This is a genomic window from Arthrobacter crusticola (assembly GCF_004357995.1).
In the GTDB taxonomy this organism is placed as follows: domain Bacteria; phylum Actinomycetota; class Actinomycetes; order Actinomycetales; family Micrococcaceae; genus Arthrobacter_D; species Arthrobacter_D crusticola.
Genome location: NZ_SMTK01000006.1, coordinates 228,993 through 274,778, shown reverse-complemented (window position 1 = coordinate 274,778; position 45,786 = coordinate 228,993). Strand labels below are relative to the sequence as shown.

Here is a 45,786-nt window from a genome sequence, read left to right as displayed (position 1 = left end):
GAAGCGGCCAGTGCGGTGGTGATGACCGCGAATGTGGGGGTGTATTTCATGTCAGTGCTCCGATGCGGTGTAGCGGGTTGTTCCTGATGCTGCGCGCCTGCGGCGCCGGTGCGCCCGGACAAGGAGTGGTCATGCGAAAACCATTCAGGTTGGAGGGGTGGTTGGTGGGTTAGAGGCTGCGGCGTTTGAGGGTGGCGGGCATGGAGCGGCGGCCTTACCCCGGGCGGGGCTTCGAGAAGCGGATCGGTCAGATTCTTGGCAGCGGAGTGATTCCGGGGAACGGGAGGAAGGGGTCCCGGGTGGGGTCAGTTCGGATCAGGCGGTGACCTGAGGGACAACAGGTGCGTCTTCTGGACCGACGTTCGGAGCCGGGCTGATACATTCCGGCTCATTCGCGTGCTCCGAGGGCCCGGATGGCCGGATCCTTCATGGCTGCTCGTGTTGCCAGAAGGGCAGTGATGGTGGTGAGCGTGGCAACGAGAAGGGTGATGGCGCCCAGGAGCGTCCAGGGGATCGCGATGACCGGCGCGCCGTAGAGGCGGTAGGTCGATGCCCACAGTCCGAGGAGGGAGAGGACTGCAGCGACGGCGCCGAGGATGAGGCCGATGGTGGTGACGGCCAGGGCTTCGATGACGGTGCTGTGCTGGATCTGGCGCCGGGTGAGGCCACTGAGCCGCAGTGTCGCCAGTTCGGTGCGGCGTTGGCTGATGGAGATGGCGAGCGTGCTGAGAACGCTGATGAGGGCGTAGAGGCTGCCGAGCCCGACTATCATGACCATCACGGCGCGGTTTCCCGCGGCGTTGGCTCTGTTCTGTTCTTCCGTGAACTCCGCCGGTGTCTGCACCGTGGACGCGCCTGCGGCGGTGAGTGCGGATTCGACCACGGCCGTCTCGACGCCGGGAGCGAGCTGGACCAGGACGGTGGTGGGCCCCTGGAGCAGGTCGGTGGGCAGCAGCGAGCGGTCGATGTAGTAGCCGTCGGTTCCGGAGGGGGTTGCGGACATCCTGGCGGCCTCGCTCAGGACAAGGGTCCGACCGTCAATCTCGACGGTGATCTGGTCGTATGCGCCATCGATGGTGGATTCCAGGCCGGGACCGAAAATGAGGCTGTCGGGGCCAAAGTCGGCCACACGACCGCTGTCCGCCTGTTGCAGGTGGGTGGCGTTGAACGCATCGGGGTCGACGGCGACGACGGTTCCGGGGCCGGTGGTGGTGGCGCCGCCCGTGGTGAGCTGCACGGACAGTGGCACGACCGTCTCGGGTGAGGCGAGGGAGATTCCGTTGATTTTCTCCAGCGCGCTCAGGTCGATGTTCTCGCCGGTAGCGATCAGGTCGGCGTCGAAGATCAGCGTGGCGGCGCCGGATTCGGTTTGGGTGTTCACAATTCCTTGGAGGCCCATGACGAGACCGACGAGCACAATCATCGGCGCTGCGCCTGAGGCGGTGCGGCGCACAGCGTCGCGCAGGTTCGCCACTGCCAGGCCCGCGACCGGTGAGCGGCGCGACCAGGGCGTGAGCGCCAGAGCCGCGGCGGGCACGAGCAGGGGTGAGAGCCGGCTCATCGCGACCGAGCCGGTCATGATGATGCCAAGGCCGAGCAGCAGTGGGACGAGCAATCCGCCGGCCGTCGCGGAAAAGTAGGCCTGGAGGGCGGTCAGCGCCAAGGCAGTGATGGCCACGATCCATCGACCAAGGGTCATGACGCGCCGTTCACCGCTGCTGCGACGCAGCGCATCCAGGGGACTGACTTTGGTGGCGCTCTTGGCTGCGCCCCGGGCGCCGGCGAGGCAGACCGTGAGGGCGGCGATCAGGTCGACCACCAGGACTGCGGGTTGGATGGGGGTGGCAAGGTCTTCGGGGAAGAAGCCGAGCCGGGACAGAAGGAATCGCTGCACGCTGGTCAGTACCGTTCCGAGCAGGGCCCCGGCCAATGCGCCAAGCAGCGCGGCGAGGAAGGCTTCACCGAGCAGGAGCCTGCGGATCTGGCGCCTGGTAACGCCGCCGAGTCTGAGAATGGCAAGATCACCCCGGCGCTGGTCAACGGCAAAACCGAAGGTCGAGCCGACAACGAAGATGGTGAGGAAAATGCCGATCATCAACGCTATCCCGGTCAGCTCGCTGCCATTGGCGGCAGCCTGGCGGAATGCTTCTGCTTGTTCGGGGGTCAAACCGGTGGGCACGTCGGCGTTCTCGACGCCGAGGATGATCGTCAGGCCTGCGTGGACGATAGCGACCCCGGCGGTCACGGCCAGGAGGGTGCCGACGAAGAGCTGCCAGCGGTCGGCGAAGGTGCGCAGGGCCAGGCGGATCATCCCTGCACTCCCGTACCGGCCAGTGTTTCGAGCTCGGCGAGGGTGGCGGCGATCTGGTTCGCGTCGGCGCCGTTCAGAGTTGTGACGAGGCGTCCATCGCGCAGGAACGCCACCTGGTCGGCGCGGGCGGCGGCCGACGGATCATGGGTGACCATCAGGATTGTCTGGGCCTGCTCATCGACCAGGGCGCGAAGGAGATCCAGCACCGTGGCGGCGGAGGCGCTGTCCAGGGCTCCGGTGGGCTCGTCGGCGAACAGGATGCTCGGCCGGGTGGCCAGGGCGCGGGCGATGGCCACACGTTGTTGCTGCCCGCCGGAGAGTTCCCGTGGCTTATGGCCGGTGTGCTTGCCCAGGCCCACGGAGTTGAGGGCCTCGGCCGCGGCCCTGTTGGCATCACGACGTCCGGCCAGACGCAGCGGCAGGGCGACGTTCTGCGCTGCGCTGAGGGCCGCGACGAGGTTGAACTGCTGGAAGATGAACCCGATCTCGGTGCGCCGCATCCGGGTCAGCACGTCATCGCTGAGGCTCGCGATATCTTCGCCGTTAAGGAGGATCCGTCCTGAGTCAGGGGCGTCCAGCCCGGCAGCAGAGTTCAGGAGGGTGGATTTGCCTGACCCCGATGGCCCCATGATCGCTGTCCAGGAACCACGACGAAGCCCGATCGTGACCCGGTCGAGCGCCGTGAGAGTCGATTTGCCTGACGGGTAGGTGCGGGTCACATCGTTGAGCTGCAGCACTGTGCTGTGCGGGTCGGTTGTGGTCATACATCCATCACACCGCAGGACCCCCGGGCTGCGCAGTGGGGCCACCCCGTCGATCCAGGGTATGGCTGGCCCTACCTTCTTCGGGCCGGTTCGTCTCTACACTGGTCAGGTGATCAATGCGGAGGCAACACATCAGGCTCTGCCGGTCATAAGGCGCGGGAGAGCGGTGCTCTACTCTGCGGCCGTCGGCATCCGGGCCCTGATGCTCATTTCCGTTGTCGTGCTGCTGGGCGCACCGATCGGGATTGCGCTCAGCGGCCCTGTGCGCGGCACCAATACCGCTGCGGGCCTGATTACCGCGGGTCTGGCGCTGCTGGGTGTGGGACTCCCGCTTATCTCGGTCGTTCTTGCCCGGGCCGACTGGAGCGGAGCGACCGCTCTGCTCGACCGATCCGCGGGAGGGCCTCCGGGTATCCGGCTCCGTGAGCCGCGGACCCTCATCCGCCCGTTGGCCTACACCGTGATGATGCTCACGATCGGCGGAGCCATCGCGGTATTCGCTGCGCTGGTCGTCTTGGTATCCCTTGTCGCCCTGATCAGCCCGCTGCTGACGGCACTGGGAGACCGGGAGCCGATCGTAATTGGGCTGTTCACGGTGAGCACCGTACCCCAGTCGGTGTTGGCATCGGTCATCGGAGCCGCTGTGCTCACCGGGCTCGTTGTCATCTCACCGGCTTTCTCGAGGGCTCATGCCTTGGTGGTCCTCCAGATGTTGACCCGGCCGGAGCAGCGCCTCCAGCGTGACCTGACGGTGACCGCGCAGTCGCGGGCGCGCCTGGTGCGTGCCTTCGACATCGAACGCCGCCGCATCGAGCGGGACCTGCACGACGGCGTGCAGCCGCAGCTGTTGTCGGTCAGCATGACCCTCGGGCTCGCCCTGGCCGCCATGCCCGATGATGCCCCCGGCCGCTCTGACGTGGCCCGCGCCCAGGACCAGGCCAAACAGACCCTGGGTGCCTTGCGCAGCTTCGTCCGGAACATCCATCCCCAGGTCCTCACCGATCATGGCCTCGGCGCAGCGATCCGCGAACTGGCCGACACACTTATCCTCCCCATCGCTGTCGAGGACCGGCTGACCGGCCGCTTGCCCACGGAGATTGAGACCAACCTGTACTTTTGCGTCACCGAACTCCTCTCCAACGTCGTCAAGCACTCCAACGCCGGGCAGGCCCAGGTCCAGCTCCAGCGGCCCGCGCCCGGACTCGTGGAGGTCCGGGTCCGAGACGATGGTGGCGGTGGAGCAGGCGCTGCCCATTGGGACAACGGCGGACTCAACGGCATCTCCGACCGCATCGCCGCCCTGGATGGAGACCTGGAGATCGACTCGCCTCTGGGTGGACCGACGGCCATCACGATCGCCATCCCCATCCCCGCAGTTGGGAAGGGCTACCCGAATGACTGATTCCGCTGCCTCCGGCCCGGCCGCATTGGAACCGGTGCGGGTGGTCATCGCTGAGGACAACGCGTTATTGCGCGAGGGTCTGCAGGTGCTGCTCGAACGTAACGGGTTCGTCGTCGCCGCGGCGGTGGATACGGGCGAGAAGTTGATTGCCGCTGGACGCGACGCCGGGCCGGACCTCGTGGTCACCGATGTGCGCATGCCGCCGACGTTCCGCTCTGAGGGGCTCGTCGCGGCGGTGCGCCTGCGTGAAGAAAACCCTTCCCTTCCGGTGGTGGTCCTCAGTCAGTATGTCGAGCAGAGTTACGTCGCCGAACTGCTCGACAGCGCCGGTGGGGCCGGAATTGGTTACCTGCTCAAGGACAGGGTCAGCGACGTCGCGGACTTCGTGGACACGCTGCGCCGCGTTCATGCCGGCGGTACGGCGGTTGACCCGGCGGTTATCAGTCAGATGATCAGGCGGCACCGCGATCCGTTGGCCGGGCTTACTCCCCGTGAGCGGGAGGTGCTGGCCGTCATGGCCGAGGGCCACTCCAACGGTGCTATCGCGCGGCGTCTGTTTGTTTCTGAGGCAGCGGTCGTCAAGCATATCGGTAACGTCATGATGAAGCTTGACCTGCCGCCCAACGACGATCAGAACCGTCGGGTTGCGGCTGTGCTGACGTACCTGCGCAATCAGGAGAGCTGAGCCGGTTCAGCGCTTCTGGCAATGGCATTCGCGCTTCAGGCGGCTGGCGTGTCCGTGACCGGCAGCATGACGCCCCGCCGTGCGTCAGGAGGGACGCGGAAGATGCCAGCTGCGCACCCTCCGCACCCCAGCCCCAGGACCAGTCCTTCACTAGCCCCAGGACCAGTCCTTCACTAGCCCCAGGACCAGTCCTTCACTAGCCCCAGGACCAGTCCTTCACTAGCCCCAGGACCAGTCCTTCACTAGCCAAAAGGACAGTCTGCAGCCGTCCGGTTGGTGGGACCTTCCCCGGCCTTACGGGGCGTCCGGGTATGCCGGTGCGTTCGTGGTTGACTTATCCCGTGAAGTCCATGCGAACCCGGCGGACGGCCAGAGACAGCGCGGCCGGCACAACGTCGGGGTCCGGCCATCCACGCTCACTTCAACGCGTCGTTGCCCTCCCCGCCGTCGTCCTCGCCTTCGCGGTCGCCTCCATCATCATCGAAAGCATCGATCCCCTGGAGCCGCCTCAGCCACTGCTTCTGACGGTGCTGCAGGCGGCTCTCGTAGCCGGGCAGGCCGCTGCACTCCTTTTTCGCTACAGTGCCCCAATGCCGGTGTTCGCGATTGTCGTGATGCTGGAGACGGTTCTCCTCGTTACCGGCGGGGCGGACCTGGGGCTCGGGAGCCTGGCGGTCACGATTTCCGCCTTCTACCTCATTCGGTGGGCACCACGGCCCCGGGCGTGGTACGTCCTGGCGGCACTTGCGCTCACGAGCAACGTCGTCGTCCTTGGGGTGGCACTGGGCGGAACCCAACCCCCGCTGCTCGCCTTCGCCCTGGTCGCCGGGCGTCTGGTCATCGAGTACGCGGCACCGGCTGTGGTCGCTGAACTCGTCCGCAACCGCGCGTACCTTGCCACTGCTGCGCGTGAGCGGGACGAGATGATCCGCCGTGAACAGGTACGGGATGAGGCTCAGCGCCGGCGGGCCGAGCAGACCGCCCTCGCCAGGGAGCTGCACGACATCTCAGGACATCACCTCTCCGGCATTATCGTGACCGCGCAGGCGGCAGGAACACTGATCGAGAAGGATCCGCTGCGCACACGGGCCATGCTCCGTGAACTCGAAGGAGAGGCCCGGGCGATGATGATCGATCTGCGCAGGACTGTCGGTCTACTCCGCCCGGACCCAGAAACGGAAGGTGCCACCGGTGATATCCGGGCGTCCATCGGCACCCCGGGGCTGGGTGATCTCCCGGAGCTGATCGATGCCGCCGTGCGCCGCGGTCAAAGCGTCACTTTCGAATCGACAGGGGATGCAACCCATCTCGGGCCGGTCGCCCAGGCGACCATCTACCGCGTGGTGCAGGAATCGCTGGCCAACGCCGCACGCCACGCTCCAGGCGCTAAGTGCATGGTGACGATCGAGTACCTACCCGAGGCCACTGTCTTGACCGTGGAAAACACGTCGAGCATCCACTACCGGGATATCATCTACGCTCAGCCGACACCGGTTCACGACCGGACAAACCATGGATACGGGCTCGTCGGCATGCACGAGCGGGCGAAGCTCATCGGAGCCGAACTCACCACCGGGCGTACGGAAACCGGCGGCTGGAGTAACCGGCTACGAATCCCGAACCTCGTACAAGGAGCACCACAATGATCCGTGTCCTGATCGCCGACGACCAGGTCATCGTTCGAGCCGGACTATCGATCCTGCTCGACTCGGCCGCCGATATCACCGTCGTCGGGGAAGCCGAAAACGGTCGGGAAGCTATCCGGCTGACCACGGAGCTTCGCCCCGACGTCGTGTGTATGGACATCCGGATGCCCGTCATGGACGGCGTCGCCGCGACGCGCATCATCTCCGCCGATGCCAGCTTGAGTAGCGAGATCCTGATCCTCACCACCTTCGACATCGACGATGACATTTTCGCCGCTCTCGAAGCAGGGGCCGCGGGCTTCCTCCTCAAAGGCGCCGACGAGGACACGCTGCTCAACGCCATCCGCTCGGTCGCACAGGGCGATGGAACCCTCGACCAGCGGCTGACACGGCGAATCCTGCAAGAGTTCGTGCAGCGCCGCCCATCTACACCGCCGGCCGGGGTGCGCAAGCCGCTTCCTTCGCCGCTCACCGACCGGGAAATCGACGTCCTGCAACTCCTCGCGCAGGGCCTCTCAAACGCTGAAATCGCTAAACAACTCTTCGTGGAACAATCCACCATCAAATACCATCTCGCCCATCTGCTCCAGAAAACCGGCGCCCGCGACCGCCTCCAGATTGTCCTCTGGGGCATCCGCACAGGAACCGTCAACATCGAGTAGGCGAGCTGGCCTCCACTGTCGTCCCCAACACGTGGCCGTGCCGGGAGGCGACGGGCACCGACACGATGTTCCACCGGGCCTGATGCTACTGGGCAATCGACTTCGGAGCTTCCGGGGCGGCAAGGACCCCGATCGTCTCAGCCGCCCGACAGGCGCTCGGTCAGCTCGTCCATGAAGCTTCGAGCATCGCCTTGCGCCGGATCATCATCGGATGCGCGCTTGATCGCACCCTGAAGGACCTTGGCCGCCTGAGCCATGTCTCCCTTGCTGTCTGCGAGCACGACCGCGTTCTGAATCGCCTCGCCCAACCGGCTAAGTTCGGGAGGCGGGGTCTCCGCGCTCCCGTCGCGGAAGAAGCGAAGCCAGTTGCCAGCCGGGTCGACGAGACTGAATCCGCTCAGCCCGCCGGCGTTCTTGCGGGCGCGCGGCCGTGTGATCCGCGGGAAGCCCTTGATCGGCAATTTTCCGTAGGTCCCGCGGAGTCCTGCTGCGAACTCCTCCCAGATCGGGCCCGTGTCGTCGACGATGACGAGGCAGGAGCTGTGCGAGGACTCTGGTGTGTGGCCGTCCAGTCCGTAGTACTGCAGGTCAAACCCGTGACCGTTGAGGCCGAGGGCCGGGTTCGGTCGAACCTGGCGGTAGGTGGTGCGGAAGCCCAGGGCGGCGAAGAAAGGTTCGATGTCGTCGATGTCGGCACAAGGCAGGAGGGGGATCGTGCGGGGGTAAGACACGTCAGCACTTTACGCGGGTGCGAGTCGACGATCCAGACGATGTTTTCTGTGCTGGGGGAGATGATCCGCGAACCTTAGCCAAGACGGCTCATCCGGGCAGATGCGGATTGAGGTCCTCCGCCGCCAGACGCTGGCGTGCAGTGTTCAGTCCGGCTCCCACAGGTACGTGGCCGGTAGCCGCTGCGAGCCCGAAGACCGGCATGTCGCTATATATGCTTTCCCTGCCACCCGGCATCGTCTCGTAAGTTTCGTGCCATACGCCGACGTCGCCGGTACCGGCGGATTCACGCATGAACCGGCGCCAGGGCTCAAGGTGCGGCGCCGACCGGTCGGCCGCGAACCGCTGCAGATGCTCCGGGCTCTTCCAGTAGCTGACCATGATGGTCGTCCGCCCGAACCATTGCTGGTAGCTCAGCAACCCGGCCTCCGGCGTCTCGGCCAGGTGGGCGAGCATCTTGGGCATGGCCGCCCCCACGCGCGCCACCCTCCCGAGCTTCCACCACCGGTTGGCGCGCATCCCGATCAGGAAGACCGTCACCGGGCCACCCCCGGGATCGGCAGTGAAACGTCCCGCGCGGACTTGCTTCGACATGCGCTTCTCCTCTTCATAACGTTGTTTCAAAACAGTGTTATGGAATACTGATCATATGGCAAGACCCATAGTCCATGATGAGACCCTGCGTCGCAGGCTGTTCGACACTGCGGCCTTCCTAATCGCCCGCGACGGTGCCGGCTCCGTATCGCTGCGCACTATTGCCGCCACCGCTGGGACGTCGACGACGGCGGTATATTCGCTCTTCGGGGGCAAGGCGGGCCTGTTGACTGCCGTGCTCGACGACGGCTTCGCTTCCTTTGCCGCTTCCCAACAAGAGGCCGCCGCTGCCGGCCTCGAATCATTGGGCCGGGCCTACCGAACCTGGGCGCTGGAGCATCCGATCCTCTACGGCCTGATGTTTGGCGGTTCAGTGGCCGGCCAGGTGCCGTGCCAGCCGACGCCGGGAGCCGCTGAGCCATCGTTCGCGCCGCTCTTCGGCGCGGTCGCCGCAGCGCTGCCCGGAGCAGCGGATGATGAGATCGCCTCGATGGTCGGCGTTGTGTGGGGCCAAGTCCACGGGCTGGTGTCCCTGGAGCTGGCCGGCGCGCCGGCGGCTGGCTGGACCTGGGATGCGGCCTACGATGCCGCCATTCGGCAGATTGGCCGCTCGCTGAGGCGGTAGGGAAAATCAATCCTCAAAGAACCGGTGGACCACAGCGTCTGCCACGAGCCGTCTAAAATCCGGATCTCGTGACGGTCGGCCAGTAAGTTCACCAGCGTAATGCCTCTGTTCCACAACGGGTTGTCGGTTCACTTCCCGACCAGGGAATTACCCTTCCGGCACCGTGCCGACCTGCTTTGCCGGCACACCAACGACCACTGCGCCCGCGGAAACGTCCTTGGTGACGACCGCACCGGCGCCCACGACGGCTCCATCGCCGATGATCACCCCCGGCAACACGGTCACATTGGCCCCGAACCACACGCCCCTGCCGATCACGACGCGGGCCGGGTGCATGTCGGCCCGTCGGCTCGGCACCATGTCGTGGTTCAAGGTCGTGATAACGGCGTTGTGGCCGATGAGGGACCCAGCGCCGATGTCGATGCCGCCCTGGTCCTGGAACCGGCAGCCGCTGTTGACGAATACATCCGCGCCGAAGCGGATGTTCTTGCCGAAGTCGGCGCTGAACGGCGGGAAGAGCTGGAAGGACTCGGGGACCTCGCTCCCGGTCAGCTCGCTGATCAGGGCCCGCACCTCTCCGGGGGAGTGGTACCGCCCGTTGAGCTCGGCGGTGATGCGCAGCGACTCCTGGCTCGCGGCGTGCATGGCCTCGTGGTGCGGTGAGCCTCCGGGGATCGTCTCCCCGGCGTTCAGTGCGGTCAGCAGCACGTCGAGGCCTTCAATTTCAACCATGCCCCAACGGTATCGTGCCCGTGACGTTAGTCGGAGTTCTCGCGCGAGCTGATGCTGAAGCCCGGTGACTGCAGGTCGGTGAAGTTCCTGACGCTGGCGCGCAGGGTGCACCCGGGCGTGATCTGGAGTGCCGTCACCGTCAGCCCTGAACTGTCCACGGCCAGAGCCCCGCCGCAGCCGTCGGCGAATCGCACGCCCTCCTCGCCGCCGGCCACCTACAGCTTCGATGAGTACGGGGGCACGGCAGGCACCGCGCTCGACCGCGAGCGGAGGCTAACGAGGGTATCCAGGAGGAACTTCCCCCCTGTTGGATACGGAATCGATGTTCTGCTGGGACTTCTTTCCTATCGGGTGTGCCTGTCGAGTCGGTGCGGATTGACAAGGAGTTCCTCGTCCCAGGATCCGGTGGTCGCCGCGGCACGGTAGGTGGCGCGCAGGAACTCGAGCAGGGTGGCGTCGGGGTCCGCCGCGGTCCGAACAGCCTCGTAGGGCAGCAGGAACTGGCGGAATTCCTCACTGTAGAACGCCCCTTCGACGCCGATGCGTGTATCCCGGTAACCCTCCGGCTCGGGATAGGCGTAGGAGTAGAAGGCTCCTTCCTCGCCGCCGCCGGCCCAGAAGCCGCAGCTCGAGAGTTCGTGGGAGTACCCCTCCTCCATGACCCAGTCGGGGCAGTTCGGAGCACCGCCCGGGTGCGTAGGGGCGGGCCTGCCCGAGAAGCGCGTGCAGGCCAGGTCCATAGCGACCCAGAAGTAGTGCACCGGGCTGACCTTCCCGAGGAACTCGGTCCTGAAACGGGTGATGACGCGCTCGGCCTGGATCAGCTGGCGCCAGTAGGTGGTGACGGCCTGCGCGTCGTAGGAGGTGTTGGCGTGGTCTTCGGCGAACGGGACGGCAGGATCCACCTCGGTAGGGACGGGCCGGATCGGCGCCTCGATCCCCAGCTCTGCCAGCGCCGCCATGGTCCGCTCGTGGAACTGCGCGACGGACTGCGGCTCGAGGGGCACGCTGCGGTCCTCACCGGAGCTGGTGCGGATCAGCAGGCGGTGCGCGACGACGTCGAACTCGATGTCGAACATGCCGTTGCCGTACGGTATCGACGACGTGCCGAGGCCCCGTGGCGTCACGTACAGCGGCACCTGCCACCAGTGGTTGACGAGCGGCGCATGCGCCATCCGGATCTTGCCGACGACCTGCAGCCACATGTGCAGCGTGGACTGGGTGTTCTGCCATTCGGCCACCCGCAGCGCAGGCCATCCCTCGGCCGTGGAACTCGTCGCAGGACCCGCCTCATCAGTGTGCAGCATAGGTGTCGTCATGTCGTTGTGCATCCTGGTTCCCGTCGTTCGTAGATATGCGTTTCGGTCTTAGGGCGTGGGTCCTTCGCCTTCTGCAGGGGGATCTGCGCCGAGCAGAAGGCCGTTGGCGATGATGCTGGCACGGGCAATAACGTCACGCTGGGCGGGATTGTAGAGTGCCTGGATTGCCTCGACAACGGTGTCCCGGGTCACTTCAGCGCTTTTGGTCACGTGCCCTTTCGGGTCGCTCAGCCAGGAATAGTCCTTGAGGGCCTTGGCTATCGTGGGCGCGTACCGTTCAGCAAGTTCCTGGCGCACACTCTCGTCCGCGTCGGGCGCCAGCGCATCGAGGTCTGCGCTCAGTTCCCCCTCCGCCTCCTGCATGTCCCGCAGGTCACTCATCGCCTCTTCGTTGTAGAGCTGGGAGTAGATCAACACCAGGGATCGGTCCGCCTCCGACATTTGGGCTCCAACGTCCTCGAATCCGGGGGGAACGTCCGTCAGCGACGATCCGTGAAGGATTGCCTGGATCTCGGCCCTGGCGCGCTGCAGTCGTTCGATGCTCACCCGCAGGTCACTGTCGATCGCGCGAAGTGCCTCCGCAGACGAGTCGCCATCGACGGCTACCTGATCGATCTGGTCGAGCGGGACGCCGAGGTCGCGCAGGCGCCTGATCCTCAGGAGGCGAACGAGGTGTCTGACCTGGTACTGCTTGTAGCCATTGGACATCCGGTCCGGCTGCTCGAGAAGACCGATCTGGTGATAGTGACGCACGGTATTCACGGTCGTCCCCGCTAGATCGGCGATTTCCCGTGTGCTCCAACCCATCCCTGTCCCTACTTTCTGAATCATTTTCGGCAGTTAGATGTCGATGCGCGCCACCGGGGGTTCGTCATCCGGCCTCCGATCGATTGAACACCATGATTTCACCGGGTGCTCAAGCGAGGGTTTCCCTCACGTTGACCGATTCGTCACGACTAATCGGACCGCATCGACAATCGGGGTCCGGCCGCTGGTGACTTCCAGGATTTGCCGGGTCACCGCCGGCTGAAGAAGGATTTCGGTCAGAACCTCTGCCACATCCCCGCGCGAAATATCCTCATGCATGGCCGCGGGTCCAAGGAAGACCGTCCCTTGGCCCGGGCGGTCCTGCAGGAGGGATGGCCGGAGGATCAGCCAGTCGAGGCTGCTTCGGCTGACTTTGATGTCCACGAGCTTCTTCACCGCGAAGTAGTATTCCTCGTCGTCGCTGAGGTCACGCTCACGCCAGGCTTCCGGAAATACCGAAACGAGAACGAATCGTCGAACGCCGGCACGCTGCGCCGCCGCCAGACTGTTGTCGACCGCGGCACTGTCGATAGCGTCCGTCTCTTCCTTCCTGCCGCCATTCGAACCCGCGGCGAACACCAGCACATCCATGCCGTCCAGGAGGGGTGCCAACGCCGCCGCGTCCATGGCAGCCAGGTCACCGATATATGTGGAGGCGCCGCATACGTCCAATCGGCGTTGCTGGTCTTCGGTGCGCACCAGCCCGGATACCTGGCTGCCTCTCTCAAGCAGACGTTCCGTAAGGAGCCCACCCACGGCACCGCTGATACCAATGATGAAGACTTTCACAGGCTCACTCCCTGAAATTGATATCGACTGCCGCTGTCGGAACGCCTCACCAGCCCAGCAGGCCCAGTACTCCGGTCGCGGCCGCGGCGACGGCGGCGGTCCACACGACGATTGCGATTGCCTGCCACAGCAGCACCCGTTGCTTGCTTACCCCTGAGGCGACGAAGAACGCTGCAGTCAGTTGCGTGGGAAGGGCCAGCGGCGCCAGCATGCTTGCCCCCGGCACACCAAACCTGGAAAGCCATCCCCGCAGGCGGCGCTGACCCTTGGCCCGCCGGGTCGGCCGGCCGGTTGATTCGGAGGTCTCAGTCTCGAGCGTCCGGACGGTACTGCCGTCGAATTCGCCGCCACCTGCCCGCCACGCGACAACCCTCTCGCGGACACGCGAGCTCAGCAGCACCACAACCAGTACGCTCAGGAAATTGCCCACGGCGCCCGCGAACCCTGCAACAACTGGGTCGACTCCCGCGATGATGCCCAGGGCTGCCGAGCCCTCGCCTTCGACATAGGGAATCATCCCAACAAGAGCCACACCCAGCGGCTGCAGGGCGTCCGGCACCTGATTCACGAAGTCCTGGAGGCCTTCAAATCGACTAGTCATGCTTATCTTCCTTAATTTTCCCGTCGGGAGTTCCCTCGCCGCCGTCTTGGTCGGGCCGTCATGCGAAGGCCCTGAATGCTATGCACTCGTCATTGAAGACCCTGTTCCAACAACACAGTCAAGGGGATGTGACCAAACCCACGTTGCAGGAGCGGCGACCGGCGACGGAATCCGAGAGCCGCTGCGCTATAATCACCCCGCGCAGCGCAGATGAACGGATCGATGAGGGAGCGGAGCGGTACCGCGGAGCCCGCCACGGTATGTCTCTGTCACGCCCCACTGCGGCCATGTCCGGGAAACCGGCCTGCGGTCGGTTGTGCGCCGCTAGAATCCAGCGCGCCAGTCGCGGATGAGCCGCGCGACCTCGTCGAGGTTCGATTCCAGCAGGAAGTGCCCTCCGTCAAGCAACTGCACTTGGGCGTGGGGGGCGTCCTTGAGAAACGCCTTGGCACCGTCCGGGCCGAAGATCTCGTCGTGCCTGCCCCATACTGCTAGGACAGGAATCTGCGATTCACGCAGCCACTGATGAATTGCCGGGTACAGCGTACGGTTCGTGTGGTAATCACCGAACAGGGCCAGCTGCACCCGGTCCATCCCTGCCCGGTCCAGAAGGGCGAGGTCATGCTCCCATGCGTCCGGATCGATCGTAGTCACGTCGGGAACTCCGTGCTTGTACTGCCATTCCACGGCTTGCCGTTCCAGCGCCGGCCGCAGAGCGAGCTCATTCGCGGGGGACGGGTCGGCGCCATACGCCCAGATGGGAGCCCAGAAATCCGGCACGAAGCCTTCCTCATAGGCGTTGCCGTTCTGGGAGATGACACCCTCAATCGACCCCGGGTTGGCCAACGCGAGCCGCCATGTGATCGGCGCTCCGTAGTCCTGGGTGTACACGGTGTACTTTGTGACGCCAAGGCCCGCCAACAGCCCTGCCGTCATGTCCGCCAGCGAGTCGAAGGTGTAGTCAAACTCATCCACCGACGGCGCCGAAGAGCGTCCAAAGCCGATGTGGTCGGGCGCGATGACGTGATACTCGTCCGCCAGGGCGGGGATGAGGTGCCGGAACATGTGGGAACTGGTCGGGTATCCATGCAGGAGAAGCAGCACGGGGGCACCCACCGGCCCGGCTTCCCGGTAGAACATGCTGAGACCGTTGACTGTGGTGACGCGATGATGAACAGTAGCCATGACTAACTCCTAAAATGGTTTATACTGGTTAGTGGGAATGTAGCACAAACGTTGACATCCTCCACGGGTGAGCGACGCGAAAGGGTGAGCATGGTTTCGCAGAGCGTGGGCGAGGACGAAGACCTTCTCTTGGCCGTGCTGAACAGCGCCCCCGCCGTCGGCGGCCGGATCACGGAGGAGCTCCATGCAGGAGCAGCCGGAGAATTTGCGGTGAGGTTCGGCGGGACCGGCTCCGATGCCGAGCTGCAGCATCTGCGGCTCATGAGGCAGGTGCTGCAGGACGTCATCCGGGGGGCCGAAGGGACGACCGAGCGCCTGACCGAGTTGCTCTCCGATATCTCTCTCGTGCCGGAGCCGTCTCCGGCAGGCATCCAGTGGCGGCTGGAAGCGGATCCGCCGAAACGACTCGCAGCTCGTGCGGCCCTGGCGTGGTCCCGCTTCGCTGAGTCGACACCGGGTCGGCTCAAGGCGTGCGCGAACAGCGACTGCAACCTGTTCTTCATCGATCGCAGTCGACCGGGAACTGGTAGGTGGTGTTCCATGAGCACGTGCGGGAACCGATTGAAAGCCCGCGCGCATGCCAGCCGCCAGCGGACCAGCCGGGCCACGGACGCCCACTGACGCGGGTCCGGATGGAGGCGCGCGGTTCCCGGGCGGCCGTGTTGCCGCAGATCTGAAGTCCCGCTGTGTGCCCACCCGCCTCGCCAGCAGGAAATTGGGGCTGCCGCACTCGTCATTCAGAGATGCCGGAGGAGTAATCGAAACGGGTGAACCCACGCCGCTGTCCTAGCGCATCGCAGTGTCCTAGACTGCGCCGGCCCGCTCCACCCGTGAGGGTCGGCGCCACCGCATCACCGTCGACGACGGCAGCCGGCCTGTCCTGGCACGGAGCGGCGAAGGGAAGCTCGAAAACTCCATCGTCGGCCAATGCGCGGCGTAGCCCTCCATATCTTTGGCCAGGGGTAGCCGTGGTGACTCCTGGCCACTTCACGCGCGGGACGCATGGTCGACATGTTGCCTCCTACAGGTGCTTGGAACGGTATCGTTCCGAGCACCTGTAGGAGATAAGACCGAGCGGAGCAAAGCCATGAGTGACGAGCTGACCAACGTGCAGCGTTTGCAGCGCGGCCTCGAACTCTTCCTGTCGAAGGACATGAAGGGCTGGACCGACCTGTGCGCGGAGGACGTCGTCGCCGAGTTTCCCTTTGCACCCGAGGGCAGCCCGTCGGTCATCGAGGGCAGGGCGGCGCTTTACGAGTACCTGCGTGGCTACCCCGAGACGATTGACGTTCGCGAGCTCCCCACCACGACGATGTACGCGACCGGCGACCCCGACCTTGTTGTCATGGAGTGGAGCGTCGCAGGAACGGTCGTGAGGACCGGCAACCCCTACGCCATGCGCTACGCGACCTTCGTGACGTTCCGCGACGGTGAGATCGCGACCTACCGCGAGTACTGGAATCCGCAGGTCTTCCTCGCGGCCCTGGACGGCCAGGGCTTTTGATGGGTGGCAATGACCGCTGGAAATCTGACCCGAAGCGCGGTGGACCTAGCTCATAAGGGCGGAGCGACCATCGCTGAAGGTCAGGGCACTCGTGAAGTCAGTCCAGTCATTGAGCGGCCTGGTGATCTGACCCGCCGGCAGGGGGGTCGGATCGTTTCGGGGAACGTTTAGCACGTTCGATCAGCCATACCATGATCACCACTGCGACGTTCATGAGCATCAGAATGATCATGGCCGGCCCGGGACCGGAATCAACGCCCCGCTCGAGCACGTCCGCGCCATTGCCGGAGTACACGGCGTTGGCGATACCTGCGAGGACGTTATTGGCGACATGGAACGCGATCGCCGCTTCGAGCCCTCCGCTGATGAGCCCCATGACCACCGTGCAGGCGGAGAAGACAAGAAGATAACTGACAAACCACGGCTGCACTGACACGTGAACCAGGGCGAACAGCACCCCAGAGACGATCATGCCGAAAGCAATTGCAGAGCGCACGCCACGGAACCACGACCCGGCTGCCGGGACGACCGCTCCCCGGAACAACACCTCCTCGCCTGCGGACTGCAACGGTATCGCTACCAGAGTCAGGAGAATGATGAGGAGGGTCGTGGTCCCAATTTCGATGGCACCCGTGCCGGTGGACTCAGGTGCGACCAGTCGGGTGACAGTGCCTCCGATCGCGACCAGCACGGCTGCACCGAGGAGATAAACGCGCAGGCGGCGCCAATCGAAGGGCCGGTTATGGCGGAACAGGCTTTGCCACGGGACATTCGCCAACCGGGCCGTGAGCGCCGTTATGATCAACGCGGCGAGGCCGGTGCTCAGGCCGACCGCAAGGATCGTCAGCGGAGTAAGTGCGGGTTTCAGGGGATCAGCAGGACCTTCGATCAGCGTCACAAACTGAAAAATCACGATCTGCGCGACGAGCAAGATCACGGGCACCGCGATGAGGACGATCAGGGACTTCCATCGCTGCATCCGGATATGCACGCCGAAGGGCCGGGCGGAGATCGGAGCCGAGGCCTTCTTGCCGCCCTGCTCCTGCAGGGACTGTGACCGGTCCTGAGGGAATGCGCCGCTGCTCATAGGACCACCGACCCCGCCGTACCTGCGCGCGGCGCCGCAGGGCGGCATCCGCCCAAACGACCACTTTGCAACCTCTGGCTCAGAGCAGAGCCGGAATCCCCGACCAGAAGGTGGTCCATCGGTCTGACCATCATGTGTTCCTCTCAAGATAGTGGCGGCTGACCTCGTCAAACCGCATGCCAAAAGTGCTTCAACCAAACGCTGTGTTCTCATCGAATAACGTCAATAAACGAGACTAGCACGCCGTACTAGTACGGTGTGCTAGTCGGGGGTTGGACGGCTGCCCGATAGGTCTCCTTCGGTTCATCCTTTGGTGCGTGCATTGGCGGCGCGGGCTAGCACGATGTATCGATAACATGGAGCCGGAGGCATCTATGGAGACACACGACGGCCGGAACGTCAGCTCACGCGAAAAGGTCCTTGCTGCCGCAGCAGCGATGATGGCCGAGAACCCCGCGGCGAACCTCAGCGTGCGCGCGGTCGCGGCGCGCGCCGGGGTGAGTGTCGGATCACTCAGGTTTCATTTCCCCACCCAGGACGCCCTCCAGGGCGCCCTGCTGACGCGGATTTACGACCACTTCTTCCCTGAGGACCCGATCCGCGATCCTGCGCTGTCCGCACGGGACCGTCTGGTGGCGTGCCTGCGGCAAATCCTCGCTCCCACCGGGGTGGGGGCCGAAGCCCGCAAAGCCTGGGAAACGGTATATAAGGCCTTCATCGAGCCAGAACAGACCGCGGACCTCCGCTCAACCTACGCGGGGATCGAGCGGGAATCTCTGCGTCGCGTCACCTACTGGCTTTCGATTATGGCCGACGAGGGCGCCCTCCCGCGGGCCGATCTCACGCCGCAGGCGCGGTTTCTCCTCACCGTGCTCAACGGACTCTCCTACGAGCGGGCCCTTCCGTCGAGTGAATCGCTGCTTCAAGCCGAAACCACCACGCTCTACCTCGCCGCAGATGCGGTGCTCGGAACCGGCCGTACCGGTGAAAGGCCAGAAACCACGAGTGCGTCAACCGGCCAATTTGCCGGCGACGCCGGGAGCGCCCCCTAGCTCCGTGCGGCCAGCGTCGTCCCTACAGCAACCGCCACATCGGGCCGTCGGCGTGCCGGGAGGGTGCCGCGGGCTCGGTGAGGGTTCCACAGCGTTCGCTCTGCGGTTCCCCCACCGAGAATTTGTGGCCCTGGCATGGGCCAGGGGTAGGGGTGGTTCTCTAGACGTCGCGCTTCTTGGTGGCGATGAGGGCAGCAACGAGGAATGCCAGGGCCCAGGCGCCCATGACGAGTCCGCCCTGGAGTTGGGTGAGGGCGTCCTCGGCCGCGGTCACGGCGGCCATTTTGTTGCCTGCCTCCCCGGGCAGGAAACGTGCAGCGTCGGGGATCCAGGCGGCCAGACCCGAAAGCAGCTGCAGAATGACCGGCAGGACGAAGAAGATCCCGACCGCCGTGACCACGCCGCCGGCGGTGTTGCGCAGCAGTGTTCCCAGGGACATTGAGATAACCGCTACGAGGGCCAGGAACGTGCCGGTGTTGATGATGCTCGCCAGGACGCCCTCTTCGGTGAGGGCGAAATCAAGGTCCTGGCTTCCAAGGATGGGCTGGGCGATCAGGTAGGACACCATCGCGCTGAGCAGACCCACGAGGAAGGCGACGGCCGCGGCGACGACAGTCTTCGCCAACAGCGCCGGGGTGCGCCCGGGGACCGCGACCATGGTGGAGCGGATCATTCCCGTGGCCCACTCGGAGGCGATCAGGACCACCGCCAGGGAGGCGATGAGCAGCTGGCCGAAGATCAATCCGGACGAGGGTGTGGTGAGCGCATCAACGGCGGGGCTGCCGGGGCCCTGCGCCTGGAGATCGGCGGGCAGACTGCCGTCATTGATCGACTGTGCGAGCTGGGCGTATCCCCAGGCGGCCAGCACGGCAAGACCCACCATGACCAAAACGGTCGAGGCGATCAGGATCACGGTCGAGCGGACCGTGGTGACCTTGATCCACTCGGATCGAAGCACCCGGGAGAAGGTGATGCCGGACCCGGCCCGTGGCCCGGGGGCGTTCTTGGTTGGTGAGGGTGATGTGGTTGTGTGTGCGCTCATGGTCGGCGTCCTTCCACGGGGATGGTGATCTGGGTGGCCTCCGGGGTGGTGGGGGAGAGGCTGTGGGACTGGTATTCGACCTCGGCCTGGGTGAGCTGCATGTAGGCGTCCTCCAGGGACAGCTGCAGGGGAGTCAGTTCGTAGACCAGGACGCCGGTCCGCTGGGCGGTCTCGGCGATCCGGCGCGGGTCGACGCCGGTGATCTCGATCAGTTCCGGTTCCAGGATCTGTGAGCTGACGCCGTCGCCGGCGAGGGGATTCAGCAGGTCCTGCGGCCGGTCTGCGCGGACCCGGACCCGGGCCTTGCTTTGACCGTCGATGATGTCCTGGATCGGGGCGTCGGCGATGATCCGTCCGCGCCCGATCACGATCAGGTGGTCGGCGGTCAGGGCCATCTCGGACATCAGGTGCGAGGACAGGAACACCGTGCGGCCCTCGGCGGCCAGATCCCTGGCGAGGTGGCGGACCCACTGCACGCCCTCGGGATCGAGGCCGTTGACGGGTTCGTCCAGGATGACCGTCTGGGGATCCCCCAGCAGGGCCACCGCGATGCCCAGGCGTTGGCCCATGCCCAGGGAGAACCCGCCCACACGCTTCTTCGCGACCGCGCCCAGTCCGGTGAGCTCGATGACCTCGTTGACCCGGGAGTTCGGAATGCCATGGGTGGCGGCCATCGCCCGAAGGTGGTTATACGCCGAGCGCTTGGTGTGGACTGCCTTGGCATCGAGCAGCGCCCCGACCTCATGCAGCGGGGCCTTGTGCTTGGCGTAGGGCCGGCCATTGATGGTCACCTGCCCGCCGCTGGGATTATCCAGTCCCATGATCATGCGCATCGTCGTGGACTTCCCCGCACCGTTCGGGCCCAGGAATCCGGTCACCCTTCCCGGCCGGACGGTGAACGACACGGAATCCACCGCCGTCTTCGCGCCATAGCGCTTTGTCAGGGTTTGAGCTTCAATCATGGGCCAGTCCTTCTCGTCGATGTAGGAGTGAATGTCTTTTTCTGCATGTCTGGGCGCCGCGTATCCCCATCTGCAGGGCCGCTCGTCAAATCGTCGTCCTCGCACACGTGAGCAGGCTGGGTCGTCAGGTTTTCGGAAACGGCAAGGGATCATGGCGTTTCGGGGACCGCCAATGATTAGAAACCGTGTTCATACAACAGGGTCAAGTGGAATGCGCGCACGGACAGGTTCCACCCCGGGAGCAGGGTGGAAGCCTGGTGCGCACTGGTACTGCATTGGCCCTACAGGAGGCCCTCGGCGACGCTGGTGACATCTTGCTTCATGCTATCACAGCGTACTAGTACGCTGTGATAGTTAGAGCTCGACGTACCCGCATTCCCCCGGACAACTCAGATTGCACCGGGTTCTTTGCGCGCCGCGCCGTTGTAGTGCCGGCCTCCGCAGCCCGCAACTCCAGGATCCGGGACGTGAGCACTGAGGCAGGCACGGCGTCATCCTTCCTGTCTTGGCCCGCCACGACCGAGGCGGGTGCCAACACGCCCTGCATCCCTCGTGGTTACCCCTGTGCGGTGCCGGTGAGCGCGCGCCAACGGGGCTGGTCGGTTAGGGGCGCGAGAAGACAGAGCGCAGTCCCTGCGGCGGCGATCCATCCGGCCAGTGTCCAGGCGGTCAGCGTTGCTGCGGCACCACGGCCCCGATGGCCAGTGGAATCGAGTGCGGCCACAGCGCCCAGGCAGATCCGACCCAGGCGATGAGCTCGGCCGTGAAGCGCAGGCCGCCGGCGACGGGACCGTGGCCGGGCGCCCGGGTACCGGGTCCTGCAGGTCCGGTTTTCATGCTGTCGGTCGACTGTCGATCACAGCGGCGGGATCTGGGAGGACACCTCACGCCCGTGCCCGACATCGGCCGCTGCCGCGCGCAAGCCCTGATCGATGAAGTCGATCATCCAGGTGAAGCTGGAGTTGACGTTGGTGCTCATCTGGAAACCGTCCGAGATCTCGAGCGCCGCGAAACCGTGAAGCATGCTGCGCAGCATCCGCACCGCGTGGGTTTCCTCCGCAGGATCAAGGCGGTAGCCGAGCAGCACGGCCGAAAGGGGGGTGAGCGCCCGTTCCAGCGCCGCGGCGAGGGGATCGTCCGGGCCCGTGGGCCGGACCCCGACGGTCGCGGCGTAGCGGCCGGGATGGTCCTTTACATATCCGCGCAGCGCTTGGGCCGCCCCCTCGAGGGCATCCCGACGTGCCCTGCCCTGCGTGGCATCACGCACTGCCGCGCCCATCTCGGTGACAGCGAGGACGCAGATGCGGCGGGCGAGGTCGCCAAGCCCGTCGACGTGCTTATACAGCGAAGGAGTCCGCACGCCGAGACGTTCCGCAACGAGGCTCATGCTGAGCTGGGCGAAGCCAGCCTCGTCGGCGAGGGCCGCGCCGGCTTCGGTGACGGCCCCGGCATCCAATCCGGCCCTAGGCATGGTCCATGCCCGCCGTGGATGTCAGCGTCCTGCCCAGGAACGGCAGCAACAGGGAGAGCAGCTCGTCCGGGGTCTGGGTGTGCGGGTAATGCCCGGCGCCTTCGATGACGGCAAGTTCACCGACCCCATCGGGAAGGTCGGCGATGATACGTTCACCTTCGGCGCGGGGGTCGGTCCAGTCGGGGTCGGCGCTGCCCTCGACGACCAGGACCGGCCGCCGGACATTGGGCAGCTGGACGCCGGCATCGGCCGGAGACGACTTCATCATGGCGCGCAGGACCGCCATCCGCTCGGGCTGGCTCACGGTGGCCCGGATGCGGGCGGACTCGTGGTCCCAGTCGGTGGGTTTGGCCGGGACCGCCAGGTCGAGGTAATCCAGCCAGGCCTTCACGCTCCCGCTGAGCAGCACCTTCGCAAGCCGGACCGTGCCGATCCGGTAGTTCTTCCGGCGGAACAGGCCGCCGAGGTTGACCGACTGTTTGCGGGTGAAGGGGGCAAGTTCCACGACGCCGGCAATCAGCCCGGGTTCCGCGGCGGCGGCGATGGTGGCCGCGCCGCCGCTGATCGAGTGGCCCACAACGACCGCCGGGCCGCCGAGCGCACGCACAAGGGCGACAAGGTCGCCAGCGATGTCGGTGCGGCTGTAGCCCTTCCATCCGGCGCTGGATTCGCCGCAGCCTCGGATATCGACGTTGGCGACCCGGTAGCCGGCGGCCACCAGGGCCGGGGCGACAAAGCGGTAGGAGTGCCGGCTGTCGCCTATGCCGTGGGCGAGGACCACGAGGGGACCCTCGCCGCTCAGCTCATAGGCGATGGTCCCCTCAGGGGTGCTCAGGTGCTCGGTCATGACAGCCTCCAAATGGCTAATGGGAATAGCTTAAAGCTAAATAAATTAGCCAACGTTGTCAAGACCGCGAAGCGCGACCAGATGGTGGTCGGCGAAGTGAAGTCGTTGCGGGGGGAGCCAGGTGTCAGCCGCGGCGGCGCAGGGACGGGTCGAGCAGAGCCGGCGGGGCGTCGTTCTTCTCCTGCGGTGCGAGGTCGGTGCCGGGCGGCACGATGGCATCGATCGCGTCGAGGATGTCCGAGGACAGGACGGTGTCGGCGGCGGCGATCTGGGAGTGCAGGTGATCCATGGTGCGCGGTCCGATCAGTGCGCTGGTGACTGCCGGATGCGCTGTGACAAAGCCGAGCGCAAGCTGAATCATGGAAAGGCCGGCGCCGTCGGCCACCCTTGCCAGCTGTTCAACGGCGTCAAGCTTCGCCCGGTTGACGGGGATGGCGACATCGAATCGATGCTGCATGAAGCCCGAGCGGTTGGTGCTGATCTCCCGGCCCTCGCGGATGGCGCCGGAGAGCCATCCCGAGGCCAGGGGGCTCCACGCCAGGACACCCATGCCGTATTCCTGGGCGGCGGGGAGCACCTGGGTTTCGATGCCGCGCTGCAGGATCGAGTAGCCGGGCTGCTCCGTGACGTAACGGGTGAGGCGGTGGGTGCTGGCGGCCCACTGGGCCTGGACGATGCGGTATGCCGGGAAGGTTGAGGAGCCGAAGTGGCGGATCTTGCCGGCCCGCTGCAGATCGGTCAGGGCAGAGAGGGTTTCCTCGTCGCTGGTCCGGGGGTCCCAGCGGTGGATCTGGTAGAGGTCGATGTGCTCGACGTTGAGCCGGCGCAGGCTCGCCTCCAGCTCCGTGATCAGCCAGCGCCGGGAGCTGCCCTGGTGGTTGCGCCCGTTATCCATGGAAAGGCCTGCTTTGGTGGCGAGGATGATGTCGTCCCGGCGGCCGGTGATGGCTTTGCCGACCATTTCCTCGGACTGGCCGCCGCTGTATACATCGGCGGTGTCGATCAGGTTGATGCCGGCCTCGAGGGCGGCATCCACGACGGCGGTTGCTTCGGCCTGTGTCGTCCCCCCGATTTTTCCGAAGTTCATGGCGCCCAGTGCGAGAGAGCTGACCTGCAGGCCGGTGCGGCCGAGGGTGTGGTACTGCATGCGGAGGTCCTTTTCCGTTGAGTGCGGGCGGATTGGGTGTAAGAGGTTATTTGCTGTCGATGCGGCCGGCGGAGTGCGGTCTTCGTCCAGTGCCGCGAGTGACACCGCTGATGGTGCCGCGCAGCTGGTCTGACATACTTTCTAAATGGAACGTTGCTCCGTTTGACTATACGGAACGTCGTTCCGTTTAGCAATGAGGACAGAAAAGGATTAGGGATATGAGTCTGGATGCCGGGGGAGCAGGGCAGGGGACGCAGCGGAAGCGCGCGGATTCCGTACGCAATGAACAGGTGCTCCTTGCCGCTGCCGCCGCTGTCTTTGTCGCCTCCGGCGTGGACGCGCCGGTACGCGAGATTGCGGGCAAGGCCGGGGTGGGGGTCGGCACGATCTATCGTCACTTTCCGACGCGCGCGGATCTCATCATCGCCGTGTACCGGCACCAGGTGGAGGCATGCGCCGAGGCCGGTCCGGCCCTGCTGGCCGACACGAAATCGCCGCATTCCGCCCTTGGCCAGTGGATTGACCTATTCGTCGAGTTCCTCGTCACCAAGCACGGACTGGCCGCTGCACTGCAAAACGACAGGGATGGTTTTGACGCCCTGCACACCTACTTCGTTGATCGGCTGGTGCCGGTGTGCGCGGATCTGCTCCAGGCCGCCGTGGCAGCAGGAGAGATCGACCCGAGCATCAGCGCCTATCAACTCATGCGCGGGGTCGGCAATCTATGCGCAGGCGACGGCAAGGATCCAGGGTACGACGCCGGCCATCTGGTCAAACTGCTCATTAGGGGGCTGGCTCGACCCGCCCTGCGGAGGGGTTGATGGGGAAGAGGCCTCGGCGTAGAGTCCTCGACGACGTGGGAGCGAGGAGCTGGTCGTGGGGCAACTGATCGTTCAGGACTTTGTCAGCGCCGACGGTTTCGCGGCCGACGCCAACAACGAGTTCACCTTCTATGAGCTCCTTGACGGGGGCACCGCGGAGTTTGACCGCAGTCAGGTGAAGTGGTTGGAGACCGTTGACACGATGGTCCTAGGGGCAAACACCTATCGCATGTTTGTCGAGTACTGGCCAACACCGGCATCCAAGGACGAGATCATCGCGCCATCCTTGAATTCGCTGCACCGCGTGGTTTTCTCCCACCACCTGACGAACGCCCCGTGGGGAGATCTGGTGGAGGCGGCCATCGAATCAGGTGACCCTATCGAAGCGATCAGGCGGATCAAGGCCGAGACCGGTGGGGACATCGTGGTTTGGGGAAGCCTCACCCTGGCACAGACGTTTCTGGCCGCGGGCGTCGTGGACTCGGTGAGGCTCGTGGTGATGCCGATCGCCTTAGGCGCCGGCCGGGGCGTCTTTCCGCCTGGGCAGGACCCGAACCTGCTGACCCTTCAAAGCGCAACACCGTACGACCAGGGTCTGGTCGAGCTGGTGTATGGAATCCGGGCAAGGAACCAATAGCGACCGTCGTGGCCGTGGTGTCTTCATTCTTCGCCGAGCGGGTCTCCCACTTGCCGGCCAGGGAATTATCCTTCCGGCACCGTGCCGACCTGCTTTGCCGGCACACCAACGACCTCTGCGCCCGCGGAAAGGTGCTTCGTGACGACCGCACCCGCGCCCACGACAACCCCATCGCCGATGATCACCCGCCGATTTCGATGCCGCCCTGGTCCTGGAACCGGCAGCCGCTGTTGACGAACACCTCCGCGCCGAAGCGGATGTTCTTGCCGAAGTCGGCGCTGAACGGCGGGAAGGGCTGGAAGGACTCGGGGGCCTCGCTCCCGGTCAGCTCGCTGATCAGCGCCGGCACCTCTCCGGGGGAGTGGTACCGCCCGTTGAGCTCGGCGGTGATGCGCGGCGACTCCTGGCTCGCGGCGTGCAGGGCCTCGTGGTGCGGTGAGCCTCCGGGGGCCGCTTCTGCGGAATTGACTAGTGCGGCAGAAAAAGGGAAGCTTGCTGATGGCTAGGTTGCCGACAGAATATCCCCCCACGATTCCGGTCGGCACCTGCCTGAGGCGGCGATCAACCGCTGCGAAACCCCTGGCCAAGCGAGACTGGCCGGGGGTTTTCTCATGTCCGGAAGGGAGGGGTCCGTCGGATCGGCGGGCCATCGAGGGAACCGTTCCCTGCGTCGCTTCAGCCGGGGTCGGCGGTTGTGGGCCCGTCCGGTACCCCGACCGGACGGGCCTTAACACCACCGCCATGAGCGTTGCGAGACCTATATGGCGGCCGGAGACCACACTAGCCTCCACATCCCGGTTGGACAACGCGGAGGGCGCCCGGCGGGAACCGATATGACAATTTGGACTAGCGTGCCGAACGACGCCGCGAGGCCGACTTTGATTGCATCTCGGTAACAACCTATGCCTGCTGAGGGAATCGAGACCGTCTGGTTACACTCCACCACTAGGCTTCTGGACATGTGAGGCACGCCACCTTTAGGGCTCGCGGGTCGTCATGCAGCATCAGATGGGGCTGATTCCACACCAAGAAATAGGAGGCGGAATGCGTTTCGGACGTACTTCCAAAGCTGTGGGGGTCGCGGCGGCAGCTGCGCTCGCACTCAGCGCCTGCGCCGCCAACACCGGTACTGAAACCGATGAGGGCGCCGAGGGCGAAGCAACGGGCGGCGAGATCCGGGTAGTTGAGGTCAATGCGTTCAGTTCGTTCAACTCCGGCACCGCCGAGGGGAACGTGGACATCAACGGAACCGTTGCGTATCTCACCCATTCCGGCTTCAACTACATCAACAACGACCTTGAGGTGGTCCCCAACGAGGACTTCGGCACCTACGAAGTGGTCTCCGAGGACCCGCTCAGCGTCAAGTACACGGTGAACGAAGAGGTCGCCTGGTCTGACGGCGAGCCCGTCGACGCCGGCGACATGTTGCTGGCGTGGGCCGTCCAGTCGGGGCACTTCAACGACGCCACTACCGACGAGGCCGGCGAGGTGACCTCCGGGTCGAGCTACTTCGACTACGCCGGCGACACCAGCGGACTCGGGCTGACCGACGTTCCGGAGATCAGCGACGACGGACGCTCCATCACCCTCAACTACTCCGAGCCCTACGCCGACTACGAAGTCGCATTCGGCACCATGACCGAGGGCGGCATCGGCATGCCGGCCCACGTCGTTGCGGAGAAGGCGGGCCTCGCCGACGAGGACGCGCTCATCGAGCTCATCCAGACCGCACCCGAGGGCGATCCCGAGAAGCCCGTGGATCGCCCCGAGCTGCAGGCCGTTGCCGACTTCTGGAACACCGGCTTCGATACCAAGTCCCTGCCCACCGACACCTCGCTCTTCCTTTCGAATGGCCCCTTCATCGTCTCGGACATGACCCCGGACCAGAGCATGACCCTGGTACGCAACGAGGACTACAACTGGGGCCCCGAGCCGAAGATCGACGAGGTCACCATCCGCTACATCGGTGAGGCTCCGGCACAGGTACAGGCCCTGCAGAACGGCGAGGTCGACGTCATCGCGCCGCAGGCCTCCGCAGACACCGCCGAGCAGCTCGAGGGCCTCGAGGGCATCAAGGTGCTCCGCGGCAACGAGCTGTCCTATGACCACCTCGACCTCAACTTCTCCGGCGTCTTCGCCGAGGAGAATGTGCGTGAGGCCTTCATGAAGACCGTGCCGCGCCAGCAGATTGTCGACACGATCATCAAGAAGCTGAACCCCGACGCCGCTCCGCTGGATTCCCAGCTGTTCCTTGCCGATCAGGAACGCTACGAGGAAGCAAAGGAGAACAACGGGTCCGAGGAATACGCGGAAGCCGACATCGAGGGCGCACGCGAGCTTCTTGCCGGCGCAACCCCCGAGGTGCGCATCATGTACAACCGCGACAACCCCAACCGTCTCGACGCCTACACCCTGATCGCGGAGTCCGCCTCGCAGGCAGGATTCAAGATCGTCGACGGCGGTCTGGGCGCCTCCGACTGGGGCGCCGCCCTGGGCAACGGAACCTACGACGCGACCATCTTCGGCTGGATCAACTCGGGGGTTGGCGTTGCCGGCGTGCCGCAGATCTTCAAAAGCGATGCAGGCTCGAACTTCAACGGTTTCTCCGACCCTGAAGCTGACAAGCTGATGGACGAGCTCATCCGCGAAACCGATCCGGCCGCGCAGGAAGACCTGCAGGTTCAGATCGACAAGCTGATCTGGGACTCCAAGTACGGGCTGCCGCTGTTCCAGCTGCCCGGCCTGAACGCCCACACCGATCAGGTCGCGGGCATGGAATACATGCCGAACCAGACCGGTATCTGGTGGAACTTCTGGGACTGGGAAGTCGTCCAGTAGCACCACCAGTGCAGTTCTAACCGCACCACGGGAGGTGCCGGGACCGTGTCCATCCGGGTTCCGGCACCTTCCTGCGTTCCGCGGCGGCCCGCCGTGTCACGTGCGGGCCGCCCCGGAGGGGGTGGATTAGAATGCGACCAGAGTCACAGCAAACCCGCTACCAGACATTGAGGCCTCGCAAGCATGGTGACCTACATCGTTCGGCGACTTGTAACAGCGGTCCTAATCCTGTTCGGCGCCTCGTTCATCGTCTACCTGCTGACTGCGGCCTCCGGTGATCCCCTCGCCGAATTGCGCGCCAGCAACGCACCTAACCGGGAACAGCTCATCCAGGCCCGTGTCGAGCTGCTGGACCTGAACACCCCGGCGCCACTTCGGTACTTCGGCTGGCTGTCCGGCGCGGTGCAGTGCGCCGTGCCCTTCGTGGGTAACTGCGACCTCGGGCGAAGCATCCAGGGTGAGGCCGTCACCGATGCGCTCACGCGGGCCGTGGGCAACACGATCATGCTCGTAACGGCGGCTACCGTGCTGGCCATCATCATCGGGATCTCGCTGGGCATCATCACGGCGCTGCGCCAGTACAGCGGGCTGGACTACGGCGTGACCTTCATGTCCTTCCTCTTTTTCTCCCTGCCGATCTTCTGGCTGGCGGTGCTCCTCAAGGAATTCGGCGCCATCGGCTTCAACAACTTCCTAACCGACCCGGACATCCCACTGTCGAGCATCCTGGTCGTCGCCCTGGTCAGCGGGGTGATCTTCACGATCCTCGCCGGCGGCACCGTGAAACGGAAAGCGCTCGCCTTCCTGATCGGCGCGGTGGCTGCGGGGGGCCTCCTCTACCTGCTCAACCTCATCGACTGGTTCACCCGCCCCGGCCTTGGCCCGATCGTCATCCTCGTCTTCGGGGTAGCCATTGCCTACGGCATCACCCTGCTGACCGCCGGGCTGAAGAACCGCAAGGCCCTGTATTCGGCCCTGATCATGGTGGCACTCGGCCTGGTCGCGTACTACGTCGTCAATCCGTTCCTCGGCGCGGCGACGATCTGGCTCTTGCTGTTCCTTGCCGTGGTCACGGTGGGCGTAGGCATGGGCGTGGGATTCCTGCTCGGCGGGTACGACCGGGCGCAGAGCATGCGCACCGCCGCCCTGACCGGGTTCCTCATGGCCGGACTGATCGTCCTCGACCGGTTCATGGTGACCTGGCCGTCCTACGTCTCGAACTCCCGCATCCGCGGCAGACCGATCGCCACGATCGGGGCGTCGACACCGGGGCTCGAAGGAGACTTCTGGATCCAGGGGCTCGACAACTTCACCCACCTCCTGCTGCCAACCCTGGCGCTGCTGCTCGCCTCCCTGGCAAGCTACAGCCGGTACTCCCGGGCCTCGATGCTTGAGATCATGAACATGGACTACATCCGGACGGCCCGGGCCAAGGGGCTGTCCGAGCGGACCGTCGTCATGCGGCACGCCTTCCGGAACGCCCTGATCCCCCTGGCCACCCTCGTGGCCTTCGACATCGGCGCACTGATCGGCGGTGCCGTCATCACCGAGCAGGTCTTCGCCTTCTCCGGAATGGGCCAACTGTTCGTGCAGGCCCTGCTCCGGACGGACCCGAACCCCATCATGGGCTTCTTCCTCGTGGTCGGGATTCTGGCCCTCGTCTTCAACCTCATCGCCGACCTTGTCTATTCGGTCCTCGACCCACGCGTAAGGGTGAAAGCATGACCATCCAGGATTCCTCCGAGACACCCAGGGGAGAAATCGGCCCGTCCCCCCGCGAGGTGGGGCCCGTCGCCGAACCCGAGACGAAGGGCATGTCACAGGGCCAGATTGTTCGCCGGCGCTTCTTCGACAACACGGCCGCCATCATCAGCCTCGTGGTCTTCGCGGTCATCTTCCTGCTGGCCTTCACCTCGCTGGGCTTCGCCGGCATTCCCGGCTGGTGGAAGTACAACCACACGCAGTTCCTGCCGGTGGTCGACGGGGGAGCGCCCACCATCACCGGCCCGTTCAGCTGGGGAGACCACCCCTTCGGCCAAGACTCGATCGGTCGGGACTACTTCGCCCTCACCATGCGGGGAGCGCAGAACTCGATCATCATCATGCTCCTCATCGGGGCCATCTCGGGCATCGTCGGCGTCGTCGTCGGCGCCTGCTCGGGATACTTCCGCGGCTGGACCGAAGCCGTGCTGATGCGCATCACGGACATTGTCATCATCATTCCGCTGATCGTCCTCGCCGCGGTCCTTGGGCGGACCGTCGGTACATCCCTCGGCGCCGGCGCGGCCGTCTTCTTCCTCGGCGTCGTCCTCGGCCTGCTCGCCTGGACCGGCATGGCCCGGCTGGTGCGCGGTGAATTCCTCTCGCTGCGGGAGCGGGAATTTGTTGACGCCGCGAAGATCGCAGGGGCTTCGAACGCCCGCATCATCTTCAAGCACATCCTGCCCAACGCGGTCGGCGTCATCATCGTCAACACCACGCTCCTGATGTCGGCCGCAATCCTGCTGGAAACGGGCCTGAGCTATTTGGGCTTCGGCGTCCGGGCCCCCGATGTCTCCCTGGGCCTGATCATCAGCCAGAACCAGGAGGCCTTCCAGACCCGTCCTTGGCTGTTCTGGTTCCCGGGCCTTTTCATCGTGCTGATCTGCCTGACGATCAACTTCATCGGTGACGGCCTCCGCGACGCCTTTGACCCGCGCCAGAAGAAGTTCAACCCGCGCAAGGCGAAGGAAGCGGATCGACCGGTGCGCGCGTGAGGGGCGGCGGTTCAGGCCAGCGCGGAGGAGGCGAAGGACGCCGCCACGAGCGCCGCGGCCACGCCAATCGGCAGCCAGTTCACGCTCCTGGCCACCACCGCCGAGTCGGTGAGGTCGACATCGAGGGAACCGCTGCCGATCAGTTTCTCCCACCGGCTGCGCACAAGGAACGCGGCGTAGCCGGAGTCTGTGTGCGTGAGGTCGCCCGGGCGCACGGAACGCCCGGGCCCGTAACTGCTTCCGGGAAGGTTGGCCAGGTGCTCGGGCTTTCCTGCATGGGTGCCCCAGACTCCGGGGGCGGGCGCGGCCCAGGCCGTGTAGGAGCCCCGGGGTGTGATGAGCTTCAGCGCGAACTTCGTATCGACGTGCACCAGCGCGGCCCACGGCACCGAGACGGTGGTCAGCGGGTTCCGCAGGGTCACGGCGTCCGAATCCACCTGGACGGACGGGTACCAGAACAGCCACCACGCGGCAAAGGCAAAGGCGAGGAGCGGCCAGCCCGCGAGCAGCCCGGCGACGCCCTCCGACACCACCACGGACACCAGGCCCACCGCGGTCAGGGCGAAGGCCACCGCCGTGAAGATTTTGCTGGTGCGCGGTCGGAACACTGTGGTGGCGGGTCCGCCCGTGGCGCTGCTCATCGCTCCATAATTCCAGCTATTTCCTCCGGTGGGTCAACCGGAGACCAAACCGCGGATACACCACTCCCGGGTGCCGGGCGGAAGGACAGCGCAACATGACCAGCGACGTTATTGGCAGCCCCGATGGAATCGACCCGCGGGACCGGCGTGGACCGGTGCTGGAGGTGCGGAACCTCAGCGTCGACTTCGGCGTCGAGAAGAAGTGGGTGCCGGCGGCGATCGACCTGAACTACTACGTCAACGCGGGTGAGGTCCTGGCGATAGTGGGGGAGTCCGGTTCGGGCAAGAGCGCAAGCTCCATGTCCCTCCTGGGGCTGCTGCCCTCGAACAGCCGGGTCACCGGGGAGGTGCTCCTCAACGGCAGGTCGGTCCTCACCATGTCGCCGGGACAGCTGCGCGAGGTACGCGGCAGCGAGGTGGCGGTGATCTTCCAGGAGCCGATGACGGCACTCAATCCCGTCTACACCGTTGGCTTCCAGATCGTCGAAACCCTCCGCCTCCACAATGAGATGTCCCCGGACGCGGCGAAGCAGCGGGCCCTTGCCCTGTTGGACATGGTCGAGCTTCCCGACCCGGACAAGGCGTTCCGGTCCTACCCGCACCAGCTCTCCGGCGGGCAGCGCCAGCGTGCCATGATCGCCCAGTCCCTCTCCTGCGACCCGAAGCTGCTGATCGCGGACGAGCCGACGACGGCGCTTGACGTGACGGTGCAGGCGGAAATCCTCGATCTGATGCGCAACCTGCGCACCAAGCTCGACAGCGCCATCGTCCTCATCACCCACGACATGGGCGTCGTGGCAGACCTCGCCGACCGTATCGCGGTCATGCGCAAGGGCGAGATCGTCGAGACGGGAACCGCCGAGCAGATCTTCGGGAACCCGCAGCACGAGTACACGCGTGCCCTGCTCGCGGCGGTGCCGCACCTCGGCCAGGGGATGGGGGACGACGACGTCGACATCACGGCCGCGCTCGCCGCCGCAACCCACTCGGAACTCGCCGGCGTCGACCGTGACGAGCTGGAACGCCGCGAGCGGGAGGTGCTGGCCGGCCTGCAGGAGGAGTCAGTGCCCCAGGCCGATCCGGTCCTCGAGTTGAAGGACGTCGCGATCGAGTACCCCAAGCAGGGCCGGGTACCGGCCTTCCGTGCGGTCGAGGGGGCGAACCTCGTGGTCTATCCCGGCCAGGTGATCGGCCTGGTGGGGGAGTCCGGCTCGGGCAAGACCACCATCGGCCGGGCCGCGGTCGGACTGCTTCCGGTGGCCGAGGGGACGCTGTCCGTCGTAGGGACCGACATCTCCGGCTTCCGGCCCGCCTCCAAGGAGCTGGCAGCGGTGCGCCGCCATGTGGGAATGGTCTTCCAGGACCCGTCGTCGTCCTTGAACCCGCGGCTGCCGATTGGAGAGAGCATCGGCGAACCGATGTACCTGGCCGGCGAGGCCAAGGGTGCGGAACTGCAGAAACGCATCGAGGCACTCCTCGACCAGGTGGAGCTGCCGCGGAGCTACCGGAACCGCTACCCGCATGAGCTCTCCGGCGGCCAGAAGCAGCGGGTCGGCATCGCGCGGGCGCTCTCGCTGCGCCCGAAGCTCATGGTGGCCGACGAGCCGACTTCGGCCCTGGACGTCTCGGTCCAGGCCCGGGTGCTCGAACTGTTCCAGAACCTGCAGCGGGAGCTGGGCTTTGCCTGCCTGTTCGTCACCCACGACCTGGCCGTGGTCGACGTCCTCGCGGACCACATCTGCGTGATGCAGCGCGGCCGGATAGTGGAGCAGGGGACCCGCGATCAGATCCTGCGCAGTCCCCAGGATCCCTATACCCAGCGGCTGCTCGCCGCAGTCCCCCTTCCGGACCCGCAGAAGCAGCGCGAGCGGCGCGAACTGCGCGCCCAGCTGATGGCCGCCGAGTAGGCAAACCAGCCGCCCGTCGGTGCTCCGCCGCCTGCCGGCGGAGTGCCGCCGGGGCTGTGGCGGGGGATACAGGGTTGTACCAAAAACGCCCCCGCGGGCCGTTCGAGGCGCGGACGTTACCAAATCGTGACCTTTCCGGCCGCTGTCCTCCTCACCTGCGGCAGCGTCGGTTCACCGCCCGTTTCCTGAGTCTTCCCTGAATGTTTTCACCCGCTGCCGTCATGCCTGCGTTTCTTGGGGCAAACCGGTGGGGCATATGATTTCCCGGTGTGAGTTGGCTCATGCGTACCATTCGAGTCCAACAGCCCCGGCCGTAACAGCGCCGGGTGAAACCTAACAACTAGGAGGCGGAATGCGTTTCACGCGCAATTCCAGAATTCTCAGCGTGGCAGCTGTCGCTGTCTTCGCGCTGAGCGCATGCGGCGGCGGCAGCGGCGGAAGCACCGACGAAGCAGCTACCGGCGGCAACACCGATGCCGTCATCGTGGTCGACGGCTCTGAACCCCAGAACCCGCTGATCCCGACCAGCACCAACGAAGTCGGCGGCGGAGCAGTCCTCGACCTGATCTTCGCCGGGCTTGTCAGCTACGACGCCGATGGCAAGACCCAGAACGAGGTCGCCGAGTCCATCGAGACCGAGGATGCCCAGAACTACACGATCACCCTGAAGGAGGGCATGACCTTTACCAATGGCGATCCGGTCACGGCCAGCTCCTTCGTTGACGCGTGGAACTACGGCGCCGCAGCAAAGAACGCCCAGCTGAGCAGCTACTTCTTCGAGAGCATCGAAGGCTACGCCGAGGCCAGCGCCGAAGGCTCGACCGTGACGGAGATGAGCGGCCTGAAGGTTGTCGACGACAAGACCTTCACCGTCGCCCTGTCGCAGCCCGAATCGGACTGGCCCCAGCGCCTCGGCTACAGCGCGTTCTACCCGCTGCCCGCCGACGCCCTGAAGGACCCCAAGAAGTTCGGCGAGAACCCGGTCGGCAACGGCCCGTACAAGTTCGCCTCCGAAGGTGCCTGGAAGCACAACGAGCAGATCGAGCTTGTGCCGAACGAGGATTACGAAGGTCCGCAGGAGCCCAAGAACGGCGGCATCACCTTCAAGATCTACCAGAACGACACGACGGCCTACCAGGACCTGATCTCGGACAACCTCGATGTGCTGAAGACCATCCCGACGTCCGACATCAAGAACTTCAAGAATGACCTTGGTGAGCGCTCGATCGAGTCCCCCTACGCCGGCAACCAGACCATCGCCGTGCCGTACTACCTGAAGAACTGGGACGGCGAGGCAGGCAAGCTGCGCCGCCAGGCCCTGTCCATGGCCATCAACCGTGACGAGATCACCAAGGTAATCTTCAACAACGGCCGCGAGCCCGCGAAGGACTTCACCGCCCCCGTCCTCCCCGGCTTCAAGGAAGACCTGCCCGGCAGCGAAAACCTTGAGTACAACCCGGAAAAGGCCAAGGAACTGTGGGCCGAGGCGGAGAAGATCGAGCCTTACGACGCCTCCGAGCCCCTGACCATCGGCTACAACGCCGACAAGGGCGATCACAAGACCTGGGTTGAGGCACTGGTCAACAGCGTCAAGAACACCCTGGGCATCGAGATCACCGGCAAGCCGTACGCCACCTTCAAGGAAGCCCGCACCGAGGCGACCGAGCAGACCCTCACCGGCGCGATCCGGTCGGGCTGGCAGGCCGACTACCCCTCGCTGTACAACTTCCTCGGACCGATCTACGCCACCGGCGCAGGCTCGAACGACTCGGTGTACTCCAACCCCGAGTTCGACAAGGCCCTGAAGGAAGGCCTTGCCGCGGAGTCCGTCGAAGAGGGCAACGAGGCAATGAACAAGGCGCAGGAGACCCTCCTCGAGGACCTTCCCGCCATCCCGCTGTGGTACCAGGTCGCTCAGGGCGGCTGGAGCAACAACGTGGATAATGTTGAATTCGGCTGGGACGGCGTACCCCAGTACCACGCCATCACCGGCAAGTAATCCGACACGGAATGGGGGCCTGCCTCTGGCAGGCCCCCATTTTCCGCGCTCCAACGAAAAGGTTTATCCCTAACATGAGCAACCCCCACGAGCGTTCCGTCCGAACGCCTGACGCGCCGGGAGGTGCGCACTAATGACCTGGTATGTTTCCCGGCGCTTCCTGCAGCTGATTCCGGTCTTCCTCGGAGCTACGCTCCTCGTCTATTTCCTGGTCTTCAGCCTTCCCGGCGACGCCACCGCAGCCATCTGTGGTGAGCGCGGGTGTACCCCCGCCGTCGTCACCGCGCTGCGCGAGCAGTACAACCTGGACGAGCCGTTCTGGATCCAGTACCTGCTCTACCTCAAGGGCGTTCTGACCTTCGATCTGGGCACCAACTTCTCGGGTCGCCCCATCGCCGTCATCATCGCCGAGGTCTTCCCCACCACCGCCAAGCTCGCCGTCATGGCCCTCGTCTTCGAGGCCATCTTCGGCATCGTCTTCGGCCTCATCGCGGGCCTGCGCAAGGGCAAGCTCTTCGACTCCACCGTCCTGGTGCTCTCCCTCGTCGTCATCGCCGTGCCGATCTTCGTCCTCGGCTTCCTGATGCAGTTCCTGATCGGCGTCAAGCTCGGGTGGACCAACCCGACCGTCAGCGGCGACGCCACCGTCTCCGAGCTGATCCTGCCGGCCGTCGTGCTGGGCCTGGTGTCCTTCGCCTACGTGCTGCGCCTGACGCGCACCAGCATCCTTGAGAACGTCAAGGCCGACTACGTCCGCACCGCCACCGCCAAGGGGCTCAGCCGCAAGCGCGTCGTCGTCGTGCACATTCTGCGCAACTCCATGATCCCCGTCGTCACGTTCCTGGGCGCCGACCTCGGCACCCTCATGGGCGGGGCCATCGTCACCGAAGGAATCTTCAACGTCAACGGTGTCGGCCTCACGCTGTACCGCGCCGTTCTGAACGGGGACGGGCCGACCGTCGTTTCGATCGTCACCTTCCTGATCCTCATCTTCTGCCTCGCGAACCTGCTGGTGGACCTCCTGTACGCGTGGCTTGACCCAAGGATTCGATATGCCTGAGCTTGAGAACAACCTGAAGACGGCGGGAAGGGTGAAAACCTCCGCCTACCCGATCGAGCACTTCGTCGCCGATATCGAGGAAACCCCTGTCCGGGCGACCGACAGCGCCACCGCCGAGGGGGCTCCATCGAGCCTGTGGCGCGAGGCCTGGCGCAGCCTGCGCCGGCAGCCGCTCTTCCTCATCAGCGCGGTCCTCATTCTGGCCATCCTCGTCGTGGCGCTGTTCCCCGGCCTGTTCACGAACGAGCCGCCGAACTCGAACTGCCTGCTGGCCAACTCCGACGGCGGCCCCGCACCGGGGCACCCGCTAGGCTTCACCCAGCAGGGCTGCGACATCCTCTCGCGCGTCGTGCACGGCACCCAGTCCTCCCTCACCGTTGGGCTGTTCGCCACCCTCGGCGTGCTGGTCATCGGCGGCCTGATCGGCGCCCTCGCCGGATTCTTCGGCGGCTGGGTCGATGCAGTCCTGGCCCGCGTCGGCGACATCTTCTTCGCCCTGCCGCTGATCCTCGGCGCCATCGTCGTCGTGCAGCTGCCCTTCTTCCAGCAGAACCGCAACGTCTGGACGCTCGTGGTGATCCTGGTTTCGTTCGGGTGGCCGCAGATCGCCCGCATTACCCGCGCCGCCGTCATCGAGGTCCGCAACGCGGACTTCGTCATGGCCGCCCGCTCCCTGGGTGTTTCCCCGATGTCGGCGCTGGTCAAGCACGTCATCCCCAACGCTCTGGCCCCGGTCATCGTCATCGCGACCATCTCCCTGGGCACGTTCATCGTGGCCGAGTCCACCTTGTCCTTCCTGGGCATCGGGCTGCCGCCGGACGTCATGTCCTGGGGCAATGACATCTTCTCCGCGAAGTCATCCCTCCGGTCCAACCCCAGTGCCATCTTCTGGCCGGGCCTGGCCCTGTCCTTGACTGTTCTGAGCTTCATCATGCTGGGCGATGCCCTGCGGGACGCTCTCGATCCGAAGGCGCGAAAGCGATGAGCTCAATCATTGGAAACGACGGCATCACCGAGACCCGTCCGGCCCCGCCGGAAGTGCGGCCCCTGCTCGAACTGAGGGACCTGGCGATCACGTTCAACACCGCGAACGGGGAGGTCCCGGCAGTGCGCAACGCGCACCTGACCGTGATGCCCGGCGAGACCGTGGCCATCGTGGGAGAGTCCGGTTCCGGCAAGTCGACCACGGCCCTCGCCGCGATCGGGCTGCTGCCCGGCAACGGCAGGGTCTCGGGCGGATCGATTCTTTTCGACGGCGAGGACATCACGAACGCCAGTGAAAAGCGCATCGTCGAACTCCGCGGGTCCTCGATCGGCATGGTCCCCCAGGACCCGATGTCGAACCTGAACCCGGTCTGGAAGATCGGTTTCCAGGTCAAGGAGACCCTGCGGGCCAACGGCCTGCCGTACGCTCCGCAGGATGTGGCGAAGGTGCTGTCCGAGGCCGGCCTTCCCGACGCGGAGTCGCGCGCCAACCAGTACCCGCATGAATTCTCGGGCGGCATGCGCCAGCGCGCGCTCATCGCCATCGGGCTCTCATGCAGGCCGCGCCTGCTGATCGCCGACGAACCCACCTCCGCCCTGGACGTGACGGTGCAGCGCCAGATCCTCGACCACCTCGACCGGATGACCGATGAACTGGGCACTGCGGTGTTGCTGATCACGCACGACCTCGGTCTCGCCGCCGAGCGCGCGCACAAGGTCATCGTCATGTACAAGGGCCAGGTCGTCGAGGCCGGTCCCGCACTTGAACTGCTGACCAATCCGCGCCATCCGTACACTCAGAAGCTGGTCGCCTCGGCACCCTCGATCGCCTCGCGGCGCATCGAATCGGCCAAGAAGCTCGGCGTGGAAACCCACGACCTGCTCGCGCCGGACACCGCCAGGGCCGACGCCAAGGACAAGGTGATCGAGGTCGAGGACCTCACCAAGGTCTTCAAGATCCGCGGCAGCTGGGGCAAGTCGACCGACTTCACGGCGGTCGACAATGTGTCGTTCTCGATCGCCCGGGGCACCACCACCGCCGTGGTGGGGGAGTCCGGCTCCGGCAAGTCGACGGTCGCCCGCATGGTGCTGGGCCTGGAGACGGCGACGGCGGGGAACATCCGGTTCGACGGGGTGGACATCACCACCCTGGGCCGGAAGGAACTGTTCAACTTCCGCCGCCGGGTGCAGCCGATCTTCCAGGACCCCTACGGTTCGCTCGACCCGATGTACAACATCTACCGCACCATCGAGGAACCCCTCCGGGTGCACGGGATCGGCAACGCCAAGAGCCGCGAGAAGAAGGTGCGTGAGCTCCTCGACCAGGTGGCACTGCCGTCCTCGATGATGCAGCGCTTCCCCAACGAGCTCTCGGGCGGGCAGCGCCAGCGCGTGGCCATCGCCCGGGCCCTGGCCCTGGACCCCGAGGTCGTCATCTGCGACGAGGCCGTCTCGGCGCTCGATGTGCTGGTGCAGGCGCAGATCCTGAACCTGCTGGCCGATCTTCAGGCCGAGCTGGGCCTGAGCTACCTCTTCATCACCCACGACCTCGCGGTCGTGCGGCAGATTGCGGACCACGTGGCCGTGATGGAGAAGGGCAAGCTCGTCGAGCAGGGCTCCACCGACGAGGTCTTCGACAGCCCGAAGACCGCCTACACCCAGTCGCTGCTCGCGGCGATCCCGGGTGCGGGTCTGGTGCTTCCTCCGGAAGCCGCCTGACGGTGCGGATCTGACCGCGCTTCGCTAAGGGCCGAAACGACGCCGGTGCTCCCCGAATGCGGGGCAGCGCCGGCGTCGTTCGTCGTTGGAGGGCCCCCGCGGGTGCCCGCGCATTAGGTCTGGTTTTGTCAAACCCGTAGACTTGACGCAGGGCGCGCATTGCTGCCGCCGACATTTCCCCGCTTTAGATACTGAATTGAGTCATTAAGCATGTCTGAAACCACAGGCAACACCGCTGTCCGCAGCGATCTCCGCAACGTAGCCATCGTGGCCCACGTTGACCACGGAAAAACCACGCTGGTCGATGCCATGCTGAAGCAGACCAACTCCTTCGCCTCCCACGGCGACGTCGCCGACCGCGTCATGGACTCCGGCGACCTCGAGCGCGAAAAGGGAATCACCATCCTCGCGAAGAACACCACGGTGTTCTACAACGGCCCGGCCGCCAAGGGCGAGACCATCACCATCAACGTCATCGACACCCCCGGTCACGCCGACTTCGGCGGCGAGGTTGAGCGCGGCCTGTCGATGGTCGACGGCGTCGTCCTCCTCGTCGATGCGTCCGAGGGCCCGTTGCCCCAGACCCGCTTCGTGCTGCGCAAGGCCCTGGCCGCGAAGCTCCCCGTGATCCTGCTGGTCAACAAGACCGACCGCCCCGACTCCCGCATCGAAGAGGTCGTCAGCGAGTCGATGGACCTGCTGCTGGGCCTGGCCTCCGACCTCGCCGACGAGGTCCCCGACCTGGACCTCGACTCGATCCTCAACGTGCCCGTGGTCTACGCAGCCGCGCGCGCCGGTGCCGCCTCGCTCGAGCAGCCCGCCGATGGCACCACCCCCTCGAATGACAACCTGGAGCCCCTGTTCCAGACCATCATCGAGCACATCCCCGCCCCGTCGTACAACCCTGACGGCGTCCTCCAGGCGCACGTCACCAACCTTGACGCCTCGCCCTTCCTGGGCCGCCTCGCCCTGCTGCGCATCTTCAACGGGACCCTCCGCAAGGGCCAGCAGGTCGCCTGGGCCCGCCAGAACGGCGAACTGAAGACCGTCAAGATCACCGAGCTGCTCGCCACCAAGGCGCTGGACCGCGTGCCGACCGAGTCCGCAGGGCCCGGCGAGATCGTCGCCGTCGCCGGCATCGAGGGCATCACCATCGGTGAGACACTCACCGACGTCGACAACCCGCAGCCGCTGCCGCTGATCACCGTCGACGACCCCGCCATCTCCGTGACCATCGGTATCAACACCTCGCCGCTGGCCGGCAAGGTCAAGGGCGCCAAGGTCACGGCCCGCCAGGTCAAGGACCGCCTCGACAAGGAGCTCATCGGCAACGTGTCGCTGCGCGTCCTGCCCACCGCGCGCCCCGACGCGTGGGAGGTCCAGGGCCGCGGCGAGCTCGCCCTGGCCATCCTGGTCGAGCAGATGCGCCGCGAGGGCTTCGAGCTTACCGTCGGCAAGCCGCAGGTTGTCACGAAGACCATCGACGGCAAGATCCACGAGCCGATGGAACACATGACCATCGACGTGCCCGAGGAATACCTCGGCGGCGTCACCCAGCTCATGGCCGCCCGCAAGGGGCGCATGACCAACATGGCCAACCACGGCACCGGCTGGGTCCGGATGGAATTCATTGTTCCGGCCCGCGGCCTCATCGGCTTCCGTACCCGCTTCCTGACCGACACCCGTGGCGCCGGCATCGCGGCGTCGATCTCCGAGGGCTACGAGCCCTGGGCCGGTGACATCGAGTACCGCACCAACGGTTCGATGATCGCCGACCGCGCCGGCGTCGTGACGCCGTTCGCCATGATCAACCTTCAGGAGCGCGGCTCGTTCTTCGTGCAGCCCACCTCCGAGGTGTACGAGGGAATGATCGTCGGCGAGAACTCCCGGGCCGACGACATGGAGGTCAACATCACGAAGGAGAAGAAGCTCACCAACATGCGTGCGGCTTCCTCGGACACCTTCGAGAACCTGACCCCGCCGCGCAACCTCACCCTCGAGGAGTCCCTCGAATTCGCCCGCGAGGACGAGTGCGTCGAGGTGACCCCCGAGGCCATCCGCATCCGCAAGGTGATCCTTGATGCCAATGAGCGCATGCGTGCCTCCCGCTCGCGTGCCCGCGCCTAGGTAAGGGTCTTCCCGGATCATGCCTTACGACGTCGACGCCGGCCCTTCCGTTCCACGGAAGGGCCGGCGTCCGGCGTTTAACCCCGCCGGACCCTCCGGCCCGGCGTTGGCGCGCTGGCGGGCGGTGGCCGGCGCGCTGCTGGGGGGAATTTTGGCGGCGCTGCTCGGGACCGCGCTCCACGCGCAGGTGCTGAGGATCGGTGAGCTGGCGCTGCCAGTGGGGGCGGCCGCCGCGCTGGTCCTGGCCGGAAGCGTCATCACCTGGTGCGGGCTGTGGGCCCGAAGTATCCTCATCGCAGCGCTCAGCGGTGGAACGGCGTATGTCGTCGTCGCGCTGGTCTCACTGAGTACCGAAACCCTGATCCTCACCGGGATCGAGGGACCGGGCCCGGAACCGACCGCCGTCCTGGCGGGAAACATCTGGATGTTCGGACTGGCGGTGGCCACCATCGCCGGCATTGCGGTGTGCGGAGCGGCGCTGCGCGGACACCGCTCGGGGGGAAGCGCTCCGACCGGGAGCTAGTCCGCTGCGCGGTCCAGGTGGTGGGCGAGCAGGATCGAGGTCGCCGTGCCGTCGGGATCGGCTCCGCGGGCCGCGTACTCCTCGAAAATCTCGCGCAGCCGGCCCATCATCTCCGCACGGTTCTCCGCGTTCAGGCGGATTCCGAGCCGCCAGACATCGATCTCCGACGGGGCGAGTCCCTCAATTTCCTGGAGGAAGGTCTCAACCAGCACCGGCGCCGCATTGGGCAGCTGGGTTCCCCAGGATAGGCCCGTCGCCCGATACGGGATCTCGCGTGCGCCCCGGTTGCCCGTCCGGGGTTCCTCGGCGCGCAGGAATCCGGTGGCCAGGAGCGTCCGCACATGGTGCAGCGCGGTGGCCGGGTTCACCTTGAGGATGCCCGCGATCTCCTTGTTCGTCCGTGCCTTGTGCAGGCAGAGGCGCAGGATCCGCAGGCGGAGGGGCGAACTCAGGGCGCGGGCCCGCGCCTGAATATCCTCGTCAGTGTGCATGAGGGAAATCATACGGTAGCGCGGGCGTGCCATTGGTGAATACCAATGCCAACTTGCCGGACGTCCGGGAGCGAGCCTCCGGCACGGGGCGGGATGGGCAGTTGTCCACATTGGGGCCGGTACACCGGTTCCCGGAAACCCCCCGGCCTGGCCGATATCTGCGTCCAGTCGCTGCGGTGTCTTCCCAAACTCGATGCCCTGCCCAAACTCGATGCCCTGTGCATCGTGGAATGTGCTGTGGCCACGGACAGGGTGAGTCTGCAGGAGCTGCATGGTCGTTCATCATCCCGAGCAGTTCCTGGCCCTGATCCGTCAGGCACTCGCCTCCGCTTCCACCCGCTAGCGGTTCGGATTGGGAGTGTGATTCTGTCCGCTCGGGAGGCCGTTTGATGGGCAGGAGTGCTCGGGAGGCCCTCGGGGGGAGGTTCTGCCCGCTGACCGAGCCTGGCGGGTGGGCATGTCCGGATATGCCCACTGGTCGGAGCCGGTCGGTGGGCGCGAATGGGGCACGATCCAGCGAAGGCCCGTGGGGCTCAGAGGGCCCGGGGCGCCCTTCGGGGCGGCGCAGGCGGAACAGGTTTGGCAGCGGTCACGTCGGTCAGTGGCACGACGGTGTCGCCGCGCCGGGTGCGGACGGTGCACGAATCAGTATCCAGCGCGATCAGATCGCCCAGTGCGTCGGTCAGCTGCCCGCCGATCCGGTACCGGACAACCACCCGGGTTCCCTGGGGGAGGGACTGGAGCAGGCGGACCGGAGCTGTCATGTCTTCAGCGTATCCGGACCGGTTGGCACCAACGAGCGGAGCAGGGGAGGCGCACATGGAGCCGGGGAGCGCAGGGGAGGCGGACAGCGGAGGACTGGAGAGCGCCGGGGGAGGAGTGCAGGCGGCGCGTCATCCAGTGGCGGGCCGCCTACCGAAGCCGGGCACTCCCGGTCGCCCCGGACTGGGTAAGCTGGAGGAAGCACCAAGGGTGTGCCCGCACTAAACAGTCTCAAGGAAAGGCGTGGGAAGTGACCTACGTAATCGCGCAGCCATGCGTGGATGTCAAGGACAAGGCCTGCATTGAAGAATGCCCGGTGGACTGTATTTACGAAGGTGAACGCTCCCTCTACATCCACCCGGACGAGTGCGTCGACTGCGGCGCGTGCGAGCCGGTGTGCCCGGTCGAGGCCATCTACTACGAGGACGACACCCCGGAGCAGTGGGCCGAGTACTACAAGGCCAACGTCGAGTTCTTCGACGACCTCGGCTCCCCGGGCGGTGCCGCCAAGGTCGGGAACACCGGCAAGGACCACCCGATCATCGCCGCCCTCCCTCCACAGAACCAGCCCGCATGACCGCTGGGGGGCCGACGCGCGCCTTCGGGCTGAGCCTTCCCGACTACCCCTGGGAGGCCCTGGCCCCCTATATCCAGACGGCGTCGACGCATCCCGGAGGTGTGGTTAATCTCTCCATTGGCACCCCGGTCGACCCGACGCCCGAGCTGATCCGCACCGCCCTCGCCCGTGCCGCGGACGCCCCCGGATACCCCACCACCCACGGGACGGCGGCGCTGCGGGAGGCGATCAGCGCCTGGTTCGACCGGCGGCGCGGCGTCCCCGGCCTGGATCCGGCGGACATTATGCCGACCGTCGGTTCGAAGGAGCTCGTGGCGTGGCTGCCGACGCTGCTGGGGCTGGGCCCGGGCGACGTCGTCGTGCGGCCCACGGTGGCGTACCCCACCTACGACGTCGGAGCGCTGCTCGCCGGAGCCACGCCCGTGGCCGCGGATTCGCTCGCCGCACTGCCCGCGGAGGTCCGCCGCCGGGTCCGGCTGGTCTGGGTGAACAGCCCCGGCAATCCCACCGGATCGGTGCTGCCCGTCGAGGGGCTGAAGGACATGGTCGACGAGGCCCGCTCCCTGGGCGCCGTCACCGCCTCCGACGAGTGCTACGCCGAGCTTGGCTGGGGCGACTGGGACAGCGCCCGGGGCGGCCGCGCCGTGCCGAGCGTCTTGGATCCGCGCGTCTCCGGGGGCAGCAACGACCTGCTGCTCGCCGTCTACTCGCTGTCCAAGCAGTCGAACCTCGCCGGCTACCGGGCCGCCTTCGTGGCCGGCGACGGCAAGATTGTGGCGAGCCTCATCAACTCGCGCAAGCACGCCGGCATGATCGTCCCGTTCCCCGTGCAGGAGGCGATGCGGGCGGCCCTGGGCGACGACGCGCATGTCCAGCAGCAGAAGGACCTCTACCGCTCCCGCCGGGCCCGGCTCCTGCCGGCGCTCGAGTCCTTCGGCTTCACGGTGTCCGGCTCCGAGGCGGGCCTGTACCTGTGGGCCAGCGACGGAACGGATACCTGGGAGGCGCTCACCCGGTTCGCGGAGCGGGGCATCGTCGTCGGGCCGGGCACCTTCTACGGGGAGGCGGGCCATGGATTCGTGCGGGTGGCGCTCACCGGCACCGACGAGCGGATCGACGCCGCCGTCGAAAGGCTGCGCGGCGCAGTGTAAAGCCGAACCCCTGTTGCCACCGTCACACCACGCGATGGAGGATTAGTGCAGAGGGCGGTCATACCGGTACCGTTTCAGACTGAATAGGCCAACGCGGTGTGGATTTTTCCCTCCTTCGTTGTGATGGTTCCACCCCAGCTCCTGAAGGAGAGTCAATGACCGAGCAGAACGGTGCCTCGCTGCACTTCAACGGCAGTGAACTCAGCCTGCCCACGATGGCTGCGGCTGAGGGCAACCACGGCTTCGACATTTCGAAGCTGCTGAAGCAGACCGGGCACGTCACCTTCGACCCGGGCTTCATGAACACCGCCGCCACAACGTCGGCGATCACCTACATCGACGGCGATGCAGGCATTCTGCGCTACCGCGGCTACCCGATCGAGCAGCTGGCCGAGAACTCGACCTTCCTCGAAGTGTCCTACCTGCTGATCTACGGCAACCTGCCCACCCCGGAGGAGCTCTCCGCGTTCGACGGCCGGATCCGCCGCCACACGCTGCTGCACGAGGAGCTCAAGGGCTTCTTCGGCGGCTTCCCCCGCGACGCCCACCCGATGCCCGTCCTCTCCTCGGCCGTGTCGGCGCTGTCGACCTTCTACCAGGACTCGCTTGACCCCTTCGACGACGAGCAGGTCGAACTCTCGACCTTCCGCCTGATGGCGAAGCTCCCGGTGATCGCGGCCTACGCCCACAAGAAGTCAATCGGCCAGCCCATGCTGTACCCCGACAACTCGATGAACCTCGTCGAGAACTTCCTTCGCCTTTCCTTCGGGCTGCCGGCCGAGCCGTATGACGTCGACCCGATGGTGGCCAAGGCCCTCGACCTGCTCCTG

At 65.7% G+C, this 45,786-nt stretch carries 45 protein-coding genes (1 of these 45 cut by a window edge); 23 read left to right on the top strand and 22 right to left on the bottom strand.

What is annotated here, in order from left to right; all coding sequences use genetic code 11:
- Positions 1 to 388: 388 nt before the first annotated feature.
- Together E2F48_RS17095 and E2F48_RS17090 are read right to left on the bottom strand one after the other, a co-directional pair.
- Positions 389 to 2,311: an ABC transporter permease gene (locus E2F48_RS17095; RefSeq protein ID WP_133405144.1), complete on the bottom strand. Its 1,923-nt coding sequence runs from the start codon at positions 2,309 to 2,311 to the stop codon at positions 389 to 391.
- Positions 2,308 to 3,075: an ABC transporter ATP-binding protein gene (locus E2F48_RS17090; protein WP_133405143.1), complete on the bottom strand. Its 768-nt coding sequence runs from the start codon at positions 3,073 to 3,075 to the stop codon at positions 2,308 to 2,310. The genes E2F48_RS17095 and E2F48_RS17090 overlap by 4 nt, the downstream gene beginning before the upstream one ends.
- 166 nt (positions 3,076 to 3,241) lie before the next feature.
- Here E2F48_RS17090 and E2F48_RS17085 point away from each other — a divergent pair, with 166 nt between their 5' ends.
- The 4 genes from E2F48_RS17085 (at position 3,242) to E2F48_RS17070 (ending at position 7,470) form a co-directional block, all read left to right on the top strand.
- Positions 3,242 to 4,477: a sensor histidine kinase gene (locus E2F48_RS17085; RefSeq protein ID WP_165968808.1), complete on the top strand. Its 1,236-nt coding sequence runs from the start codon at positions 3,242 to 3,244 to the stop codon at positions 4,475 to 4,477.
- A complete protein-coding gene (locus E2F48_RS17080; RefSeq protein ID WP_133405141.1) occupies positions 4,470 to 5,162 on the top strand; it encodes a response regulator transcription factor in 693 nt (230 codons plus the stop codon). Before E2F48_RS17085 ends, E2F48_RS17080 begins: the two co-directional genes overlap by 8 nt.
- 350 nt (positions 5,163 to 5,512) lie before the next feature.
- Entirely contained in the window at positions 5,513 to 6,808 is a 1,296-nt protein-coding gene (locus E2F48_RS17075) for a sensor histidine kinase (protein ID WP_246019242.1), read from the top strand.
- Positions 6,805 to 7,470, top strand: coding sequence for a response regulator (locus E2F48_RS17070; RefSeq protein ID WP_133405139.1), 666 nt, complete (start codon positions 6,805 to 6,807; stop codon positions 7,468 to 7,470). Before E2F48_RS17075 ends, E2F48_RS17070 begins: the two co-directional genes overlap by 4 nt.
- A 137-nt stretch (positions 7,471 to 7,607) precedes the next feature.
- Here the strand turns inward: E2F48_RS17070 and E2F48_RS17065 are convergent, their stop codons facing one another.
- Positions 7,608 to 8,201, bottom strand: coding sequence for a VOC family protein (locus tag E2F48_RS17065; protein ID WP_133405138.1), 594 nt, complete (start codon positions 8,199 to 8,201; stop codon positions 7,608 to 7,610).
- 88 nt (positions 8,202 to 8,289) lie between these two features.
- A complete protein-coding gene (locus tag E2F48_RS17060; RefSeq protein WP_133405137.1) occupies positions 8,290 to 8,793 on the bottom strand; it encodes a DUF4188 domain-containing protein in 504 nt (167 codons plus the stop codon).
- A 55-nt stretch (positions 8,794 to 8,848) separates the two neighbouring features.
- On the opposite strand from E2F48_RS17060, the gene E2F48_RS17055 reads away from it, so the two are divergent.
- On the top strand, positions 8,849 to 9,418 hold the full coding sequence (locus E2F48_RS17055; protein WP_133405136.1) for a TetR/AcrR family transcriptional regulator: 570 nt from the start codon (positions 8,849 to 8,851) through the stop codon (positions 9,416 to 9,418).
- Positions 9,419 to 9,565: 147 nt separating this feature from the next.
- On the opposite strand, the gene E2F48_RS17050 is transcribed toward E2F48_RS17055, so the two are convergent.
- From E2F48_RS17050 to E2F48_RS17020, 7 genes are all read right to left on the bottom strand, one after another.
- Positions 9,566 to 10,150, bottom strand: a complete 585-nt coding sequence (locus E2F48_RS17050) for a DapH/DapD/GlmU-related protein (protein WP_133405135.1) — start codon at positions 10,148 to 10,150, stop codon at positions 9,566 to 9,568.
- 26 nt (positions 10,151 to 10,176) lie between these two features.
- Positions 10,177 to 10,344: a hypothetical protein gene (locus tag E2F48_RS17045; RefSeq protein ID WP_246019233.1), complete on the bottom strand. Its 168-nt coding sequence runs from the start codon at positions 10,342 to 10,344 to the stop codon at positions 10,177 to 10,179.
- A 150-nt stretch (positions 10,345 to 10,494) separates the two neighbouring features.
- Positions 10,495 to 11,469, bottom strand: coding sequence for a DUF5996 family protein (locus tag E2F48_RS17040; RefSeq protein ID WP_246019231.1), 975 nt, complete (start codon positions 11,467 to 11,469; stop codon positions 10,495 to 10,497).
- A 48-nt stretch (positions 11,470 to 11,517) separates the two neighbouring features.
- A complete protein-coding gene (locus tag E2F48_RS17035; protein ID WP_133405134.1) occupies positions 11,518 to 12,276 on the bottom strand; it encodes a MerR family transcriptional regulator in 759 nt (252 codons plus the stop codon).
- Between the two features lie 126 nt (positions 12,277 to 12,402).
- Positions 12,403 to 13,065 carry an NAD(P)H-binding protein gene (locus tag E2F48_RS17030; RefSeq protein WP_133405133.1) on the bottom strand — a complete coding sequence of 221 codons (663 nt, stop codon included), beginning with the start codon at positions 13,063 to 13,065 and terminating at the stop codon, positions 12,403 to 12,405.
- 46 nt (positions 13,066 to 13,111) lie between these two features.
- Positions 13,112 to 13,666 carry a small multidrug efflux protein gene (locus tag E2F48_RS17025; RefSeq protein ID WP_133405132.1) on the bottom strand — a complete coding sequence of 185 codons (555 nt, stop codon included), beginning with the start codon at positions 13,664 to 13,666 and terminating at the stop codon, positions 13,112 to 13,114.
- Between the two features lie 324 nt (positions 13,667 to 13,990).
- Positions 13,991 to 14,851 carry an alpha/beta fold hydrolase gene (locus E2F48_RS17020; protein WP_133405131.1) on the bottom strand — a complete coding sequence of 287 codons (861 nt, stop codon included), beginning with the start codon at positions 14,849 to 14,851 and terminating at the stop codon, positions 13,991 to 13,993.
- Between the two features lie 90 nt (positions 14,852 to 14,941).
- Here E2F48_RS17020 and E2F48_RS17015 point away from each other — a divergent pair, with 90 nt between their 5' ends.
- Together E2F48_RS17015 and E2F48_RS17010 are read left to right on the top strand one after the other, a co-directional pair.
- Positions 14,942 to 15,472 (top strand): CGNR zinc finger domain-containing protein, encoded by a 531-nt coding sequence (locus E2F48_RS17015; RefSeq protein WP_165968806.1) that lies wholly within the window; start codon positions 14,942 to 14,944, stop codon positions 15,470 to 15,472.
- A gap of 466 nt (positions 15,473 to 15,938) precedes the next feature.
- Positions 15,939 to 16,355, top strand: coding sequence for a nuclear transport factor 2 family protein (locus tag E2F48_RS17010; RefSeq protein ID WP_133405130.1), 417 nt, complete (start codon positions 15,939 to 15,941; stop codon positions 16,353 to 16,355).
- Between the two features lie 106 nt (positions 16,356 to 16,461).
- Here the strand turns inward: E2F48_RS17010 and E2F48_RS17005 are convergent, their stop codons facing one another.
- The gene (locus E2F48_RS17005) at positions 16,462 to 17,442 is read right to left on the bottom strand and encodes a CPBP family intramembrane glutamic endopeptidase (RefSeq protein WP_165968805.1); all 981 of its coding nucleotides are present in this window, start codon (positions 17,440 to 17,442) and stop codon (positions 16,462 to 16,464) included.
- Between the two features lie 374 nt (positions 17,443 to 17,816).
- Between E2F48_RS17005 and E2F48_RS17000 the strand changes: the two genes are divergently transcribed.
- Entirely contained in the window at positions 17,817 to 18,494 is a 678-nt protein-coding gene (locus E2F48_RS17000; RefSeq protein WP_133405128.1) for a TetR/AcrR family transcriptional regulator, read from the top strand.
- Positions 18,495 to 18,654: 160 nt separating this feature from the next.
- On the opposite strand, the gene E2F48_RS16995 is transcribed toward E2F48_RS17000, so the two are convergent.
- The 6 genes from E2F48_RS16995 to E2F48_RS16970 all read right to left on the bottom strand — a co-directional run bounded on the left by E2F48_RS16995 (position 18,655) and on the right by E2F48_RS16970 (position 23,963).
- On the bottom strand, positions 18,655 to 19,536 hold the full coding sequence (locus E2F48_RS16995; RefSeq protein ID WP_133405127.1) for an ABC transporter permease: 882 nt from the start codon (positions 19,534 to 19,536) through the stop codon (positions 18,655 to 18,657).
- A complete protein-coding gene (locus tag E2F48_RS16990; protein ID WP_133405126.1) occupies positions 19,533 to 20,498 on the bottom strand; it encodes an ABC transporter ATP-binding protein in 966 nt (321 codons plus the stop codon). Before E2F48_RS16990 ends, E2F48_RS16995 begins: the two co-directional genes overlap by 4 nt.
- Before the next feature lie 669 nt (positions 20,499 to 21,167).
- Entirely contained in the window at positions 21,168 to 21,335 is a 168-nt protein-coding gene (locus E2F48_RS17510; RefSeq protein WP_221411704.1) for a hypothetical protein, read from the bottom strand.
- Positions 21,336 to 21,354: 19 nt separating this feature from the next.
- A complete protein-coding gene (locus E2F48_RS16980) occupies positions 21,355 to 21,969 on the bottom strand; it encodes a TetR/AcrR family transcriptional regulator (protein ID WP_133405125.1) in 615 nt (204 codons plus the stop codon).
- The gene (locus E2F48_RS16975) at positions 21,962 to 22,816 is read right to left on the bottom strand and encodes an alpha/beta fold hydrolase (protein ID WP_133405124.1); all 855 of its coding nucleotides are present in this window, start codon (positions 22,814 to 22,816) and stop codon (positions 21,962 to 21,964) included. The genes E2F48_RS16980 and E2F48_RS16975 overlap by 8 nt, the downstream gene beginning before the upstream one ends.
- A 124-nt stretch (positions 22,817 to 22,940) precedes the next feature.
- Positions 22,941 to 23,963, bottom strand: coding sequence for an aldo/keto reductase (locus E2F48_RS16970; RefSeq protein WP_133405123.1), 1,023 nt, complete (start codon positions 23,961 to 23,963; stop codon positions 22,941 to 22,943).
- A gap of 218 nt (positions 23,964 to 24,181) precedes the next feature.
- On the opposite strand from E2F48_RS16970, the gene E2F48_RS16965 reads away from it, so the two are divergent.
- Positions 24,182 to 24,784, top strand: coding sequence for a TetR/AcrR family transcriptional regulator (locus E2F48_RS16965; protein ID WP_133405122.1), 603 nt, complete (start codon positions 24,182 to 24,184; stop codon positions 24,782 to 24,784).
- A gap of 55 nt (positions 24,785 to 24,839) precedes the next feature.
- Complete coding sequence (locus E2F48_RS16960) at positions 24,840 to 25,421, top strand: dihydrofolate reductase family protein (RefSeq protein WP_133405121.1); 582 nt, start codon at positions 24,840 to 24,842, stop codon at positions 25,419 to 25,421.
- 181 nt (positions 25,422 to 25,602) lie between these two features.
- Here the strand turns inward: E2F48_RS16960 and E2F48_RS17775 are convergent, their stop codons facing one another.
- Positions 25,603 to 25,770 (bottom strand): LbetaH domain-containing protein, encoded by a 168-nt coding sequence (locus E2F48_RS17775; RefSeq protein WP_342772612.1) that lies wholly within the window; start codon positions 25,768 to 25,770, stop codon positions 25,603 to 25,605.
- Between the two features lie 695 nt (positions 25,771 to 26,465).
- Here E2F48_RS17775 and E2F48_RS16950 point away from each other — a divergent pair.
- The 3 genes from E2F48_RS16950 (at position 26,466) to E2F48_RS16940 (ending at position 31,015) form a co-directional block, all read left to right on the top strand.
- On the top strand, positions 26,466 to 28,259 hold the full coding sequence (locus tag E2F48_RS16950) for an ABC transporter family substrate-binding protein (protein WP_133405120.1): 1,794 nt from the start codon (positions 26,466 to 26,468) through the stop codon (positions 28,257 to 28,259).
- A 183-nt stretch (positions 28,260 to 28,442) separates the two neighbouring features.
- Positions 28,443 to 29,984, top strand: a complete 1,542-nt coding sequence (locus E2F48_RS16945) for an ABC transporter permease (RefSeq protein WP_133405119.1) — start codon at positions 28,443 to 28,445, stop codon at positions 29,982 to 29,984.
- An 89-nt stretch (positions 29,985 to 30,073) separates the two neighbouring features.
- Positions 30,074 to 31,015: an ABC transporter permease gene (locus tag E2F48_RS16940; protein WP_246019240.1), complete on the top strand. Its 942-nt coding sequence runs from the start codon at positions 30,074 to 30,076 to the stop codon at positions 31,013 to 31,015.
- 11 nt (positions 31,016 to 31,026) lie between these two features.
- Here E2F48_RS16940 and E2F48_RS16935 read toward each other — a convergent pair whose 3' ends face one another.
- Positions 31,027 to 31,656 carry a PH domain-containing protein gene (locus tag E2F48_RS16935; protein ID WP_133405117.1) on the bottom strand — a complete coding sequence of 210 codons (630 nt, stop codon included), beginning with the start codon at positions 31,654 to 31,656 and terminating at the stop codon, positions 31,027 to 31,029.
- A 95-nt stretch (positions 31,657 to 31,751) separates the two neighbouring features.
- On the opposite strand from E2F48_RS16935, the gene E2F48_RS16930 reads away from it, so the two are divergent.
- The 7 genes from E2F48_RS16930 to E2F48_RS16900 all read left to right on the top strand — a co-directional run bounded on the left by E2F48_RS16930 (position 31,752) and on the right by E2F48_RS16900 (position 41,975).
- A complete protein-coding gene (locus tag E2F48_RS16930) occupies positions 31,752 to 33,563 on the top strand; it encodes an ABC transporter ATP-binding protein (RefSeq protein WP_133405116.1) in 1,812 nt (603 codons plus the stop codon).
- Positions 33,564 to 33,915: 352 nt separating this feature from the next.
- Positions 33,916 to 35,562, top strand: coding sequence for a peptide ABC transporter substrate-binding protein (locus E2F48_RS16925; RefSeq protein ID WP_133405115.1), 1,647 nt, complete (start codon positions 33,916 to 33,918; stop codon positions 35,560 to 35,562).
- Positions 35,563 to 35,695: 133 nt separating this feature from the next.
- On the top strand, positions 35,696 to 36,622 hold the full coding sequence (locus E2F48_RS16920) for an ABC transporter permease (RefSeq protein ID WP_133405114.1): 927 nt from the start codon (positions 35,696 to 35,698) through the stop codon (positions 36,620 to 36,622).
- Entirely contained in the window at positions 36,615 to 37,607 is a 993-nt protein-coding gene (locus E2F48_RS16915) for an ABC transporter permease (RefSeq protein ID WP_133405113.1), read from the top strand. Before E2F48_RS16920 ends, E2F48_RS16915 begins: the two co-directional genes overlap by 8 nt.
- Complete coding sequence (locus E2F48_RS16910; RefSeq protein WP_133405112.1) at positions 37,604 to 39,325, top strand: ABC transporter ATP-binding protein; 1,722 nt, start codon at positions 37,604 to 37,606, stop codon at positions 39,323 to 39,325. The genes E2F48_RS16915 and E2F48_RS16910 overlap by 4 nt, the downstream gene beginning before the upstream one ends.
- Before the next feature lie 210 nt (positions 39,326 to 39,535).
- A complete protein-coding gene (typA, locus tag E2F48_RS16905; RefSeq protein ID WP_133405111.1) occupies positions 39,536 to 41,452 on the top strand; it encodes a translational GTPase TypA in 1,917 nt (638 codons plus the stop codon).
- A 19-nt stretch (positions 41,453 to 41,471) separates the two neighbouring features.
- Positions 41,472 to 41,975 (top strand): hypothetical protein, encoded by a 504-nt coding sequence (locus E2F48_RS16900; RefSeq protein WP_133405110.1) that lies wholly within the window; start codon positions 41,472 to 41,474, stop codon positions 41,973 to 41,975.
- Here E2F48_RS16900 and E2F48_RS16895 read toward each other — a convergent pair.
- Positions 41,972 to 42,466, bottom strand: coding sequence for a helix-turn-helix domain-containing protein (locus E2F48_RS16895; protein ID WP_133405109.1), 495 nt, complete (start codon positions 42,464 to 42,466; stop codon positions 41,972 to 41,974). The genes E2F48_RS16900 and E2F48_RS16895 overlap by 4 nt on opposite strands.
- 533 nt (positions 42,467 to 42,999) lie before the next feature.
- Positions 43,000 to 43,230: a putative acetyltransferase gene (locus E2F48_RS16890; protein ID WP_133405108.1), complete on the bottom strand. Its 231-nt coding sequence runs from the start codon at positions 43,228 to 43,230 to the stop codon at positions 43,000 to 43,002.
- Between the two features lie 248 nt (positions 43,231 to 43,478).
- Between E2F48_RS16890 and fdxA the strand changes: the two genes are divergently transcribed.
- From fdxA to E2F48_RS16875, 3 genes are all read left to right on the top strand, one after another.
- Positions 43,479 to 43,805 (top strand): ferredoxin, encoded by a 327-nt coding sequence (gene fdxA, locus E2F48_RS16885; protein ID WP_120164998.1) that lies wholly within the window; start codon positions 43,479 to 43,481, stop codon positions 43,803 to 43,805.
- Complete coding sequence (dapC, locus tag E2F48_RS16880) at positions 43,802 to 44,956, top strand: succinyldiaminopimelate transaminase (protein ID WP_133405107.1); 1,155 nt, start codon at positions 43,802 to 43,804, stop codon at positions 44,954 to 44,956. Before fdxA ends, dapC begins: the two co-directional genes overlap by 4 nt.
- 155 nt (positions 44,957 to 45,111) lie before the next feature.
- Positions 45,112 to 45,786 carry the 5' portion of a citrate synthase gene (locus tag E2F48_RS16875; protein WP_120165000.1) on the top strand. The gene runs 609 nt beyond the window's last position, so the window shows 675 of its 1,284 coding nt (coding positions 1-675); it begins with the start codon at positions 45,112 to 45,114; its stop codon lies beyond the right edge, outside the window.

Bases quoted from the DNA above. Each gene is read 5' to 3' on its own strand.
- E2F48_RS17040 (WP_246019231.1), bottom strand. From the start codon at position 11,469: ATGACGACACCTATGCTGCACACTGATGAGGCGGGTCCTGCGACGAGT.
- E2F48_RS16890 (WP_133405108.1), bottom strand. From the start codon at position 43,230: ATGACAGCTCCGGTCCGCCTGCTCCAGTCCCTCCCCCAGGGAACCCGG.
- E2F48_RS16995 (WP_133405127.1), bottom strand. From the start codon at position 19,536: ATGAGCGCACACACAACCACATCACCCTCACCAACCAAGAACGCCCCC.
- typA (WP_133405111.1), top strand. From the start codon at position 39,536: ATGTCTGAAACCACAGGCAACACCGCTGTCCGCAGCGATCTCCGCAAC.
- E2F48_RS16935 (WP_133405117.1), bottom strand. From the start codon at position 31,656: ATGAGCAGCGCCACGGGCGGACCCGCCACCACAGTGTTCCGACCGCGC.
- E2F48_RS16970 (WP_133405123.1), bottom strand. From the start codon at position 23,963: ATGCAGTACCACACCCTCGGCCGCACCGGCCTGCAGGTCAGCTCTCTC.
- E2F48_RS17050 (WP_133405135.1), bottom strand. From the start codon at position 10,150: ATGGTTGAAATTGAAGGCCTCGACGTGCTGCTGACCGCACTGAACGCC.
- E2F48_RS16990 (WP_133405126.1), bottom strand. From the start codon at position 20,498: ATGATTGAAGCTCAAACCCTGACAAAGCGCTATGGCGCGAAGACGGCG.
- E2F48_RS17005 (WP_165968805.1), bottom strand. From the start codon at position 17,442: ATGAGCAGCGGCGCATTCCCTCAGGACCGGTCACAGTCCCTGCAGGAG.
- E2F48_RS16975 (WP_133405124.1), bottom strand. From the start codon at position 22,816: ATGACCGAGCACCTGAGCACCCCTGAGGGGACCATCGCCTATGAGCTG.
- E2F48_RS17070 (WP_133405139.1), top strand. From the start codon at position 6,805: ATGATCCGTGTCCTGATCGCCGACGACCAGGTCATCGTTCGAGCCGGA.
- E2F48_RS16950 (WP_133405120.1), top strand. From the start codon at position 26,466: ATGCGTTTCGGACGTACTTCCAAAGCTGTGGGGGTCGCGGCGGCAGCT.
- E2F48_RS17025 (WP_133405132.1), bottom strand. From the start codon at position 13,666: ATGACTAGTCGATTTGAAGGCCTCCAGGACTTCGTGAATCAGGTGCCG.
- E2F48_RS16910 (WP_133405112.1), top strand. From the start codon at position 37,604: ATGAGCTCAATCATTGGAAACGACGGCATCACCGAGACCCGTCCGGCC.
- E2F48_RS16925 (WP_133405115.1), top strand. From the start codon at position 33,916: ATGCGTTTCACGCGCAATTCCAGAATTCTCAGCGTGGCAGCTGTCGCT.
- E2F48_RS17095 (WP_133405144.1), bottom strand. From the start codon at position 2,311: ATGATCCGCCTGGCCCTGCGCACCTTCGCCGACCGCTGGCAGCTCTTC.
- E2F48_RS16900 (WP_133405110.1), top strand. From the start codon at position 41,472: ATGCCTTACGACGTCGACGCCGGCCCTTCCGTTCCACGGAAGGGCCGG.
- E2F48_RS17035 (WP_133405134.1), bottom strand. From the start codon at position 12,276: ATGGGTTGGAGCACACGGGAAATCGCCGATCTAGCGGGGACGACCGTG.
- E2F48_RS16895 (WP_133405109.1), bottom strand. From the start codon at position 42,466: ATGCACACTGACGAGGATATTCAGGCGCGGGCCCGCGCCCTGAGTTCG.
- E2F48_RS17075 (WP_246019242.1), top strand. From the start codon at position 5,513: ATGCGAACCCGGCGGACGGCCAGAGACAGCGCGGCCGGCACAACGTCG.
- E2F48_RS17015 (WP_165968806.1), top strand. From the start codon at position 14,942: ATGGTTTCGCAGAGCGTGGGCGAGGACGAAGACCTTCTCTTGGCCGTG.
- E2F48_RS17080 (WP_133405141.1), top strand. From the start codon at position 4,470: ATGACTGATTCCGCTGCCTCCGGCCCGGCCGCATTGGAACCGGTGCGG.
- E2F48_RS16915 (WP_133405113.1), top strand. From the start codon at position 36,615: ATGCCTGAGCTTGAGAACAACCTGAAGACGGCGGGAAGGGTGAAAACC.
- E2F48_RS17055 (WP_133405136.1), top strand. From the start codon at position 8,849: ATGGCAAGACCCATAGTCCATGATGAGACCCTGCGTCGCAGGCTGTTC.
- E2F48_RS16965 (WP_133405122.1), top strand. From the start codon at position 24,182: ATGAGTCTGGATGCCGGGGGAGCAGGGCAGGGGACGCAGCGGAAGCGC.
- E2F48_RS17000 (WP_133405128.1), top strand. From the start codon at position 17,817: ATGGAGACACACGACGGCCGGAACGTCAGCTCACGCGAAAAGGTCCTT.
- E2F48_RS17510 (WP_221411704.1), bottom strand. From the start codon at position 21,335: ATGAAAACCGGACCTGCAGGACCCGGTACCCGGGCGCCCGGCCACGGT.
- dapC (WP_133405107.1), top strand. From the start codon at position 43,802: ATGACCGCTGGGGGGCCGACGCGCGCCTTCGGGCTGAGCCTTCCCGAC.
- E2F48_RS16920 (WP_133405114.1), top strand. From the start codon at position 35,696: ATGACCTGGTATGTTTCCCGGCGCTTCCTGCAGCTGATTCCGGTCTTC.
- E2F48_RS16945 (WP_133405119.1), top strand. From the start codon at position 28,443: ATGGTGACCTACATCGTTCGGCGACTTGTAACAGCGGTCCTAATCCTG.
- E2F48_RS17010 (WP_133405130.1), top strand. From the start codon at position 15,939: ATGAGTGACGAGCTGACCAACGTGCAGCGTTTGCAGCGCGGCCTCGAA.
- E2F48_RS17060 (WP_133405137.1), bottom strand. From the start codon at position 8,793: ATGTCGAAGCAAGTCCGCGCGGGACGTTTCACTGCCGATCCCGGGGGT.
- E2F48_RS16940 (WP_246019240.1), top strand. From the start codon at position 30,074: ATGTCACAGGGCCAGATTGTTCGCCGGCGCTTCTTCGACAACACGGCC.
- E2F48_RS16930 (WP_133405116.1), top strand. From the start codon at position 31,752: ATGACCAGCGACGTTATTGGCAGCCCCGATGGAATCGACCCGCGGGAC.
- E2F48_RS17020 (WP_133405131.1), bottom strand. From the start codon at position 14,851: ATGGCTACTGTTCATCATCGCGTCACCACAGTCAACGGTCTCAGCATG.
- E2F48_RS17090 (WP_133405143.1), bottom strand. From the start codon at position 3,075: ATGACCACAACCGACCCGCACAGCACAGTGCTGCAGCTCAACGATGTG.
- E2F48_RS16980 (WP_133405125.1), bottom strand. From the start codon at position 21,969: ATGCCTAGGGCCGGATTGGATGCCGGGGCCGTCACCGAAGCCGGCGCG.